Raw genomic sequence first — 47,394 nt, 5'->3', positions numbered from 1 at the left:
GATGCTCGACAACGTCATCGACTACAACTTCTACAACGTGCCGCAAGCCCGCAATTCCAACCTGCGCCACCGTCCGGTCGGGCTGGGCCTGATGGGCTTTCAGGATGCGCTCTACGAACTGCGCATCCCCTATGCCAGCCAAGACGCGGTGCGCTTCGCCGATCACAGCATGGAGGCGCTGAGCTACTACGCCATCGAGGCCAGCAGCGATCTCGCCGCTGAGCGCGGGCGCTATCAGAGCTTCGACGGCAGCCTCTGGAGCCAGGGCATCCTGCCCATCGACAGCATCCAGCGCCTGGCCGAGGGCCGCGGCGGCTACCTGGAGATGGACAGCAGCACCACGCTGGACTGGAACGGCCTGCGCGAGCGGGTGCAGACCATCGGCATGCGCAACAGCAACTGTCTGGCCATCGCGCCGACCGCGACCATCAGCAACATCGTCGGCGTCAGCCAATCGATCGAGCCGACCTATCAAAACCTGTTCGTCAAATCCAACCTCTCGGGCGAATTCACCGTCGTCAATCCCTACCTGGTGCGCGACCTGAAGGCGCTGGGACTCTGGGACAGCGTCATGGTCAGCGACCTCAAGTACTACGACGGCAGCCTACAGCAGATCGACCGCATTCCAGATGAGCTGAAGGAGCTTTATGCCACTGCGTTTGAGGTCGATCCACGCTGGCTGGTCGAGGCCGGTAGCCGCCGGCAGAAATGGCTGGACCAAGCGCAGAGTCTGAACCTCTATATGAGCGAACCAAGCGGCAAGAAGCTCGACAACCTCTACAAGCTGGCCTGGGTGCGGGGGCTGAAGACCACCTACTACCTGCGCTCGATGGGCGCGACGCATGTCGAAAAATCGACCATGGCGGATACCAATAGAGCGAACCGCCTCTCGGCCGTTGGTGGTGCCTATCAATCGCCCGGCAAGGCAAAATCGAATGGCGCCGGCAAGCCCGTCGATTCGGCACCGAAGGCCTGCTCGATCGATGATCCGGAGTGCGAGAGCTGTCAGTGATGTTGGATTTGGTGCTTATCGACAAAAAAAGCTGATATCGATGGCAATCCCTGATTTCCAATCGATCATGCGACCATTGCTCGAGGCCCATAGTGACGGGACAGAGCATCGCAACCGAGAGTTGGTCGCAATACTTGCTGACCATTTCGACCTAGACGATGAAGACCGGCGGGAAATGTTGCCGAGCGGCACTTCGCGTCTTTTCGACAATCGTATCGGATGGGCTAAGACGCACATCCGACAGGCAGGCCTGCTCGCATCACCTAGACGAGGTCTCTCGGTCATCACCGATCGTGGTCGGGAAGTGCTCCGCGATTTCCCTGACCGATTAGACTTGAAAATATTGAAGCAGTTTGATGAGTACCGCAAATTTCGCAGTCCTACATCAGCGACCGATGGGATCGAGGATAATGAAGATCAAAAAGATGCACAGACACCTGAAGAAACGCTGGAACAAGCCTATTTGACCGTTCGGCATCAAGTCGAATCCGATTTACTCGAGCAGTTGATGGAAAGCCAGCCAAGCTTTCTCGAACAAGTCGTGGTCGATCTCATCGTACAAATGGGCTATGGAGGCAGCAGAAAGGATGCCGGTGAAGCACTGGGCAAATCTGGAGACGAAGGAATCGATGGCATCATCAAAGAGGACCCTTTGGGCCTAGACGTCATTTACCTGCAGGCAAAGCGTTGGGAGACGACCGTCGGACGCCCTGAAATCCAGAAGTTCGCCGGCGCCCTTCAAGGACAGCGAGCCAGAAAGGGTATTTTTATCACAACGTCCTGCTTCTCTAGTGAGGCCATCGAATACGTGGCAAGAATTGACATGAAGATCATCTTGATTGATGGCCCCCGGTTGGCAAAATTGATGTTTGATCACGGCATTGGCGTGGCCAAGGCATCGACATATGAAGTTAAACGCATCGATTCAGATTACTTCTCCAACTGATGAACGATGTCGACAAATACCGCAAGTGGGTGGAGTGGAGTGATGAAGATCAAGTGTATATCGGGAAATGCCCTGATCTCATCACCGGGATACATGGTGATGACCCAGTCGCGCTCTATGGTGAGCTTTGCGAGGTCGTGCAGGATGTCGTGAATCATTTCAAGGCAGAGAATCGCGTACTTCCAGCGCCAAAGATCCGCCCGATGAGTGAAGTTGCGTAACCTAAACCGTTCGGTTGAATCCAATGGGGAAACCAGGAGCAAATCGATGACAGCAACTGTTTTTCAGCATACCGCGGCTGCGGCCCTACTCCTGGTCTCGGCCAGCGGCAATCTGACCATGGCCTCAGAGATCGGCCCGGTCGAGGTGACACACGAGGACGGCCTGGTGCGTCTGACCCAAGACGGCCCGAACATCGAGATCGCGGCACAATTCGTTCAACTGAGCGACACAGGCGGCGAGCCCGCTGACGGGATCAATGCGGCCAATCGCCTCATCGAACAACAGGTGCTCGATCAGATCGACGCGTTTCGCAACGAATACCAAGGCTTTCTTGACGGCAACGACGGCGAGCATCTCGGTCCGCCCTGGGGGCTCTCGATCACCGGCGAACTGCTCTACCAAGGCCCAACCTTTTGGACCCTTGATCTCGAGACCTACCATTTCACCGGCGGCGCCCACGGCGGCACCGAGAACCATGCCTTGTTGCTGAGCCGCCAGACCGGTGAGCCGATCCCGGTGTCCGCGCTCTTCAAGCCAGGCAGCGACTGGCTACAACGCCTTTCCGAGGCCAGCTACCAGGCGCTGATCCAGCGCGAGTCGTTCGAGCCCGATGATGAATGGCTGGTCAGTGGCACGGCCCCCGAGCCTGACAATTATCAGGTGCTCCTGCCAATGGCAGAAGGCCTTGAGGTGGTCTTTGGCCTGTATCAGATTGGCCCCTATGCGATCGGCATCACAAGGGTGCGACTGCCCTACTCTGCGCTCAACGCCGTGCTGAATCCGGATCTCTTCCCGAACCAGGAGCCGTAATCTGATGACCAACGCCAATCAGACCAGCAACCAGAACGCGACTGGTCACGACGAGCTACCCACCAACGAACGCGACCCGATCCTGCGCTGGCTGCATCGGATCATGCGCCTCGCCGCCTATGTGCTCGCCATTGCGATGGTGTTCGTGATCCTGGTTGGCGTGATCAGCGTGCTTCACACCATTTTTCTCAATCTGATCCAGCCACCCTATTTCCTGATTCCGGACATCATCAAGACCTTTGGTGCCTTCCTCGCGGTGCTGATCGCCTATGAGATCTTCTCGAACATCAGGCTCTATATCCGCTCTGATGTGTTCCCGATGAAGCTGGTGGTGGCGACCGCGATCATGGCCATCGCACGCAAGATCATCATCCTCGATATGGCCGAGTACAACGCGCTCGATCTGGTCGGCATGGGTGTCATTATCGTCAGCCTTGGCATCACCTACTGGCTGATCTCGCTGGCCGACCGCGATGCCGCCGCCAAAGAGCAACCGCCTGTCGCTGCGAGCACCCTCTTACCTGGCAGTAAGACCGAAGAGAATACCGACTGATGAACCTATAAACCGCAGATGACGCAGATGCGCACAGATTAAAATAATATAAAACAAGATCTCAGCAGGCTTAACAAGGCCATCTAACAGGTGAAGCAATCAACGTCTGCAATGTATTGGAATCTCTGCGTTAATCTGCGTCATCTGCGGTTGAAATGCTTTTTTAGGATGAACGCGGACCTGTCTAAAAGCGCGCTGCAGAGAGTAAGAAACTGTCGCTTCACTTCTTATCGACTTGAGTACCACTGTAGGGCAAGCATGGCCAAGTGCGACTCGTCCAGCCCTTTTAAGGTGACGAAATTCACCTGACTGCAAGCCCCTGATTCTTCGTCAAGGTGCTTGCGACGGATCGCGTGGTTCGGTGACCGGCAGATTCACATGGAATCGTAAGTCGCTGATTTTAAATGTTGCTTTTATGCACCTTAAAAGGGCTGGTGCGACTCGTCCTAGCTCTGATGGCGCGGCGCCACCCCGGACAATGAATCGCGTGAGATTGACCTCAAGAATCTGTGTCAGAGACCGCTCGCCATTTCAACCAGACCTGCTCTGATCCTTTTGCCCCACTGACCACCACCACGGAGTACCACAAGATGCTGAACTGGGATGACCCTCTTGCCAACGCCAGCCCAACACCTGCCGCACGTCAGCGCCGCCCTCTGCAGGATCATGAGGCCCTGCCGGAGGCGCAAGGCCTGTTCGGTTCGGATGATGAGGACCAAGATGCTGAGCGCGACGACGCCTATCGAAACCATGACTTCGCGCTGCCAAGCTCCGTCTCCGCGAGCCCCTCAGTGGCTAGCGATCCCGTGCGGCCTGGTCGGGGCATCGTCTCCAACGAGGCGCTGATGGCCACCGCGGGTCAGGCCCCCATGGTCAACCCGAACCCCAGGCCCATGCAGCCAGCATTGCTCGACGACGAAACCCTGTACTCGCAGTCAGCAGGCGCACCGGCGTTCGACCCCAACGCCGAAGGCGGCGCCACCGGCCTCGAGAGCCTAGAGATCGGCGCCGGGCGCATCCGCGTCGACGACAAACGCATCATCAACTGTCATGCCGATCTCAATCAGCTGGTGCCCTTCAAGTACGACTGGGCATGGCAGAAGTATCTCGACGCCTGCGCCAATCACTGGATGCCGCAAGAGATCAACATGAACGCGGACATCGCGCTCTGGAAGGACCCGAACGGCCTCACCGACGACGAACGCACCATCATCAAGCGCAACCTCGGCTTCTTCTCGACGGCTGACTCGCTGGTCGCCAACAACCTGGTGCTCGCGGTCTACCGCCACATCACCAACCCCGAGTGCCGCCAGTACCTGCTGCGCCAGGCCTTCGAGGAGGCGCTGCACACCCACGCCTATCAGTATGTGGTCGAATCGCTCGGGCTGGACGAGGGCGAGATCTTCAATATGTACCGCGAGGTGCCCTCGGTCGCGCGCAAGGCCGAGTGGGCGCTGCCCTACACCCAATACCTGGCCGACCCGCATTTCCATACCGGCACGCAAGAGAACGATCAAAAGCTGCTGCGCGAGCTGGTCGCCTTCTACATCATCTTCGAGGGGATCTTCTTCTACGTCGGCTTCGTGCAGGTGCTGAGCATGGGCCGGCGCAACAAGATGACCGGCACCGCCGAGCAGTTCCAGTACATCCTGCGCGATGAATCGATGCACATGAACTTCGGCATCGACGTGATCAATCAGATCAAGATCGAGAACCCGCAGCTGTGGACCGATAGCTTCAAGCAGGAGTTGATCAGCATGATCCGCGACGCGGTGCAGTTGGAGGCCGAGTATGCCCAGGAGACCATGCCGCGCGGGGTGCTAGGACTCAACGCGCCGATGTTCGAAGAATATCTGCAGTTCATCGCCAACCGCCGCTGCGCGCAGATCGGCCTGCCAGAGCAGTATCCAGGTGCCAGCAACCCCTTCCCCTGGATGTCCGAGGTGTTGGATCTGAAGAAGGAGAAGAACTTCTTCGAGACCCGGGTTACCGAGTACCAGACCGGTGGCGCACTGAGCTGGGACTGAGCTATAAACCCCCGATGACGCAGATTAACGCGCGCATGGCGCAGCGCCACCCCGGAAAATGAATCGCGTGAGATTCAGGTTAAAAATATAAACCGCCAGGCTTAACTGAAGCATAGGGTCAGCTATTCGGATCGACCCGCGCAGCATCGAGCCGGATACCAATCGGGCCTCGCGGCAGCCAGACCTCGACCATCTGGCCGTCGCGGCGGACTTGGACCGGCACCAGCTCGCCACGCGCGCCAGCACTGGTTGCCGAACGTAAATCGTTGAAGTCGAGCACAAGCTCATCGCCGTAACGCTCGATGACATCACCAGGCATTAGCCCACTCTGGTCGCCAGCGGAGCCGGCGATGACTGAATCGACACTGACCCGATTGGTCTCTCCGGTCTCGTAGAGATAACGGTCATAGGCCTCCACATCGAGTTCATCCCGCAGCGACACGCGCTCGGCATTCAGCGCTCGGATCTCTTCTCGATAGCGGTCGGTGCCGAGCCAGCCCTCGCGCAAGGCCTGATCGCGCAGCTCGAGCCGATCCAGCTCGGCCTGCGAGCGACGCCAGAGGATCTCGTCGGCGGTGCCAGCAGCGACACCGGCACGGACGAGGGCATCGCGCTGTTCCTGCGGTGTGCGCGGCCGCGCGGCGTCGGCCCGACCACCCACAGAGGCCTCATCCACAGCGGGCACCGGGCGGCGCTCCAGGCTCACGACGCGCTGCTGCAACGCGACTAGCTCGGCTTGCATCCGCCCCCAGCCCTGCGCGAGCTCCTCCAATCGCGCCAACAGGATTCGTTGCTCTTCCAGCTGAGCCTGGTCTCGGTCTGGCTCAGCAACCTGAGACTCCTCGTCAGCGGCAACGGCGGCTTTGTCGCTGGTCAGCGCCAGCGCGGAACCGACGGCGTCCGAGGGGTTCGGGTCAGGCACAGGGGCGATGATCTCAGCCCCAGTCGGCTCGATCTCGGTCTCCTGATCGGCCAGCTCGCCAGAAAAGACCCAGGCACCAGCGGCCAGGCCGATCGAGAAGGTGAGTGTAAGAATCAGGGTGGTCCGCAGCAGGTATCGCTTAGTCATCAGCAGCTCTCTCACAGGTCGAGATCAACAGCGCTTGTTCATTGGCGCTACGCCATGTGACCTTAGTCGCCGACAGGCAGGTCTCGTTCCACGAGCTAGGCGTTGCGAAGTCGAACGTTTGGGGCCTTGAGCGCTGGATTGGATTGGAGCACAGACAGCATCGTCTGGGGCGGAAAGGGCAACCGAATCGCCAGATCGCCTGCGCTTCCCAGATCGCTTGCGCTTCGCCGAGACGCCAGGCCTTGCGGCCGGCGCCGATCAGTCCGCAAGCCGATCGAGCAGTCTCTCCAGCACCCGTGCCGTCTCCTCATAGCGTACCGGCGATACCGCCAGCATTTGCTCCACAGTCTGCACAAAGGGGGCGACTAGCAGCTCATCGGCACAATAGCTGCAAAGCGTGCGCAGACTCGTCGGCGTCATCTCCAGATGGAACTGCAGGCCGAGGATGCGATCCTCGACGAGAAAGCCCTGCTGCACACAAGCCTCGCTTTCGGCCAGATGCAGCGCGCCTGGCGGCAGCTCGAAGGTCTCGCCATGCCAATGCAGCACCAGCAGCTCTGCGGGGAGATCCTTGCAGAGCGGGTGTGCTTGCGCGTCCCTGGTGAGCCGGATTGGAAACCAGCCGATCTCCTGATGCGAATTCCGACTCACCCCTGCTCCGAGTGCTTCGGCGATCAGCTGCGCGCCCAAGCAAACGCCAACCAGCGAGCGCCCAGCCTCGATCGATGCCCGAATGAACGCCTTCTCGGCGCTTAGCCAAGGATACTGGTCTTCGTCCCCCACGCCCATGGGTCCGCCCATCACGACGAGGCGATCGAAGGCGTCAAGCTCCGGCAACTCATCCCCAGCGAACAGATGGCTGAACGCAATGGGGTGACCGCGACTTTCGGCCCAATCGGCAATCTGGGCCGGCCCCTCGAAGGGCACATGCATCAGACAGTGAATCTTCATCACATCGAGCCTCTTCAGTCAGTTCGCTCCGGTGAGCAACCCACCAACCCGTCCGACGGAATCGCTGTGGGGCTGATGATGGCCACGCCAGAACTGCTGGCGGTTTGACGCTAGCCGCCAAGCGCTGGTCCTGCCTAGACAGCGGCTAAACCGCTAACGCTTGATCCAAATCGGCGATGATGTCATCGATGTGCTCGATGCCAATGGACAGCCGCACCAGATCCTCGCTGACACCGGCGCGGGCCAGTTCCTCTGGCGAGAGCTGGCGATGGGTGGTGGTCGCCGGATGGCAGGCCAGGGTCTTGGCATCGCCGATGTTGACCAAGCGCACCGCGAGCTTGAGCGCGTCGATGAAACGCCCCCCGGCCGCGCGGCCATCTCCCTTGCCACCGCCCGCGCCGGCACGGATGCCGAAGGAGAGGATCGAGCTGGCCTTGGCGCCGTCCATGTACTGTTGCACCAGCGGATAGTCGGGGCTCTCGGGCAGGCCGGCATAGCGCACCCACTCCACTTTCTCGTGGTTCTTCAGGAACTCGGCCACGGCCAGAGCGTTCTCGCAATGTCGATCCATGCGCACCGGCAGGGTCTCGATGCCCTGCAGGATCAGGAAGCTATTAAAGGGCGAGATGGCGCTGCCCATGTTGCGCAGCGGTACCACACGCGCGCGACCGATATAGGCCGCCGGCCCCAGCGCCTCGGTATAGACCACGCCATGGTAGGAGACATCCGGCTCATTGAGCATCGGGAAGCGCTCGGCATGCTCAGCCCAGGGGAAGGTGCCCGAGTCGACCAGCACACCGCCGATGGTGGTGCCGTGGCCGCCCATGTATTTGGTCAGCGCGTGCACCACGATGTCGGCGCCGTGCTCAAACGGCCGGCACAGATAAGGGCTCGGCACCGTGTTGTCGCAGATCACCGGCACGCCTTGCGCATGCGCCATGTCCGCGATCGCCTTGAGATCCGCGACATTGCCGGCAGGATTACCAATCGATTCGCAAAACACCGCCTTGGTCTTGGCATCAATCTTGGCCGCCATGGTCTCGATGTCATTCGGCTTGACCAGCCGCACCTCGATACCGAGCCGTGGTAGCGTGTGCGCGAACAGGTTATAGGTGCCGCCATAGAGGGTGGAACTGGCGATGATGTTGTCGCCGGCCTGCGCGAGGGTAAAGATCGAGTTGGTCACCGCCGCCATCCCCGAAGCCAACGCCAGCGCCCCAACTCCGCCTTCCATCGCTGCGACGCGCTTCTCGAGCACATCGCTGGTCGGGTTCATGATCCGCGTGTAGATGTTGCCCGGCACCTTGAGGTCGAACAGATCGGCGCCGTGCTGGGTATCGTCGAAAGCGTAGCTGGTGGTCTGGTAGATCGGTGTCGCCACTGCCTTGGTGGTGGGGTCCGGCTCAAAGCCGGCATGGATGGCGAGTGTCTCGAGCTTCATCGTCTCCTCCTCAGGTGCAGAGCGGCTGCATGTTTGTTTCTGGTGCAAAGGACGCGCGGGGTGGATAGCATAGCGGAATGCGCTGGGAATCCCACCAAAAGCAAAAGCCAGCGCTGACGCCAACCACTGGAGGACAGCATGGTCGAGATCAAGCACAGAGAAAGCGGTGAAGTATTGGCCAGGATCGATGGCGATTCACTGGTCGGGGCCGACCTGCGCGATATGCGTTTGAATGGTGCCGATCTTCAGGGGGTGGACCTGACCGATGCCAATCTCGAGTTCAGCGACCTGGTCGGGGCCAATCTGCAGGGCGCTAATTTGACCGGAGCCAATCTGCTCAGCGCCCACCTGAACAACGCCAACCTCAGCGCCGCGAATCTCGCTAGGGTCCGCGCCGGAACGGAACGGCCGGCGCAAGTCACCGTGCTCTCTGGCGCCGACCTGAGCGAAGCCAACTTAGAAGGCGCCGACCTGCGCAAGGCCGAGATCCGTTTTGCCAAGCTACAAAGAGCGCGTTTGACTGGCGCCGATATGCGTGGCACCGATTTTTGCCATAGCGATCTGAGTCAAGTGAATGCGATTCGCGCGCTGTTCATCCAGGCCAACCTGCGCGAAGCCAACCTGACCTTAGCCGATCTGCGGGATAGTCATCTCAACGATGCCAATCTCGTCAAGGCCAATCTCGAACAGGCTAACCTGAGCAGCAGCGAAGCCCATGGCTTCACGGTGCTCAGCCTCGCGAATCTGGAAGGCGCAAACCTGACTGGCGCTCGAATGCGCAATGTCTCGGCACAAGACGCCAATTTTCGCAACGCCAACCTCAGCGGAGTCGACCTGGTCAACGCCGTGCTCGGCGGCGCCATTCTCCGCGGCGCCATCGTCACTGACACCGATTTCAGCGGCGTACAGTTGGCAAGCGTGACCATGGAGTTCGCCAACTTCTCCAAGGCGCGGAATGCCAAGATCCCGAGCTACAAAAAGAATTTGCGCTAAGGTGACTAGATCACCGAGAGGCCGTCCCCACATGGACTGCAACTGAAAACCGACTTGTTACCAACCCGAGCTGCACGCGCCGCCCCGTTGCGGCCCCATCAGCCAAGATGGAATCTTCAGGATGCCGTACTTCGTCTACAAGATCACACCCAACATGCTCTTGACTCATCTCGAGACTCAGGAGCGCTATCAGGACGCCCGCGCCACAGTCCGCAACCTGCGCGCGGAGCGCACCGAAGGCGACGATGCCGACTATCGGATGATCTTCGCTAGGAATCAGCCGGAGGCCGAGAAACTGCTCTCTCGACCCAAGGACAATCGCGTCATTGGCGAGGACTAAGAAAAGAGCCACCCTATTCCCGACTCGAAGACCGCATTGGGCGATCATCGGGACTGGGGCGACCATCGGGAAGTCGACGCTGGGCAGCGGCGAAGCCAACACCTGACTGCCGCTGCTGTTGCCTCAGGATTGCCGATGCGCCTCTTCAGCCAACAGGAACTGCAGCACCTTGCGCACGTAGTTTTGCGTCTCCGGGAACGGTGGGATCTGATTTCCATAGCGTTTAACCGCGCCCTCACCGGCATTGTAGCCAGCCAGGGCAAGGCGGAGATCGTTATCGAACAGATCCAGCAGGAAGCGCAGATAGGTCGCGCCGCCTTCGATGTTCTGAGCAGGGTCCCAGATGTCGGAGACCCGAAAACGCTTTGCTGTTCCCGGCATCAATTGCATCAGCCCGCAAGCCCCCGCGTGCGAGAGTGCGTTGGACTTGTAAGCGGACTCCGTGCGGATCACCGCATGCAAGAGCTCCGGCACCAGCCCATGGCGCCGTGCTGCGCTTTCGATGAGCGGCTGATAGCGCGTCCGTCGCACCCACATCGATCCACTCACCGGCTTCGCTGGCCGCTGCTGATACAGCGCGGCAGCGGCAACCTCTGCCTTTGAGCGCGCCTCAAGTCGGGCTTTCACCTCCCGCTGCTGACGCTGGATCGATTCCGACTGCTCCCGGTTTTGGGCCGCAAGCCGCGTCGCGGTGCGCTTCCACTCGAGCTTGAGACCAGCACGCGTCAAGGGCTCATCGGAGAAGTAGACGTTGCCCTGCTGATCAACGTACTTGAAGACATCCGCACCGGCGGTCGCAGGCGCCAGTACCGTGACCAGACTGGCCGCGACCAGCCCCAGAGCCGAGCGCCACCGCTCAACACGACCCCTGCAGACTGTGCCAACTGGACTCGGCGCCCGCTCGGTGACCTTTGACCGCCCACCTACCCTCGTCGGCAACCTCTCCCAAAAGTGAAAAAAACCGTTCGAGTCAGCGAATTGGGTCATTCGAGCACGCATCGGATTTCCCCAGTTCAAACGGACGCTTAACCATTTTCGTTGATGTAGTTTAGAGCCTGCCCAGGAGCCGTCAACCAATCACCTATTGACTATTGCATTTATCCGGCCCATGCCTATACTCAAACCGCACAACAACATGATCGTTTTCTTTAGGGGGAAACCTGAGTGAACCGACGAATCTTCCTTGGCGCGGCGTTAGCCGTAGCCTCAGCGCCTGCTTTTGCCCGCCGTCCCCACGACAGACCTCGCGTCCTGTCCTTACATCATCTCCATACCGACGAACACCTGACACTGACCTATCGCAAGGGCGATCACTATCAGCGCAGCGCACTCGCCCGACTCAACCAGTTCCTGCGCGACTTCCGTACCGGTGACGTCGCCACGATCGACCCGCAGCTGTTCGACCTACTCTTCGATATCAAGCAGTCGCTGGGCCATGAGGACGCCGTCTTCGAGATCGTCAGCGGCTACCGTTCTCCAAAGACCAATGCGATGCTCAGTAGAACCTCAAGAGGGGTCGCAAAGCGCAGCTTACACATGAGCGGTAAGGCCATCGATATCCGCCTCAGTGATATGCCGACACGCAGCATCCGCGATGCTGCACTCAGACTGGCCAAAGGCGGCGTCGGTTTCTACTCCCGCTCCAACTTCGTGCATCTAGACACCGGCACCGTCAGGCAGTGGGGAGCCTGAGCAGCCGATGCAGGCATCGGTTCGGGCCATGCCTCTGACACCGACGCCTGCCATGTTCCGCAAACCCGCCCCTCGCTCTGCACCGAGCGCAGATAGAGGGGCGGCTTCGCAGTGGCCTCAAGCAATGCCTTTAACAGAGGTCACTCATCGCTGATCAACCGTTTGCGGCACGTGCATCAATAAACGCCAAGGCGCGGTCGATGCGACGCAAAGTGGCTGGCTTGCCCACCAGCTGCAGGGTGACATCAATGCCGGGCGAGGCGGCTCGACCGACGATAGCGACACGCAGCGGTTGGGCAACCTTACCCATATTCAGCTCAAGCGCTTCAGAAACCCGCTCGATCACAGGGTGCAAGGTCTCCGGCTCCCAATCCTCGAGCGATAGCATGTCCAACTCTGCGCGCAACCGTTCGAGCGCGGGCCGAGCTGCCGGCCGGAGGTGCTTCTTCGCGGCGGACTCGTCGTATTCGTCGAAATCCTGGTAACAAAAGGCGCTGATTCGCGCCAGCTCTGTCAGTGTCTTGGCGCGCGCCGCCTGAGCCTCAACCACCGTCACCAAGTCTGGCCCCTCAGCGGGATCGATCCCGATCTCGCCCATGTGCGGACTCAGGAGACGGGCGATACGCTTCGGGTCCGCGTGCTGAATGTAATGCTGGTTGAGCCAGTCGAGCTTATCGACGTTAAATGCGGAAGGGGCGGTGTTAACATCTGCGATATCAAACAGCGAGATCATCTCCTCCAGCGTGAAGACCTCCTGATCACCATGCGACCAGCCTAAACGAATCAGATAGTTCAGCAGTGCCTCGGGCAGGTAACCCTGATCCCGATAGGCTACTACGCTGACCGCGCCGTGGCGCTTCGACAACCGCTTGCCGTCCGATCCCAAGATCATCGGCACATGCGCATATTTGGGTGGCTCATGCCCAAGCGCCCTGAGGATATTAATCTGGCGAGGGGTGTTGTTCAGATGGTCATCGCCGCGGATGACGTGGCTGATCTCCATCTCGGCATCATCGACGACCACGGTCAGGTTATAGGTCGGTGAGCCATCGCTGCGGCGGATGATCAGATCGTCGAGCTCGCTGTTGGCAAAGGGCACCCGACCGCGGATCAGGTCATCGACAATGACCGCGCCGTCAACCGGATTTTTGAAGCGCACCACATGCGGCTGCTCTGGATCGATCTGGCGTCCACGGCAATGGCCGTCGTAGCGCGGCTTCACCTTTGCGGCCATCTGGGTGTCACGCAGACGCTCCAGACGCTCCTTTGGGCAGTCGCAGCGGTAGGCCAGCCCCTTGTCAAGCAGATCGTCGATGATACTTTGGTAGCGCTCGAAGCGTTCGGTCTGGAAGAATGGCCCTTCGTCGTAATCGAGACCAAGCCAGGTCATCCCCTCCATGATCGCGTTGACCGACTCCACCGTGGAGCGCTCAAGATCGGTATCCTCGATCCTGAGCACGAATTGCCCGCCATGCCGGCGTGCAAATAGATAGCTGAACAGCGCTGTGCGGGCGCCGCCCACATGCAGGTAGCCGGTCGGAGATGGGGCAAATCGGGTACGAACGGTCATCGCGCTGCTCTCGAGTCTGTTGCAACATACCAAGGGCGGCGATGATACCAGAGGCGCCGGTCCTGGTTTCCGACTTGCTTGGCGGCCAGCTCATCGTTACTTGCTCACACAGCAGGCCTGAGATCCCAGCCCAGCCATCAAACGGGGTATGAGGCGCAGGCATGTCAGTTCACACAACACGCTCAAATCCATTGCACACAAGGAGCCATCATGAAAGCCAGTCGCCCTGTCGCCATCGGCATCGCCGCGCTGGGACTCATCCTATTGATCGCTGGACCACTGATCCCGGGCGGTGAGCGGCTGGTCCGCAATACCCCCCCGAATAGCGGCCATATCACCGATCTTGGACGCGCCGATGACGGCTCCATCCTGGCAGGAACCCAGGAGGGCGAACTCTGGCGTTACGCCAAGGATCGCTGGGCACCTGTCAATGTCGACCTGGGTGGCCATCCAGTCACCGCACTCTCGGCGGACCTCTCCGGTGATGCATCCAAGGGGCCGATTGGCACCAGCGGCGGCCTCTACAATGCCCCAGACGGCATGCCAGAGTTGCCGGCGCCTGTGCGAGACGAGATCTTGGCCAGTGATCGGCTCCTGGTCGCAACCGGCAAGGGACTCTACGTGCAGGGCGACGGCCAATGGCTAGAGGCGCTTGAAGGCACCAGTCTCTATCGGCTCGAAACCCAGCAACTAGGCGATGAGCTCTGGCTCCACATCGGCACCGTCGGGGAGGGTGTCTACAGTGCCAGGGCCGCAGACCCGCTGAATTGGCAGCCCAACCGCGAGGGTCTGCCCGCTGGCCTCAACGTCTTTAGCTTCGTCATGACCGACGGTGGTCGGCTCATCGCCGGCAGTGACAAGGGTCTGTTCTGGCAGCAGGCGCCAATGCAGCCTTGGCAACGGCTCAAGGTTGGCCTCGAGAACAGCCGCATGCTTTCACTCTACTTGGAGCCCGCCAAGCCCAACCAGGCGGAGCGGCTTTGGATTGGCAGTGATGACGGCCTCTGGCGGCTAGAGATCAATGCAGCGGACTCAGCACCCGAGGCCAAGTCCTTCGCCGAACTGATCCAGGCACCGCCCGGCCATGTGCAATATGGGGTGAGCTGGATCCTGCCTTTCGGCGACGGCGTGATGCTGAGTGCCGGCTCGGTCTATCAGTTTGGCCCCATGGGGCTGAAGGGCTGGTACTGGATCTCCCTCGCCGGCTTGGTACTGCTGCTGGTCGGCGGCTGGCTGACCCCGAGTCGCAACGATGCTGATACCCCCAAGACCGCCTAGCGCAAAGGCGATCCTCAAAAAAAGCTCGACCCGTGACACCTTAGGCAGACACCTTAAAACGAACCTCTAACATGAAACTCTTTATCATCCTGCTCGGCATCGCGCTCGTCGCCGGCATCATCGCCATGCTGGTTTTCGTCTACGTGATCCAAAACGTCGAGCAGCCCGACTATCAGGTTGTCGTCCAAGATGGCGATTTCGAGCTGCGCGACTACCCGCCGCTCGTCGTCGCCGAGGTCAGCGGCAGTGGCAGCCGCCAGCAAAGTCTCAGCAGCGGCTTCGGCCCGCTCGCCCGCTACATCTTCGCCAAGGAGCGTGGCGGCGAGCGCATCGCGATGACCGCGCCGGTGCAGCAGCGCGCGCTCGGTACCGACGAGAAAATCGCGATGACGGCACCGGTGACCCAGACCCCAGCGGACGACGGCAACTGGAGCGTCCAGTTCATCATGCCGGCCGAGTATGGGTTGGAGGATCTGCCACCACCCGGCAACGAGCAGGTTCGATTAGACCAAATCCCCGCACGACAGCTCGCGGCCGTTCGCTTCAGCGGCAGAACCAATGATCAGGCTATCGCCGAGCAGCAAGCACGGCTCGAGGCATGGATGGCCGAACGCGGGCTCAAGCCGCGCGGTGAGCCGATCTATGCCTACTACAACGATCCCTTCACACCGGGTCCACTGCGCCGCAACGAGGTGATGCTCGAAGTCTCGTCCGAGTCATCGTGACCCCTCTTAGCGGGATGGCTGGAAACGCCCTAAGGTTCACATGGCACGTTGCTACCCCGGAGGATGAAGCGGCTGTTTCACGGTAACCGACGTCGGCATCACTTGAAAACTCATGGGCGACAACTAAGCCGACCTAGAAGAAATCACGAATTCGCACAAACCCTGAAAGGCGCAACACAGCAGGCGGACGAAAAGACCACCCATGGCTTCGCCGACGACTGACGATAGCGCAGCGTCGGAACCCCTGAGATCGATAAACTTCCAGATCCATCCCAGCATTGGAGCAGCATTGCCAATGAAAGCTTTAACCCACCTCGAGCGCCTCGAGGCGGAGAGCATCCACATCATGCGCGAGGTCGCCGCCGAGGCCGAGAAGCCGGTGATGCTCTACTCGGTCGGCAAGGATTCCGCAGCCATGCTGCACGTTGCGCGCAAGGCCTTCTATCCGTCGTCGCCGCCGTTTGCGCTATTGCACGTGGACACGACCTGGAAGTTTCAGTCCATGTACGCACTGCGCGAGCGCGCCGCGCGCGAGGCCGGCATGGAATTGCTGGTGCATCAGAACCCAGAGGCCAAGGCGCGCGGCATCAACCCGTTCGACCACGGCAGTCTGCATACGGACATGTGGAAGACTGAGGGACTCAAGCAGGCACTCGACCAACACGGCTTCGATGCGGCCTTCGGCGGCGCCCGCCGCGACGAGGAGAAAAGCCGCGCCAAGGAGCGCATCTTCTCGTTCCGTTCCGCCAACCACCGTTGGGACCCGAAGAACCAGCGCCCCGAGCTCTGGCAGCTCTACAACACGCGTAAAAACAAAGGCGAGAGCATCCGTGTGTTCCCGATGTCGAACTGGACCGAGCTCGATATCTGGCAATACATCCATGTCGAGGGCATCGAGATCGTCCCACTCTACTTCAGCGCGCCGCGCCCAACCGTCGAGCGCGAAGGGCTATTACTGATGATCGACGACGAGCGCTTCCGGTTTCGTGACGGCGAACAGGTCGAGGAGCGCTGGATTCGTTTCCGCACCCTCGGCTGCTATCCGCTCACCGGCGCCGTCGAGAGCCGCGCCCAGACCCTGCCCGAGGTCATCCAAGAGATGCTGCTCACCACCACCTCCGAGCGCCAGGGCCGCGCCATCGACCATGACCAGTCCGCCAGCATGGAAAAAAAGAAGCAAGAGGGGTACTTCTGATGAGCGCAGCAACCGACCCCGTCTACCGCACCGAGGCGCTGATCGCCGAAGACATCGACGCCTACCTGGAGCAGCATCAGCACAAGACGATGCTGCGCTTCATCACCTGCGGCAGCGTCGATGACGGCAAATCGACCCTGATCGGCCGTCTGCTCTACGACAGCAAGATGATCTTCGAGGATCAGCTCGCCTCGCTCGAAGCCGACTCCAAGCGCGTCGGCACCCAGGGCGAGGCGATCGATTTCGCGCTTCTGGTCGACGGCCTCGCCGCCGAGCGCGAGCAAGGCATCACCATCGATGTCGCCTATCGCTTCTTCGCCACCGAGGTGCGCAAATTCATCGTCGCCGATACCCCGGGCCATGAGCAGTACACGCGCAATATGGTCACCGGCGCCTCCACCGCCCAGCTGGCGGTGATCCTGATCGATGCCCGCAAAGGGATACTGACCCAGACCCGTCGCCATAGCTTTCTGGCCAAGCTGGTCGGCATCCGGCATGTCTTACTGGCGATCAACAAGATGGACTTGGTCGGCTATGAGCAGGCGGTGTTCGATCGTATCGTCGCCGACTATCGCGCCTTCGCCCAACAGATTGGCATCGAGGACTTCGTCGCGGTCCCAGTCTCGGGCCTGATGGGCGACAACATCATTGCCCTGAGCGAGGCGACGCCTTGGTATCAGGGGCCAACCCTTCTCCATCATCTGGAGACGGTCGAACTCGACGAGCAGGCCAGCGCGGCGCAGCCGTTCCGAATGCCGGTGCAATGGGTCAATCGGCCGAACCTGGATTTCCGCGGTTTCTCCGGCCAGATCGTCAGCGGCAGGGTGCGCCCCGGCGACGCCGTCAAAGTCCAGCCCGGCGCGCAGGGCTCGACCATCGCACGCATCGTTACCCTCGATGGCGATCTCGAGGCCGCGCACGCCGGACAATCGGTGACGCTGACGCTCAACGACGAGATCGACTGCTCGCGCGGCCAAGTCATCGTCGCCGAGCATCCGGTCGAGGTCGCCGATCAGTTCGAGGTTACCCTGGTCTGGATGGCCGAGGAGCCGATGCTGCCCGGCCGCGCCTACCTGATGAAGATCGGCACCAACCTGCTCACCGCGACCGTCACCAGCCAGAAGTACCAGATCAACATCAACAGCCTCGCCCACGAGCCGGGCAAGACCCTGGAGTTGAACGGCATCGGCGTCTGCAACATCGCCACCGATCGCGCGATCCCGTTCGAGGCCTACGAGCAGACCCCGGATCTGGGCGGTTTCATCCTCATCGACCGCTTCACCAATGCCACCATCGGCGCCGGGATGATCCACTTCGCGCTGCGCCGCAGCCACAACCTGCCCTGGCAACATATCGAGGTGGACCGCGCCGCCCACGCCGCGATGAAGCAGCAACAACCGAGATTGATCTGGCTCACCGGCCTACCGGCGGCGGGCAAATCGACCATCGCCAACCTGGTCGAAAAGAAGCTACACGCGCTCGGCCGCCATACCTTCCTGCTCGACGGTCGCAACGTCCGCCACGGCCTGAGTCAGGATCTTGGCTTCACCAAGGCGGATCGGGTCGAGAACATCCGCCGCGTCGGCGCCGTCGCCCGGCTGATGACCGACGCCGGCCTCATCGTCATCTGCGCCTTTATTTCGCCATTCCGCAGCGAGCGCGAGCAGGTGCGCCAACTGATGCCCGACGGCGAGTTCATCGAGGTCTTCATCGATACGCCGCTATCGGTGGCCGAGGCACGCGATCCGGAACGGCTCTATGAGCGTGCCCGCGCTGGTGAGTTGAAGAACCTGACCGGCGTTGATAGTCCCTATGAGCCGCCGGAGCATCCAGAGCTGCATATCGACACCATGGCGCTGTCGGCTGAAGAGGCCGCTGATCAAATTGTCGCGCGTTGTCTAAATTCACGCCGGATTTGACCCGATATTGGCTAATCTGCCACCTATGCTGACGCCACGGCGGCCAAGATCCGTCCAGCCAGGGCCTCACCACTGAGCCAGGCGCCTTCGATGCGGGCGCCGTTGCACCAGTCGCCACAGGCACCAATCCCAAGCGCTGGGTCCCAGAGGCAGCCTTCCTCCAGCGGCGTCTTGACCAGTGAGTAGAGCCAGCTGTGCGACTGGCGCCAGTTGATCCTCGGCAGTGATCCGCCGGCCAGCTCGACCAGGGCCTCAAAGGCCTCGAGCATGGCGGCCTGCACCTGCTCGGGCGGATCATTCAGATGCTTGCGCGTCCAGCCCGGCTCGGCATGCAGCACCCAACAATCCGGCTCGCCGCCGCCCTCATCCCCAGTCGCAACCCCAGACCGCCCCAATCGACCCGGCTTGCTGCTGTCGCGCGCAACCCAGCGCAACGGCCCCTGCGTCTGATTGACAAAGATGCCATCGAAGGCCAGCGGCACCAGTGCATCAAAGCCGAGCATCAGGGTCCAGCAGGGCGTGTAGTCGACACAGGCCGCCTGTGCCGCAAGCCGGGGTGCATCCATCAGTAGCTCAGCACTTTGCGGAGCCGGCGCGCTCACCACCACGCGATCGAAGCGACCCAGATCGGTCCCCGCCTCATCGCTGAGCTGCCAACGGCCTCGGCACCAGCGTGGCGGCATCACCCGCGTCTCCAGCCGGAGGCTCAGGCCCTTGGCCAGCTCCCGGCCGAGCGCACTCATCCCCGGGACACCGACCCAGCGTGTTGTCTCCTGCCCCGCGGGCGTAAACTGAGCGCCATCAAAGGCACCGATGCGACCGTCCCAGGGCGCAACTAATCCACGCTGGGCCCAGCTCTGCACGCGTCGCTGAAAGCCAGGATCGCGGGCCGTAAAATACTGGGCACCATGATCGAAGCTGAGTGGTTGTCCGCTCGACTGTCGGCTCGACTGTCGGCTCGGATGCGCAGCACGCCGCGTCGCTGCACGACCACCACAGCCACGCGACTTCTCGAACAGGCTAACCTGATGATGCTGATCGGCCAGCATGCGCGCCGCCGCCAGTCCCGAGAGACCGGCGCCGATAACAGCAATCCGCAGCACCCGCCCCACAGCCAGCACCTGCGTTGACCGACCATCGGTAGCAGAATCAGAAGACACAAGATCCATGGGCATCACGACGGATTTGGCAAAAGGCAGTCTGACCAATGCCGGCAGAGATCGTTCCGGCGAGCAGGAGTCCGGTAGACGGCCATTGGCCGACGCGCAGACCATGCAAAAGTCGGGAATGGCTGGGATTTCATAGCAGCGTCGACCTCCCCATTGGAGGCAGGCCGTTCAACTGCGTTTCTATCGGGCGACTCCCGGCACATCACGTTACCGAATCATTCGACAATGTCGCGACGTGGCATCAGCATTCAGCACTCGCTTCTCGGCTCCTAACGCCCTAACGTTCATGACTCGGCGCCACCCCGGACAATCAATCGGGTGAGATTCACGTTAACAGCCACGCACACCACAACGATGCCTACTGGATTTCAACACAGAATGCCCTTCGGCACCGAGATCACCGCCAACGGTGGTGTCAACTTTCGACTCTGGGCACCAACCGCTCAGCATGTCGAGCTACTCTGGACCGCCGCCACTGTCCCTGGGCAGGCAGCGCAGTCGCTCCGAATGCACCGCTCGGAAGCCGGTTGGCACCATCTCGAGCTGACCGAAGCCCGTGCCGGCGACCGCTACCATTATCGAATCGATGCCGGATTAGCCGTGCCCGACCCGGTCTCGCGCTTCCAGCCCGATGATGTCCATGGCCCAAGCCAGATCATCGACCCACTCGCCTTCGACTGGGGTGCAGCCGAGTCTGCCTGGCGCGGCCGGCCTTGGCATGAGGCGGTGATCTATGAGCTGCATGTCGGCACCTTCAGCGCCGGCGGCGACTATGCCAGCATCGAGTCCCGATTCGATCATCTGCTCGAGCTCGGCGTCACCGCCATCGAGCTGATGCCGCTAGCGGACTTCCCGGGCCAGCGCAACTGGGGCTATGACGGCGCCCTGCTCTACGCGCCCGATGCTTGCTATCGGCAACCCGAGGATCTGAAGCGGCTGATCCGCGCCGCCCATCAGCACGGCCTGATGGTGCTGCTCGATGTGGTCTATAACCATTTCGGCCCCGAAGGCAACTATCTGCACTGCTATGCCCCGGCCTTCTTCCATCCAGACCGCCACACGCCTTGGGGAGCGGCAATCGATCTCGATGGCCCGCAGGCGCATTGGGTGCGCGAATTCTTCATCCAGAACGCCCTCTACTGGCTCGAGGAATATCGCTTCGATGGCCTGCGGCTCGATGCCGTCGACCGGATCATCGATACCAGCGACCCCGACCTGCTCGATGAGCTTGCCCAGCGCGTACAGGCTGGCCCCGGTCGCGCGCGGCAGATCCATCTGGTCCTGGAAAACGATCACAACGACGCCCGGCGTTATGAACGCACCACAAAGGGGCAACCACGCCACTTCACCGCCCAATGGAACGATGACCTCCACCATGCGCTGCACCATCTGTTGACCGGCGAGACCGATGGTCCTTATCAGGACTTCGTCTCGGACGCAGGCTCGAGCCCCGGCTCTAGCTCCACCCTTCAGCCTAGCTGCAGCCATGGCTCAGCCTCCCGCTCTGGCTCTGGCTCCCGCTCTGGCTCAGCCTCCCGCTCTGGCTCTGGCTCTTGTTCGATTCGGCCCCCCTTTTCCGTTTCCCTGTTGAACTCCAGCTCGAGCGTAGATCCTAGCTCAGGCCCAGCACCAGGCCAAGCGACAGCTACAGCCCCATGCTCAGTCTTAGAGTCAAACGCTCGTTTCGAGGACAGGACCACTCAGCTTATCGCCCGCGCACTCACTCAAGGCTTCGCCTATCAGGGCGAGCCATCCGCGTTTCGCGATGGCCATCGCCGCGGTACACCGAGCCGGCATCTTCCGCCGGCGGCGATGGTCAATTTCTTGCAGAACCATGATCAGGCCGGCAACCGCGCCTTCGGCGAGCGCCTGCATCAGTTGATCCCGACCGAAGCCCTAGACGCCGCCTTCGCCCTCATGCTGCTCGCACCTTCCCCTCCATTGCTCTTCATGGGCGAGGAATTCGACGCCGAGAGTCCATTCCTGTTCTTCTGCGATTTCGGCCCCGACCTCGCCGAGGCGGTGCGCGAGGGTCGGCGCCGTGAGTTCGCCCGCAGCTATGGATTCACCGACCCCGCCAGCCGCGCATCGATCCCGGACCCCAACGATCCCGAGACCTTCACCCGCTCTCGGCTCGACTGGCGCTGGCGCGATCATCCCGGCCAAGCGGTCCACCCCGACACAGACTCCGCTGCCTTGTCGCAACAACGACGCTTCTCCCTCTGCCGCCGACTCCTCGCCCTGCGCCGAGCCCAGATCGCGCCGCTGATCCCGCTGATCGAACAGGGCGGCGATGCCCTTGTCTTTGGTCGCGGTCGCCTTTCAGTGCAATGGAGCACGAGCGATCACCACCAGCTTCGACTCATCGCCAATCTCAACGGCGAGCCAGTCGAGATGCCCCGCGAGATCAAGCCACCCTGCCGATCCAGCCTGATCCTCGACCATCGGCCAGGGACTGAGCCGACAACGGCCTCAGAAACCTCTGGGTCAACTGCTCGCGTACCGATTCAAAAGAGCCATCTCGCACCCTGGTCGGTCCAATGGTGGATCAGCGCCACGGCCAAAAACACCTGAAAAAACACCTGAATCAACCGCGCAACCTCTGCCGGCATCCTGGTGATGGGCATGGGCGATGAGGCGGTGCGGGTGATCAATCCCGAGGCACTCGCTAAGCCGCATTGACGTTCGCGAACATCTCCAGGCGTTGCCGCTCATCGACACTGACCGGCTGCATCGCGGTATCGGTATAGGCCAGCGGATCGGGTTCCGCCATGACACGTTCTAAGATGCGCCGATAGTGACGATGCATCCGATAGGCGCCACCGTACTTGATCACAAAGTCCCACGCGAACTTCGGATAGAACAGCAGCGGATGCTCGATCGGCAGACCGGGGCGGCGATCGCGCCGCACCTTGCGCCGAATCAGCCCACCCTCGAGCGGATGCATGCGCTCATGCACGATCGGCGCATGGAAGGCGAACAGCTTGGCCAGCATGTTCTTCGGGTCATAGCCCCAGACCCGGCAGCGGCGTAGCACCGTGGCGACATGCTCATCGCTGTAGTAGAGGTCCCAGACCTCGCGATAGATCGCCTCCCAGTCGGCGCGCGTCATGCGCGGATGCGCCATGGTGACGTGCTGAGTATCGTACTGGTTCATATCCGATTCCAGCTCGACGCCCTGCCGGACCAGCTGCTGATGATCCTTCGACCCCGGCAAGGGCGTCAGGATGAAGAACTCCATGATGTCGATCGGCAGCTCGCGCTGGATGATCTGGATATCGCGACGGATGCTCTCCGGCGTATCGTCCGGGAAGCCGAGGATGTACCCGGCATAGGTCAGCACCCCAACCGCATGCCAGGCCTGGAGCATGGCGCGGTAATCGCCGATCTTGTTCTGTCCCTTCTGCGCCCCTTTGAGCGACGCCGGGTTGATGCTCTCCAGGCCGATGAACACCCGGTTGACCCCAGCCGCGGCCGCCTTGTCGATGAAGCCCTTGATCCGATGGGTTTGGGTATCGGCCTGGATCACCAGATGGATCTGCACGCCTGACTCACGGAGCGCGATGATGCGATCGAAGATCGCCTCCCAGTTACGATTGCGCGCGAAATTATCGTCGGTGATGAAGAAATTGCGCGTGCCATCGGCGGCATTGGCGCGGATCAGCGCCTCGACATCATCGGCGCTGCGATGGCGCGACTTGCGCCCCTGGACATTGATGATGGTGCAGAAGCTGCACAGGAACGGGCAGCCGCGCCCGGCGTCGAAGCTCGCGCGCTTGCCCATGGTGCGCTTGATCCGCGCCGCCGGCAAATAGGGAGTCGGCGCGCCGGTTAGATCCGGCAGCTCGCTGAGATAATTGTAGATGGGCTCGAGCTGGCCAGCCGCGGCATCCAACAGCAGCCGATCCAAACGCCCTTCCAGCTCGCCGGCGAAGAGGCTGATGCCGTCATCCAGGGCATCTTGTAGCTCGCTCGGCCGCTGCTCGAGCATCGACAGACAACCGCTGACATGAAAACCGCCGATCACCACCGGCAGGCCAGCCGCCTTGAAACGTCGTGCCAGGTCGAGCGCACGCGGATACTGATTCGATTGCACCCCGACCAGCCCGACTAGGGCACCACCGCCTCTGCCTCCGCCACCGCCACTGCCACCGCGATCGCCTCTGCCATCACGATCGATGCCGCGCCGCATGTGTCGGATCAAGCCTGCCGTATCGATCCGGGTGTTGGTCTCGTCGAGCACCGTCACCTCGATCTCAACATCCTCGCCAAGCACCCGGCGCTCGGCCGCGTCCAGCGCATTGCCATAGACCGCCGCCAGGCTGTTCGACGGGATCGACGATCGCCACCACTGGATCACATAGCCATCGTCATCGTAATGCGAGGGTTTGATCAGCAGGAGGTGGAAGGGTCGGCGGACGGTCGGACGTCCGAAGAACTTGGGAATCGCCATAAACCTGACCGTTTAACTGAGGTGTAGGCGATCTATCATACAGTGGGCTGCGATCTCAGCCCGAACAGCCCTTGAACAGCCTCTAAACGGCGGAGACGAGCAATGCAGTCGACAGCGCCCAACGTGCACGCGCGCCGCCAGCTGCAGAAGCCAGATCCTAAGCCGCGACTAGACAATGGGTCAAACAAGCACCACTCTATTGGCACAGATCGAACCAGAGTCCACAGAAAATGGGTGTTGCCGTCAAGCTCTACGAGCAGCTCGCCGAGGCGGTTGATGATCAAACGCGCATCCGGCTGCTGGCTGAGGCCATTGGTCAGCTCGAAGAGCGCTGGCCGACTGCCGACGAGATTCCGCGGCGTCACGACCTGCGTGAGACGGAGCTACGTCTGCAGAAGGAAATCGAAACCGTTCGCAAGGAAATCGAGATCGTACGCGGCGAGAATAAGGATATGGAGCTGCGCTTGCAGAGGGAGATCGAGGGCGTTCGTAAGGAGATCGAGATTGTTCGCAAAGAGATCAAGGATCTTGATCTGCGCCTGCAGAAGGAGATCGAGGGCGTTCGTAAAGAGATCAAGGATCTTGAGCTGCGCCTGCAGAAGGAGATCGAGGGCGTTCGCAGGGAGATCAAGGAGCTGGAGCTGCGCCTGAGCAAAGAGATCAAGCAGGTTGAGCTGCAGGTGCAGGAGGCCCGTATCGAGATCAAGGCGACCGAGGCCAGCCTGCGCATGGCGATCCACCGTCAGACGCTCTGGGTGGTCGGTGCGGTTGGGACCGTAGTGGGGTTGATTCGGGTGTTAGAGTGGTTATTGCCTTAGCGGCATCCGGACGGCAACCTGCTGCTACGATGCCACCGGTCGCAATCTGAGCCCACGCGGCACCACCCAACGCTCACCCAGCTCGAACAGCCCCTGAAAGGCCAAGGCGAGCAACGCGGCCGGCACCGCACCCTGCATGATCAGCCCCGTGTCATCGAGACGGATACCGGTCAGGATCGGCTGCCCATAGCCACCAGCACCGATCAGCGCGGCCAGGGTCGCGGTACCAACATTCAGCACCGCCGAGGTCTTGATCCCAGCGAGGATCGAGCGCGCCGCCAGCGGCAGCTCGACCAGGCGCAGACGTGCATTTGGCGTCAGCCCGATCACATCGGCCGATTCGCGGATCGGACGCGGAATATCGATCAGCCCGGCGTGCGTATTGCGCACGATCGGTAGCAGGCTATAGATGAAGAGCGCGGCGACGCTCGGCAGCCAGCCGATGCCGAGCAGTGGGATCAGGAACACGAACAGCGCCAGCGAGGGGATCGTCTGCAGCACACCGGTCAGCCCGAGCAGTAGCTGACCCAGACGCGGGCGACGCGCGGCAACGATGCCGAGCGGTACCGCGACCAGGATCGCCGCCGTCAACGACACACTCACCAGGCCCAGGTGCTGCAGCGTGCGCTCGAGCAGCCGCTGCCACAGCCCCTTGCGCTCAACCGCGACCTCCACCCCGAACCGATCAGCCAGCAGCCGCGCCGCCGCTTCCTGCTCGCTCGCGCCATCGAGCTTGACCATCCCGTTCAGTCCAGCCATCACCGGCTCGCTGATCGCACCTTCAAACCGCTGCAACAACGCCACCGCATCCGGCAGGCGCTGCGCCAGATCGCTGCGATAGAGCAGCAGCGCCTGATAGTCATCGAAATAGCCGAGATCGTCGGCCAGCTGCACCAATCCATAGCGTTCGATCTCGGCATCGGTGGTGTAGACCACGGTGGCGTCGATGCGACCACTGGCGATACCGCGATAGGCGAGATCATGATCTAGCCCCTGCACCCGCGTCTGCGGCAAGCGGTAGCGGCGCTTCAAACCGGGCCAGCCATCGCCGCGGTCGAGGAACTCGTTGCTGAAGCCGAAGCGCAGCTCGGGATGCGCGCGGAGATCGGAGATGGCCTGCAGACCGAGCCGCTCAGCGGTCTGCGCCGTCACCGCCACCGCATAGGTATTCTCGAAACCAAGTGGCGCCGACATCTCGACCCCGCGTCCTGCCAGCTCGGTGCGCAACGCATCCAATCCATCTAGCCCCTGATCGGCCAGAATCTCCCGCAGCAGGGTGCCGCTGTACTCGGGATAGACATCGATCTCACCAGCGAGCAGCGAGCCCCAAAGGATACGGGTGCCACCCAAGGCAGCCTGGTGCTTAACCTCAAAGCCGGCATCGGCCAGCAGCAAAGTCAGCGCGTCCCCCAAGATCACTGATTCCGTGAACTTCTTCGAGCCAACTGTGAGGTTTAGGTTTGGTGCAGAATCAACCGACCTTGTAACCAAAGGACCGGACTCAGCTTCAAGCCCAACTTTGGGTTCAAGCCCAGCTTCGGAATCAGGTTGAGGCTCCGCCGAAGGCCCCGTCAGTACATGGACCGCCGAGTCAGCTGTCGACTCGACTGGGGATTCAGCCAGCAGCTGCATAGGCACCGCCAGACAGGCAACGAGCAGCAGGAGCTCGACGCTCAAACACCATAACGAGAAGCACGGCCGACTCGAAAACATTTGCCGCCTCAGACACACAAATAGACATCGGTAGACCGGGATCGCAAAAGCGAGCATCTGTTGATGATGCCCAACCGCGCAGCGCCGGGTCGGCGGTGGTGACGGTATGACAAGAGTCTCACTGCGCCAAGGGCTCTGGGCGCCGCAGTGGTCCAAAAGCGGCATCCATGCGCTCGAATGGCAGCGATACCCCAACGGGTAGGTGCAGCATCCCAGTCGCATGCCACTGCTCGCAGCCATCGTGCTTCAGCATCACCGCGATGGGCTGGGGCTGGCCCTCCTCTGCAGTCGGGACAAAGGGCCGTGTCACTAGCGCTGTAAAGGGTGTCGGCCAGGAATCCGTAATCACCATCCAGGGCCACTGCAGACTGTATGGCTCATTGTCACCAACATGAATGCAGGCAGCCTCGCTGCTAGCCACGATGTCCTGCAGACCACGCACCCCCGTCCACCAGGCGGATGACTTTGCCATCAGCAGCATCAACAATGCCACACCGAGTATGCGCAGAGCGGTGGATGGCAACTTGCTGCAGGCTAGGCTTAGCCCTGCTTCCGTCTGCATGCCTCGCTCCGCTTCCCACTGCAGACTTTGCCCAGCTTCCTGCTGCAGGCTGCACCCCGATTCGCTGTGCAGACTTGGCACCGCCTCCCACCGCAGGACGAGCCAGGTCACCGCCGCCATGCCCAGCAAGCCCACGCCTAGTGTCATGGCTGACTTGAGGACGATGCCTTCGCCGAGAAGAAATTCTGCGCTGACCCAAGCAGAGATCAGCAACACCAGCCACAGGAGCAGCATCAGCGCTCGAGAAGCCAAGGATGAGCGCTGGCAACGATGCAGCACCCAAAAGCAAAGCAGCGTCACGCAGACCAGCATCACGATCAGCAGATGCTGGGCAGTGGTTTCGCCAAACAGGTAGCCCAGCGCGCTCGAGGGGTTAAGCCGTCCGCGCTCATAGTCGTTGAGACCAAAGGTCGTCCAAGCGACCCGCACCAGACCGTTGGCAACCAGCCAAAGCCCGATTCGATACCAAACGACGCGCTGTTTAGACGCGATCGGCTCCGAAGGCACCCAGGACAACAGCCAAGCGACCAGTCCTAGACCAAAGCAGAAGATGAAGGTCAACGGATGGAGCAGGAGCAACAGCGGACCCCAAGCGATAGCCAAGGCCATGACCCAACGACGCTGCGGCAAGAGCAGCATCGCCAGCAGCACGGGGCAGGTCAGATAGAGTCCATTCAGCAGCTCCGAGACGCCAGAGAAATTAAGCTGCATGGCCAAGAATGACGGCAGCACCAGCAGCAGCAATGCCGGCGCCCGATTCCGGAGCAGCAGCCAGCAGCTCCCTAAAGTTCCTAGCGGAATCGCCATGTAGGCGGCTGAGAAGAGGAAGCGACCCAACGCCAGATCCGCACCAAGCGAGAACGCCATCACCGCAGGCAACTGGGGCAAGACAGCGGAGACACGGAGGTTCGGTACAACTGCCGCCTGCTCGGTCACAATCGTGAAGAAATAGAACGAGCCATCCTCAAACAGTGGCAAACCGACCGCGGCAACAATCAAGTAGCCACAGAAGGCAAGCGCGACGGCAAAGTCGCCCGCGCGACGAAACTCGCAACCATCGTCGATTCTGTCTCGCAATGGCGTTTGCAGATCCACGGATTAACAGACAGGCGCGCTCAGACCCTGGCCCGCCTCGGTCAGCATCCGCTGCGGCTCGCGTTGGGCATTGACGAACTCGGCCACGAAGGGCTCGGCTGGAGCTTGCAGCAAAGCTTGAGCAGGGCCCTGTTGCACGATGCGTCCGGCGCGCAGCAGAACCAGTTGATCGCCGAAGAACACCGCCTCAGCCAGATCATGGGTCACCATCAGCACGGTCTTGTGCAGGCGTTGGAAGATCGCCGCCAACTCGCGTTGCAATTCGACCCGGATCATGGGGTCCAGGGCGCCGAGCGGCTCGTCGAGGAGGATCAGGTCGGGGTCCAGCATCAGCGCCCGCATCAACGCCGCACGCTGGCGTTGACCGCCAGAAAGCTCAAGCGGAAAGCGGTCTAGGAGCGCCGCAGGCAGCTGCACCAGCTCGGCCAGCTCAGCGAGTCGATCGCGTCGCCGCGATGCCGACCAGCCAAGCTCACGCGCCATCAACTCGACATTCGCGCGAACGCCCAAGTGTGGAAATAGCCCGCCTTCTTGGATCATGTAACCCATGCGCAAACGCGCCGAGCGCAGGTTACCGGTGCTCAGCGGCGCACCCTCGAACTGGACCTCGCCCACATCTGGCTGGATCAAGCCGGCGGCGAGTCGCAACAAGGTGGACTTGCCGCAACCGCTTGGGCCGATGAGGACGGTTGTCGCCGCTTCGGGACAGTCCAGGGAGACACCATCGAGGGCTAGCTGGTTTGCATAGCGCTTGGAAATGCCACGATAGCTGAGCATAATCTCGGCGTCAGAAGCCGCCACCGGTCCGGAAGCCACCACCACCAAATCCGTCGCCGGTGCCGAAGCCACCGCCGCCAAATCCGCCGCGTCCCGAACTGCCGCGCCCCGAGCCGCCCCAAGAAGAACCGCGACGATAGCTGCCCGAGCCAAACGCTGGATTAGCGCGCGGGGGCCGATAGCGATATTGCTCCTCCAAGCCCCGTAATAGCGACCGCCGATCGAGCAACCCATTGACAAAGTTGGCGAGCATCATCGCCACCATGGCCTTGTCATCGAATTCGGAGCCTGGCCGATCCATGCGACGCTGGCGCAGCTCGCGCTGTAGCTGCGTTAATTCCTTTAAACGCTCCTGCTGCTTGGCCCGAGTGGTCTCGGTCTGCTCACGCAGGAAGCTGATCCGGCGTTGCTGGCGATCAATCTCGACCAGATTTGCCACCAGTTGATCATCTTCGGGCATCGGCGTGGCGCGCGCAGCGCGCTCAAGCGCTTTCAACGCGCTTGCGCCCAGCGCTTGGGCGAGCTGGTCGATGGCCGCACGGCTCTGGGCGTCTTGACCGGACGCAAACAGCGCGCGCTGCTCGCGCAGTGCCTGCAACTGCTGTTGCACGGCATCGATTCGCTGGTCGATCTCGTCGAGCGCCTCCTGCTCTTGATCGCAGGCATGGTCCAACGCCGGTATGCCGTCAGCTGCCCGGGCCGCCTCATCAAGCGCACGCAGCGCATCGATCTCGGCCTCCGCCCGCTGCTGCATCCGCTCGGCATGCGCGCGCAGACGCGGGCCGATCTCGAGCAGCCGCTGGTAGCTCAGCCGTGAATCGGCGTAGCCAATCAGCCGCGCGACCTTGCCATCGAGCCAGGCAAATAGCCCGCGTGCGGCATAGTCGGCAGTCCCATAGCCGCGTTGCCATAGATACATAAAGAGTGGATCGGCCTGGTAGCGACTGCCCTTCGTGACCTGCTCCTGCTCGCGCTCAGTCGCCTTCTCGTCAGCATGCAGAGCAGTACGCTCAGCCTCATGAGCACGCTCCAGCTGGGACTGATAAGCCGCATCCGATGCCAATCGCGCCTGCGCCGCGGCCTCAGCCGTATCCAGCCTATCTGCCGCTGCCTGCAAACGCTCGACCTGTGCGGCTCGTTCCCGCTCAAGCGCGTCCAGACCGGCCTGGGCGTCGGCAATTTGCTGCTCCACCAACGCCGCTGCCGCGTCGCGCTGCTTGAGCCATTGGGCTGCCTCGGCCTCGGCCCGGTCCAAAGACCCGCTCGCCCCGGTCTCCAGCAGCTCGATGCGCAGTTTCGCCAGCGACCTTAACTGCTCGGCACGCTGATGCAGGAGCGCCTGCTGCTGCGTGCGCAGCTCGCTCAGCTGGGCATCAAGCTCATCAAGCGCCCGTTGTTGACCCCGTGCGGCCTGAGCTACTTCGGCAATGGCTTGACGACCGGTGATCATCGATACGCCCATCGGTGGCTTCGGACACTCATATCCATAGGGCTACCAGTCGGTGATGGCCGCGCCGCTGCTCGGCACGGAGTAACGTGGCTCAAGCTCACCAGGCGCCTTGGCGCCCAGGAGATCGTCCTGGATGATGCCATCATCGCCCTTATCAGCCGCCACGCGCTCGAAGGTTGCGCGGTCGACCCGCAGACCCCAGCGTTCGACCCGCTTGGTCTCGCCGGTCTCTTCACTGCGCACCGGCACCGCAACCCGTCGCCCGCCAGCATCGATCGCCTCGACGACCAGATAATAGTTGCGCGCCTCTGGATTGGCCTCGGGAATGCGCCAAACACCGCTGCGTACCCCAGGCCGATTGACGACCCTGATCTGATAACCGACCGCAAGCTGATCACGCAGTTGCTCGAGCTGGGTCAGCAGATCGCGCGCAAGCCCGGTCTCGCCTTGATCCAGCGCCTGCCGCGCCGCGGCCAGCAGCTGATCGGCTTGCGCATTCACCCTCTCCGAGCCGGCCAGCTCGCGCACCTCAGCATGACGCGCCTTGAGCGTATTCGGTAAGACCTGGTTGGGCATCACGACCAGCAGTATCCAGGCGCCAACCAGTAGCAGCAGCGCCAACCATGCGCCCAGCAGCCACTTGCCCCAACGATTGCGACTGACATACAACCGCGCCAAGGTAACCGCAAACGAGGGCGCCGGCGGCTGATAGACAAAACGATCATCGCGCAGCGCGCGCACGCCCTCATCGAGCACCGCATCACTGACCTCGATGCCCTGGGCGGCATAGACCCGTTGCAACCGGATCTTCAACGCCGCCTCACGCGCACCGCTGTCGAGCTCCTGCTCCACCAAGCGCTGCTGGCGGCGCAGGCTATCGACCACGTCCATCGCCAGCATCAGGTCGTCGAGCGGAGCCTGACCCTCCGCCTGTTGCGGATCATCCTGGCTCTGGCTCATACCCCGGCCCTGCTGGGACATCGCCCTGGTATCCTGTTCCGCCTAGGCTGTCACCAACGCTTGGCCTTGCTCGGCTAGCCGGGCCATGCGTCGCTTGCCATCCTCGACCGCGTCACGAATCTCCTCGGCGTTGCGGGTCGACGCCAGGCGCATCTCCTCGATGATCTCGCGCGAGCGGGTTTGATAGTTGACCACGGAGTCGACCAGCTTCTTCACCGATTCGGCGCGAACGGTCGGCCCGTAACCTGCCTTGATCGCCGCTTCTTGGACCTTGCCACCCATTTCGGCCAGCACCTCGAGTGACTGACTGATGCCGTCTTTCATTGCATTGAGGGTCTCGGTGGTCTCGGCGAGCCCGAACATCCCGGTAAATGAGGCGCTGAGCGCAGTCAACACCGTCTCGTTGGTGCTGAAGAAGCTGATCGCCTGCTGATAGAGGCGCTCCTTGGCGTTGGTGGTCTGCAGCAGCCGCGCCATGACCACCTCAGAGGTATTGTAGGAAACAGTCAGGTTATCGGCCAAGTCCTTGGCAATCTGATAGCGCTTCTCGACATCTTGCAAGGCGCGCACCTGCTCATCACGGCCCATCTCGAGCCGGGCTCGGGCAGCGGCATCATCGCCGCTAAAGGCCTCGATCTCCCGCATCGCCAGATCGACCTCGGCGCGTGACGCCTCGAGCTGTGCCTCGGCCGTCTTCAGCACCTCCAGCGCCAGCACCTCCGATGACTTGAGCGCACCGCGAAAATCCTGATAGGCATCCAGAATGCGTTGCTCACGCTGGATCTGATCGTTGGTGCTGTCGGTGACTTCAAGATAGGCCGCCTTAATCTTCTCGAACCGGCTCGGAATATCGCCTCGCGTTGCCTTCATCCAGACGTTGGCAACACGTTCGAAGGTATCGATCTTCCCGTCATCGAGCTGATCGACCATCGTTTTGGCGTCATGTCGAATACTGTTGAAGGCGTCGGTGATCTCCTCGAAGCGGTTACCCACATCCATTGCCTGCACTTGCTCACGGACGACCGTATTGAAAACACTGGCCTGAGTCAGCGTGCGCGCAATGGCCGCGACCCGGTCTTCATCGAGGCCCGCGATCGCATTGAGTAACGGCATCATCGGATCATCAGCGCTGCGCTGCTCGGTGGGCGCCAGGCCGATCTCGTGCAGGGTTCCCAACGCCCTGTCCAAATACTGCATCGGGGCCGCGGTCATAGTCATGAGGTTTCCTCTTTATCGATGGGCGATCGATGGGCGCGGGGGTCGAATGCGCATGGGCGCAATGGGGGCATCAACAAGTAGCAGTTGGCGTCCGTCAAGCAGTTGCGCAAGTGCTCTTCAGCCGACACCCATAACCTGGCACACTTGCCGATGCTGCGAGCCTTGGCTACTGGTCCGCCAGCCCAAGCTCGGCACCCGCACCACTCCATACCCTCTCACCCCTGGGGAGACAGAAGAAACGATCATGAGCGACAGCGTCAAGTACCTGCTCGACGAAGAGCATCTGCCCAAGTTCTGGTACAACATCAATGCCGACCTACCCGAGCCGATGGCGCCGGTGCTCCACCCTGGAACCAAAACGCCGATCACCCCCGATGATTTGGCGCCGATCTTCCCGCGCGCGGTGATCGAGCAGGAGATGAGCACGGAGCGCGAGATCGAGATCCCGCAGCCGGTTCGCGATGTGTATCGGCAATGGCGCCCATCACCGCTCTTTCGCGCCCGTCGCTTGGAGAAGGCGCTCGATACCCCGGCGCGCATCTACTACAAATACGAGGGCGTCAGCCCGGCGGGCTCGCATAAGCCCAACACCGCCATCCCACAAGCCTTCTACAACAAGGCCGAGGGCGTCAAGCGCATCACCACCGAGACCGGCGCCGGCCAATGGGGCTCGTCGCTGGCGCTCGCTGGCACCTTCTTCGACCTCGAGATCGTGGTCTTCATGGTTCGGGTCAGCTTCAACCACAAGCCTTATCGGCGCGCCTACATGGAGACCCTAGGCGCCGAATGCATCGCTAGCCCAAGCGACCGCACCGAGTCTGGCCGCGCCATCCTCGCCGAGCATCCGGACAGCACCGGCAGCCTCGGCATCGCCATCAGCGAGGCCGTCGAGCTCGCGGTCCAGCGTGACGACACCCGTTATGCGCTCGGCAGCGTGCTCAACCATGTCCTGTTGCATCAGACCCTGACCGGGTTGGAATCGATCGAGCAGATGCAGATGGCGGATGACTATCCGGACCTGGTCATTGGCTGCACCGGTGGTGGCAGCAATTTCGCTGGCCTCGCCTTCCCGTTCCTGCATCAGACGCTTCGTGATGACCTGAAAACCGAGTTCATCGCCGTCGAGCCATCGGCCTGCCCAACCCTCACCAAGGGCGCCTTTGCTTACGACTTCGGCGATACCGCCCACCTGACCCCACTGGTCAAGATGTACACACTCGGCTCCACCTTCGTCCCACCGGGTTTCCATGCCGGTGGACTGCGTTATCACGGTATGGCGCCGCAGATCAGCCATTTGGCCAAGCTCGGCTTGATCAAACCGCGCTCTTACAACCAGCTTGAATGCTTCGACGCTGGCATCCGGTTCGCGAAGGCCGAGGGCATCTTGCCGGCACCCGAGGCGAACCATGCCGTGCGCGCCGCCATCCACGAGGCCGAAAAGTGCCGCGAATCGGGCGAGTCGAAGGCGATCCTATTCAACCTCTGCGGCCACGGCCACTTTGATATGCAGGCCTATATGGACTACAAAGAGGGCAAGCTCAGCGACCTCAGCTACGATGAGGGCGAGATGGCGATGGCCTTGGCTGGTCTGCCAAGCGGCTGTTAGCCGAACCCGCTTCGCCCGCTCAGCCGAATCCGTTGCGACACCCTGCTAAGGAGATTGCCATGTCGACCCCTTCCGCAAGCACCCTGTCAGGTCGGAATCTTCTCGGTCTGCAACCTCTGCAACGGGTCATCGGTCGCTGTGTCGGCGCCTTGAGCGCCTGCACGCTCTTGCTCTGTGCTTTAGCCGTCGTTGCCGATGAGGAGGCGCAGCCGTCCAGCGATCGCTCTACCGAGCAGGCGAGTCTGCTGCTGCAGCTCGAGATGCTCAATCGCAAGCAGGCTGCTCTCGAGGCGCAGGCGGCACAAGTACAGCCCCTGCAACGCCAGCTGGACGCAAGCCAGAGCGCCGCGGAGCGGGCTGAGGCCCGCGCCGAGGCCCTCCGTATCGAGCTCGAAAAGCTTAGGCAGCAGCGTCAGGGCGAGGCACAAAAACACAGCGCCCAGCTCACCGCTGCCGAGCTGAGGCTACGCGAGCACAAAGATCGGCTAGGCAATCTTGATGCTCACATTCAACGCCTTGAGCAGCAGCTCGCGCAACGCGAGGCACAGATCGCAGTCCTGCAAGCGGCAGAAGCTCGGCGCGCGGAGGCGAAACACCAGCTCGAACAGCGCATCCATGAACTGCGCGCACGCTTACCCGCACCGGAAGGTGGCACGGTCACTGCCACTGAAGCTCGTGCGCAGGCTCGTGCAGACGCGGAGACGCTCGAACGTCTCATCCGCGAAGGCCAAGGTATCAACAACCCTCAGCTCTGGCAGCACATCAGCGAGGCTGAGAACGCACTGCATCGAGCCCAATACCTGCTCGCTCGCGCTGAGGGCAGTCGCACCGTCTATCGGGTGCGTCCCGGCGACTCGCTGGCGCAGATTAGCGCGATGCAATACGGGACAGATCAGGCCTGGGAACGGATCTTCGAGGCCAATCGACATCTGCTCGATGACCCCGAACGCGTGCTGCCCGGCTTGACCCTAGTCATCCCCTAGCCGTCCCCTAAACAAGAAAGGATCTGAGCTGAACCTGCTCGAAAAGCCATCCGGTGCCAGCCGAACGCGCGACCACTTCGCCCATGACACTCACGCCCAGCACCTTCTTTGGCGCACTCTCCCACGACACGAGATTGCGAACCTTGATGCTGCTATCCCGGCATTCGGAGCTCTGTGTCTGCGAGCTCACCTACGCGATCGGTGTCAGCCAGCCTCACCTGTCCCGCCACCTTGCGCAACTGCGTGAGCAGGGCCTGGTCGTCGATCGACGCGCGAGCACCTGGATCTACTACCGGATCAATCCCAACCTGCCCGACTGGGCAAAAACCCTGCTTCGCAACGCGGAGGTCGGCCTAACTTCGACGGCACCCTTCATTGACGACAGCCTCGCATTGAGCGCAATGCCCAATCGCCCCGACGCGCCGCGCTGCGCCTAAGCCACCCTGCCTCAACGCGCCATCCTCAACACCCCTCTTCCTTCACCGCTGTTAGCCTAATGAGGGGTCAGCAGCGCTCTCCACGCTCCCACGGCGCTCGCTGAGCTGTCATCATTCCGTAAACATTTGGTCATCCATATATGTGGTTAAAGCGATAGACTACAGGGAGTCACTGCACTCGCTGAACGGAATCATCAACAACCCTCTTTTTGACCTTCGGAGACTACTCTTGAGCACAGGCATCGGCATCAACGGCTTTGGCCGCATGGGACGGCTCGCACTGCGCGCCGCCTTGGATCGCAGCTTAGAGACTGATCTCATCTTCACCCGCATCAACGAAATCGCCTGCGACGCAGCCGGCTCAGCGCACCTGCTCCAGTTCGACTCGGTGCACGGGCGCTGGAGCCACGACTGCCGCGGCAGCCAAACCGACCACGGCGAGCAGCTCAGCATTGACGGACAGACCCTCGCCTACAGCCAGCACAAGACCATCGCCGAAGGCGACTGGTCCGACTGCGATATCGTCTTCGAGGCGACCGGCAAGCACCACAAACAGCCCGAATTGCTGCAAGGCTATTTCGATCAGGGTGTCAAGACCGTCATCGTCGCCGCGCCCACCAAGGGCGCGCTCGACATCGTCTACGGTGTCAACCACGATCGCTATGACCCGGCCGAGCACCGCCTCCTTACCGCCGCCTCCTGCACCACCAACTGCCTGGCGCCGGTGGTGAAGGTCATGCACGAACAAGTCGGCATCGTCCACGGTTGCATGACCACCATCCACAACATCACCAACACCCAGCGCATCGTCGACCTCGGTCACAAAGACCTGCGCCGCGCCCGCGCCTGCGGCGAATCGCTGATCCCGACCACCACCGGCAGCGCCAAGGCCATCACCAAGATCTTCCCTGAGCTCACCGGCAAGCTCAACGGTCACGCCGTGCGTGTGCCGCTGCTCAACGCCTCACTGACCGATTTCGTTTTCGAGGCCGCGCGCTCGGTCACTGCCGAGGAGATCAACAGCCTGCTCAAGACCGCCGCCGAAGGCGACCTTGCTGGCATCCTCGGCTACGAAGAGCGCCCCCTCGTCTCGGTGGACTACCTCAACGACCCCCGCTCCTCCATCGTCGACGCCCTCTCCACCATGGTCATCGACGACACCCAGGTGAAGCTCTATGCCTGGTACGACAACGAATGGGGCTACGTGAACCGCATGGTCGATATCGCCGAGATGGTCGCCAACGCGCGTTGAGCGAAACGACGCGCATGGATAAGAACACCCGCAACTATCTGACGGTCACCGCCGGCTACTGGGCCTTCACCATCACCGACGGTGCCATCCGCATGCTGGTGGTGCTCTACTTCCACCAGCTCGGCTACTCGCCCTTCGAGGTCGCGATGCTGTTCCTCTTCTACGAGGTCTTCGGCATCATCACCAATCTGGTCGGCGGCTGGCTCGGCGCCCGCATCGGGCTGAACCTCACCATGCACATCGGCATGGGACTCCAGGTGATCGCACTGGCCATGCTCACCGTACCTGATGCCTGGCTTGGCGTGGTCTATGTGATGGCCGCGCAGGCGCTGTCCGGCATCGCCAAAGATCTGAACAAGATGTCGGCCAAGGCCACGGTGAAGACCCTAACCGGCGAGGGTCCGGCCGGCGAGTCCAAGCTGTTCAAGTACGTCGCTGTCCTCACCGGCTCCAAGAACGCGCTCAAGGGCGCTGGCTTCTTCGTTGGCGCCGCGCTGCTGCAGGCGTTCGGCTTCCGCAATGCACTCTTCAGCCTCGCGGGTGGACTATTCCTGGTGATGGTCATCACCATCGCGCTGCTGCCCTCCGGCGTCGGCAAGCTCAAGGAAAAGGCCAAGTTCACCCAGGTGTTCTCCAACACGCCAGCCATCAACTGGCTCTCAGCCGCGCGCTTCTTCCTGTTCGGCGCCCGCGATGTCTGGTTCGTGGTCGCGCTGCCGGTCTATCTCTCCGCCGTGCTCGGCTGGGAGTACACCGCCGTTGGCGCCTTCCTCGCGCTCTGGGTGATCGGCTACGGCATCGTTCAAGCCGGCGCCCCGGCGCTGATCCACTCGAACCAACAAGGACAGGGCCCGGGTGGTCGCACGGCCTTGCTTGGCGCGTTACTGTTGGCACTGATCCCCGCCGGCATCGCGCTGGCCTTGATGGAAGGCCCCGCATTGGCCTGGGAGCCGGCGCCGATTCTGATCATTGGGCTGATCCTCTTTGGCATCGTCTTCGCCATCAACTCCGCGGTCCATTCCTACCTGATCCTGGCCTATGCCGATGCGGACAAGGTGGCGCTCAACGTGGGCTTCTATTACATGGCCAATGCCGGTGGCCGGCTAGCTGGCACGGTACTGTCGGGCCTGATCTACCAACTCCAGGGTCTGGAAGGCTGTCTCTGGTGGTCGACTGGCTTCCTGCTTGCCGCGGCCCTGCTCTCGCTCTGGCTGCCGCGCGCTCCCCAAGCCGCAGCCCTTCCCGCCGCACCGCCGCAACCAAAGCTTATCGATGCCGAGGGCCTCGTCGAGCCAACCCGGTTGGCCGAGCTCTTTGCGCCGATCTCAGGTCGGATTCAGGGCTGTTCGGTGCGCGAGGGTGATGCCGTCAGCGCCGGACAAGTTTTGCTGCGCATCCTGCCAACCCAAGCCGAGGCCACCGAGCAGCACATTCAGGCGCCTTGGGATGGCGAGGTCGCGCGCGCGCACGTGCGCGTCGAAGGGCGCGAGGTCGAGGCACAGGCGCTGTTGTTCGAGCTCTTCGATCCAAACAGCCTGGTCCTGCGCTTCTCGGTGGATCGATCGCAGGCGCTCGGCCTGGCCCCTGGCCAACCCGTGCAAGCTCATTTCGAAGGCGCACCGGGCAGCCCCATTGATCTGACGTTGACGCGCGCCTGGCCAGCCCTTGAGCCGGAGACCGCTCGGCGCATGTTCGAGGCACACCTGCCAGCACAAGCCGGCTTTGCCATTGGCATGGTGGCCAAGGTGCGCATTGAGCCCGCCATCACGTTGCAACTTCCTACTTCGAGGACGCTGATGGAAGCCATGCCCGTCTCGTCCTGAGGCAATGAGGATATGCCCAATCGGATCTCACCGCCTACTCGTTAGTGAAGAGGTCAACACCGTATCTGTCCAGCATCTCGAGCGCCTTGCCACCGCCACGCGCAACACAAGTCAGCGGGTCTTCAGCAACGATCACCGGCAAGCTCGTCTCCTCGGCAATCAGACGGTCGATATCGCGCAAAAGCGCGCCGCCGCCGGTCAGCACAATGCCGCGCTCAGCGACATCCGCACCCAGTTCCGGCGGTGTCTGCTCGAGTGTCTGTTTCACAACCATGACGATGCCCATCAGCAACTCTTGGAGTGCGTCCAACACCTGATGGCTATTGAGCTTGAAGCTTCGCGGCATGCCCTCGGAGAGATTGCGGCCTTTGATCTCGATCTCCATCAGGTCGCTGCTCGGAAACGCCGATCCGATGCTGTGCTTGATGCGCTCAGTGGCCGCCTGACCGATGAAGCTGCCGAAATGCTGGCGCACATAGCTCATGATGCTGTCATTAAAATTGTCACCGCCGACCCTCACCGACTGGGATAAGACAATACCGTTCAGCGAGATCAAGGCCACTTCCGAGGTGCCTCCGCCAATGTCCAGCACCATCGAGCCGCGCGGCTCCTGGACCGGCAACCCAGCTCCGAGCGCGGCCGCCATCAGCTCCTCGATGAGATAGACCTCGCGCGCGCCGGCCCCGATCGCCAGCTCCTTGATCGCGCGTCGCTCGACCTGGGTCGAGCCGCAGGGCACACAGATCAGCACGCGCGGGCTAGGACGAACGATGGCCGATGCGTGCACCTGGTGCAGAAAATGCCGCAACATCTTTTCAGTGATGGTGAAGTCAGCGACCACGCCGTCCTTCATCGGGCGAATGGCGGTGATGTTCTGCGGCGTTCGCCCGAGCATCCGCTTCGCCTCCAGGCCGACCGCGACCACCGCCCTGCGCCCGGTCTCATTGTCCTGACGAATCGCGACCACCGAGGGCTCGTTCAGCACAATCCCCTTGCCGCGGGCATAAATCACCGTGTTTGCCGTTCCTAGATCAATCGACAAATCATCAGCGAAGAGCCCCCGAAAGCGTCTCAACAACATCAAGCTTTATCCTCAAAAGGGGAAGACAACTTCATCTAGCGCTCCTTGGCATCGCTAGCGCAGTGAATATACCGAACTGATCGAGGATTTTCTCGGCCCCAAGCGACGCCTTAACGCACAGATGCGCCATGAATCTTGCCGGCGTCACCCTGTTCCACTTCATCGCGGGTGGCTACGCATCTGCGCCTTCAGTCGCTCAAGCTCGGCAAGGGCGGCTTCCTTCGCCGCGCGCTCTTGTTCCTTCGCCGCGCGTTCCTGTTCCTTCGCCGCGCGTTCCTGTTCCTTCGCCGCGCGTTCCTGTTCCTTCGCCGCGCGCTCTTGTTCCTTCGCCGCGCGCTCTTGTTCCTTCGCCGCGCGTTCCTGTTCCTTCGCCGCGCGCTCTTGCTCTCTCGACAAGCGCTCCTGTTCTACCTCCGCCTGCACCCGTTCTACCTCTGCCTGCGCCTGCTCTAAGCGCGCCCGGGCCTGCTCGATCTCGGCACGGCGGTCTTCGAGCTCTTCTTGGATACTCGCTTGCTGGCGGAGGTAGTTCTGTCGCGCTTGATAGGCGTGGTAGGCGCGGTCTTTCTCGGAGAAGGTTTTCAGGGTGCTCATGGCTTGCCTCATCTCGGGGGTCTGCATCCAAGGCGGCAGCGCCTCGCTGTCGAGGGTGGCGCCTTCCTTGAAGAATTTGAGCCAGCGTTCTTGCTCGGTGTTGACTCGCTCAGCGTGGAATTTGTTCAGCTCTAGCAGCCAGATGCCACCGTGTTCGACCAGGCTGCAGCCTTGGGCATCGCGCAACCGAAAGTCGTGCAGGTAGCGGTCGGGATCGGGGAGCAGGTCTTGGGCCAGCAGCCAGATGGCGTAGGTGGGCTTGAGCTTGGTGTAGGACTCGCCGCTGCTGAGCTGTGAGCTGTAGAGATCGGCCCAGCCATAGCTGATGCGGGCGGGGAGATCACGATAGGCGAGAAGCTGGATCTCGATCTGATACAGGCCGCCCTGGCCATCACGAGCCTTGACATCGACGATGCTGAGCTTGTCGTCGAGGAATTCGCGCTCGTTGTAGGGGTTGAGGATCTCGACCTGGCGGATCGGCGCGGGGAGATCGGAGCCGAGCATGGCGTTGAGGAAGTGGATCAGCAGGGCGCGGTTGGCCTCGGCGCCGAGCAGGGCCTTGAAGACGCAATCGATCTTGGGGTCGATGGGGTGGCGCATGGTGGGAGTCTAGCAGAGGCGCAACGGAGCAGGCTGCGCATCGGTACCGCTTATTACTTTGATCCTGGCATAGTCGTTGTGGACTGGCGCAAGACGATGACCGCCCAGCTGAATAACGGCTCTGATCAGGCTGTTCGAAGCCACCTGCCTAGCTTGTCGCCGAGCGCTTGAGATTCAGCTCCAGCAGCCGACTCAGGATTTCTTCATCGGCCATGTCAGCCCTGTAGTCGTCCCAACCGTAGGCGGCAGCCACTGCGGCGTCGAGCGTCTTATGGGCATTGTCGAGCCAGGCCGGGCGCGCGTTGTAGAGGTTCGTCAGGGTGCGCTTTTTCAGTTCCTTCTCGTGCTCGGCCTTGGGGATGATGCGATCGGGGTAACCGGGCACGACCTCGGGCACGATATCGACCCATTCCAGCGGATTGAGCCAGTGACGGCGCAACGCGTCGAGCTGATGAGCCGCTTCAGCGATGCGTTCCGCATGGGTGCGAACGGCTGACGCCACGCTTGGAATGATGGCACCGCTGGAGAGCGTCTCGGTCTCCCCTGCGGTATCGGCTGGCGTCAGGCCCTCGGGGAAGGGGAAGGTCTCGAAGGTGGTGGTTGGGGTGTAGCGAGGATCGTTGCCCTTTCCGAGCCAAGTGCACATGCGCAGCGACCAAAGCTCATGAAACCGCGAGTGCAAGATTCCAAAAGTGGTGTCGTCTGAACGGGCGATGACGATGATCTGTTGATCAGGGAAAACACTGCTATTTAGCCAGGCAAACAACCTGTACTTAGCGACCATCGGTGTAGCGATGTAACGCCTCAACGGCGCCAGAGCTTTGCGAATCTCGGCTCCAGAACGACCCAGCCGCCACCAGTAAAACTTGCGTTTTTCGTCACGCTGGCGCTCGCGTTCCGCCTTAACATGGTTAAGTACATGCTCGAAGGGGGCCTCATAGAACGCAGCGTCGATTTCAGATAGTTCGTTGCCATAGTCGATTAGCCACGTGTCGGAAGAACGGCGAGTGACATCCATACCGTTAGCCCATGGCGTGAGAACACCCTGATTCGAGCATCCGTTTGGATTAGGTTGTTTCAACCACTTTCTGGCTAAATCACCAGGAATATCGAAACGCCCGACCTTGGCTAGACCTCGTATACAAGCCCCATCGTTTTCTTCCAGAAGTCTTGATCTCGTCAGATCAGCCGCTTCTGCTTCGGTGCATCGTATTGCACCGGTCAGATCGCTATGTATTTCGGTTGCTTGCTGCCCATCGAGCCAAGCAGTAGGCCAGTCTTCCGCACGCCCAAAAGCGACCAACGAGACACGCACTGCAGCGCCCTCGTTGATCCAGGGCTCATCTGACCACGCCTCGAAGATTGAACCGATCTCCGTGATCCGCTGCAGCACCTTACGATTGGCGCCGCCACGGATGCTGTTGGTTGCGACCAGTCCGGCGGCGCGGACCTTGCCCGCCTCGATCTGCGCCCGTGCCTTCTCAAACCAGTAGGTCACTAGGTCAGCGCCGGCAGGAACGCGTCCGTCATAGAGCCTCGCTAGCCCGTCGAAATAGGCATCTCCGAGTGCGCGGCGCTTCTTGCTACCACCCAAGAACGGCGGATTCCCAACGATCGCATCAGCCTCCGGCCACTCTGGCTCGGTGCCATCCTCGTTCAGCACCGCATCGCGGTTCTCGATGGTGTCGAGCGGCTTCAGGATCGGGTTGCGGTTGAGGTTGAAGCCGTGGGCGAGCATCCACTGGATCTCGCCGATCCAGACCACGACACGCGCGAGTTCGGCGGCAAAGGGGCTCAACTCGATGCCAAGCACGTTCTCGGGTCCGACCATCGGGAAGGCTCGTGGAAGGCCCATTTCCATCGCTTCGATGATGATCTGGTGCTCGAGGTCTTTGAGCCCGAGCAGCGCGAGCAGCAGGAAGTTGCCGGAGCCACAGGCGGGATCGAGCACGCGGTAGCGCCTGAGACGGTCTAGGAATCCCTGTAGCAGGGCGAGCCCAGCATTGGTCGCCTTGGTGCTTGCGGATGCGTTCTTGGCCTTCTGAGCCTTGTCCATCTGCGCCTGAATATCCGCCTTGACCCTGCTCCACTCCTCCCGCAGCGGTTGCAGCACAACCGGGTCGACCAGGCGCATGATGGAGTTGGGATCAGTGTAGTGAGCACCGAGCTGGGTGCGCTTGTCGGGGTCAAGCCCGCGCTCGAACAGGGTGCCGAAGATGATCGGATTGATGGCGGACCAGTCGAGCCTGGCGACCTCGATCAGCAGATCGACATCCTTGTGCTCCAGCGGCAGGGTGACATCCGAGTTGAACAGGCCGCCGTTGAACCAGTCGATGACGTCAACCCCCATCAGACCGCCCTGGGCCATGGCGCCGAACAGGCTGCTGAGCATCCCTGCAAGCTGGGCTGGAGACTGTTTGCCGGCTTTCAGGAGCCGTGAGAAGAGTTGATCCGGTAACAAGTCGATGTCTTCAGCGAAGAGGCAGAACAGCAGTTGCTGACTGAAGTGCGCAACGGCATCGGCAGGGTGGCCGCGCGAGCGCAGTGCAAGGGCGAGCTCGGCAAAGCGTCCAGCGGCTTCTTCCGTGAGACTTGCTGTGGTTTGGGTCGGCTTGAGCTTGTCGGGGTCGGTGAACGCCCACTTGAGCAGTCGGCGTTTGGCCTGGTCGCGCAAGTCCTCGAGCCGCAGGACGTGCGTGACCGGCACCAGGCGATTGAAGGCGGTATGAATCTCGATCGTCTGCGCGTCGGAAACGATGAGCAGCGGTGGATAGTCGAGCGCTGGGGTGTACTGCTGCAGCTGCGCGAAAGCCGCCTTCAAATCCTTGCCCGGACCTTTGTACTCCCAGGCGAAGCGGTCCTTGCGCCAGACATCGGCCCAGCCGTCGGCGCCCGTGGTCTTTTCTGCGCCCTTCTCGAAGCAGAACCATTCCCCTCTCGGATCGGCTTCAACCGGCGTGGGCTCATCCAGCAGCCGGCAGAGATCGATAAAGTGTTCCTGTGCGGAGGAGCGCTCCTTGAGCGTGACGCCCGTCCACTTCCTGACAAACTGGTCTGCGTCCATCGATGTATGCATTGTATCGTACCTCTCGGAGCTTCCAGCTGAACGCATCCTCTACCGCCTCGGAGAGCTGCGGCGAAGCGCCCATCGAGAAGCGCCCACCGAATAGCGTCTGTAGACTTGCGGCTGCGCCGGGCGGCGTGAGCTCACCGCGCCGCATGTCCAGCAGCACAACCCCTGCCGCAGAACAGTGGCCATACAGAGTACTCGAGCATGACCGATCAAGCTCTCAACAGCACCCAAAACATGCTGCCCATCGAGGACTTCGCGAAGGCCAAGCAGATCGAGACCGCGAAATGCATCCAGATGGTTCGCGACGGCTTCTACGATGGCCGCTTGATCAATGGGGCTTGGTATGTGAGCAAGCTGGAGTTGGACGCGCGGCAGGATCAGGGCCGGGGCCGGCAGTCCCGATCGAGATCCAGGCCGAAGCCCAGTCGTCACGCCAAGGCCCAGCCCCGGCGCATGGGCGGTTTACCCGACATGTCGATCTTTTTCATCCTCATGGCCCTGTTCAGCCTCATCCTCAGCCTGATCCTGGTGCTGACCTATTGGCCGGGGAGCACGGCTTATCCCGATCATATTGACCTCGACGCCTACCGAGAGCCGATCCTCTGGGGCTTGGGCGGCGTCTTGGCGGCCAGCCTGTTTGCCGCACTTGCGCGGGTCATCCACGACCTCAGTCTGCTGGTCGGCGCGACCGTGAAGCGTCGCGACTAAGGAGGCGAGGACAGCATGCCCTTCGACCCGCAACGCTTCTATGGCCTGGCGCAGCAGTCACGGCAAGCTGTGGATTATCACCTGGCATCAGCGCGCGAAGCCGGATGCCAAAAGCCTGTCGGCTTCTGGCATCCGGCATCGCGCGCGACTTCAATGCGAATATCGGCTTGTCGCAAACCATCCACAGGAATCGTTATCCCTATGACAGGATCACCCCCTGCAGCCAGGGGCAGCGCTGATTGCGCCGCGTCGCGGCTTGCACGGCAAGATTTCGCCGGTTGGCCTATGCCTTGCTTCGTTCCTCCTGCAATGAATACTCTCGAACAACGTCTACTGAGCGCACGTCCGGTGTTGGACGCGCTGTGCCAAGCGATGCGGCGCGAGGCGGCAACCCTGTTCGCGCGCGAACCGGTGATGATCAGCGCGCCCACGGCGGCCCTGTATCGCCTCCAGCACGACCCTGCCGATGGCACCGAGAGTCTCGTCGGTGAATGGCGCAACGCCCAGGGTCATCGCCTGGGGATGCTGGTCTGTCACGCCAGCGGACACTGCTTTGCCGAGCACGACATCCTGCGCGCACATCCACATGATCCGCGCTGGTTCGTGGAGGCCGTCGAAGCCTGGGGCCTGTATGAGATCGGCAGCTCCGAAGACCCGCCCCTGAACCAGACGGCAAACCGCGCCGAGATCCAGGCCGAGCTACGCTTGCTCCAGCAGCCCTGATCACACCTTGACGCGATCGACGTCACCGCACCGCTCCAAGCGCCATCGACGCACCATGCTCATCCTCTATCACAAGCATCCCACCAGCGCCCGCACGCGGTTCCTGCGCTTCGCCCATGGGGGCATCTGCGACTGCGGCCCGCTGCCTCCGGAGGCCGACCTGACACCGCCACCGGCACTCTGCACGCATCCGCTGCTGGTCTTGCGCGCGGCCGCAATGAACCTGGGTCTACCGGATGATGGACTGATGCCGAATGCGAGCTTTCGCTGCGGCCTGCGGATCGGCTCGCACGAAGAGCAGGTGCATCTGGGTCAGTTCGCCGGCATCGATCCGCCCATCGATCAGGTCACTGCCTGCGGCGCCCGGTTCGTTGATCTGGTGCAGGCCCGCGGTCAGCCGCCGATCGAACTGAAGCTGCTGCGCATGGCCTATGAGCATGTGCTTGGCTGAGCCACCCGGCTCAGCACGCTGACGCGCAGCTGGGGCGGGCTGAGGCGGCTGGTCCGGTCGGAGCAGCCGCTCGCTTGTTATTGATTTGGGTAGCTGTGGCTGTCGTTCGGCACGACCTTGTAGGGTAGCAATGGCGACAGGGACAACTCACAGGCCGCCTACATCCAGTGGGCCACCGGCAATCCCACCGGCTTAGAGCGCAAAATCGCCAGACAAAGGCTCTGGCCCTTCCACCACCGGCAACGTTAGGGTATTGCCCCAATGCGACCAGCCACCGTTGTAGAGGCGCACGTCTTCGTAGCCCAGATGCTTGAGCTGCAGATAGGTCAGGCCCATCCGAAAACCATCATGGCAGTAGACGTAGATCGGCTTGTCCTTGGGTAGCCCGGCGTAGAGGGCGCTCAGCGTGGCATCGTCGCGCCACTTGCCGGTCGAGCCATCGGTGCCGTGGAGGCTGATGATGTTGATCGCGCCCGGGATATGCCCGCCCATGATCGAGTGGCGGATCACCTCGCCGGTGTACATGTCGTTCGGACGCGCATCGAGCAGGATCACGTCCGGGTTACCACGTGCGACCACGTCGTCGTAGACCGCGTCCCACTCGACAAAGAGATCAGGGTTAGCCTCTTTCAACGTCACCCTGCCCGGCTCGGACGGCTCCTCAGCCTCTTTGCTCAACTCGTTGAAGACGGTCCATTCCAGGGTGCCGCCGTTGAGGATCTTGACCTGATCCATGTTGAATCCGTAGAGGTCGAGCAGATGATAGAGCCGGGACACCAGCGCGGTGCTGGAATCGTCGTAGAGCACCAGCGTCGAGTCGTCGTTGACGCCCCAGCCACGCAGCGTCTCCTGAAACGCCTCGCGTGAGGGGAAGCGCATCAAGGGATTGGCCTGGTTATCGCCCAGGTCCTTGAAACGTTGTACCTGGCGGGCTCCAGGAATGTGGCCGACGCTGAAGTAGCGGTGCGGGTGATAGCGCACCTCGAGCACGATGACATCCTCGTCATCGATGCGCTCGGCGAGCCAGTCGGCATCGACCAGGAAATCCGGCGCGGCCAGCGCCGGCAAGGGCAGCCAGAGCAATGTCAAAAGGGTGAACAGAACA

The 47,394-nt window shown here is 61.7% G+C and carries 39 protein-coding genes and 2 pseudogenes; 24 read left to right on the top strand and 17 right to left on the bottom strand.

The window, feature by feature from the left end; genetic code table 11:
- From VBE63_RS10890 to VBE63_RS10865, 6 genes and pseudogenes are all read left to right on the top strand, one after another.
- Positions 1 to 1,012: pseudogene (locus tag VBE63_RS10890) on the top strand (ribonucleoside-diphosphate reductase subunit alpha); the annotation flags it as partial.
- A gap of 40 nt (positions 1,013 to 1,052) precedes the next feature.
- Positions 1,053 to 1,958 (top strand): restriction endonuclease, encoded by a 906-nt coding sequence (locus VBE63_RS10885; RefSeq protein WP_323683049.1) that lies wholly within the window; start codon positions 1,053 to 1,055, stop codon positions 1,956 to 1,958.
- Positions 1,958 to 2,179 carry a pilus assembly protein HicB gene (locus VBE63_RS10880; RefSeq protein ID WP_323683048.1) on the top strand — a complete coding sequence of 74 codons (222 nt, stop codon included), beginning with the start codon at positions 1,958 to 1,960 and terminating at the stop codon, positions 2,177 to 2,179. Before VBE63_RS10885 ends, VBE63_RS10880 begins: the two co-directional genes overlap by 1 nt.
- Positions 2,180 to 2,225: 46 nt before the next feature.
- The gene (locus VBE63_RS10875; protein WP_323683047.1) at positions 2,226 to 2,990 is read left to right on the top strand and encodes a DUF3298 and DUF4163 domain-containing protein; all 765 of its coding nucleotides are present in this window, start codon (positions 2,226 to 2,228) and stop codon (positions 2,988 to 2,990) included.
- Between the two features lie 4 nt (positions 2,991 to 2,994).
- Entirely contained in the window at positions 2,995 to 3,543 is a 549-nt protein-coding gene (locus tag VBE63_RS10870; protein WP_323683046.1) for a phosphate-starvation-inducible PsiE family protein, read from the top strand.
- A gap of 590 nt (positions 3,544 to 4,133) precedes the next feature.
- The gene (locus VBE63_RS10865; RefSeq protein WP_323683045.1) at positions 4,134 to 5,570 is read left to right on the top strand and encodes a ribonucleotide-diphosphate reductase subunit beta; all 1,437 of its coding nucleotides are present in this window, start codon (positions 4,134 to 4,136) and stop codon (positions 5,568 to 5,570) included.
- 118 nt (positions 5,571 to 5,688) lie between these two features.
- On the opposite strand, the gene VBE63_RS10860 is transcribed toward VBE63_RS10865, so the two are convergent.
- From VBE63_RS10860 to VBE63_RS10850, 3 genes are all read right to left on the bottom strand, one after another.
- A complete protein-coding gene (locus tag VBE63_RS10860; RefSeq protein WP_323683044.1) occupies positions 5,689 to 6,639 on the bottom strand; it encodes a PDZ domain-containing protein in 951 nt (316 codons plus the stop codon).
- A 258-nt stretch (positions 6,640 to 6,897) separates the two neighbouring features.
- A complete protein-coding gene (locus VBE63_RS10855; RefSeq protein WP_323683043.1) occupies positions 6,898 to 7,590 on the bottom strand; it encodes a type 1 glutamine amidotransferase in 693 nt (230 codons plus the stop codon).
- Between the two features lie 145 nt (positions 7,591 to 7,735).
- On the bottom strand, positions 7,736 to 9,031 hold the full coding sequence (locus VBE63_RS10850) for an O-acetylhomoserine aminocarboxypropyltransferase/cysteine synthase family protein (protein WP_323683042.1): 1,296 nt from the start codon (positions 9,029 to 9,031) through the stop codon (positions 7,736 to 7,738).
- Positions 9,032 to 9,169: 138 nt separating this feature from the next.
- On the opposite strand from VBE63_RS10850, the gene VBE63_RS10845 reads away from it, so the two are divergent.
- Positions 9,170 to 10,024 carry a pentapeptide repeat-containing protein gene (locus VBE63_RS10845; protein ID WP_323683041.1) on the top strand — a complete coding sequence of 285 codons (855 nt, stop codon included), beginning with the start codon at positions 9,170 to 9,172 and terminating at the stop codon, positions 10,022 to 10,024.
- Positions 10,025 to 10,145: 121 nt separating this feature from the next.
- Positions 10,146 to 10,364: a hypothetical protein gene (locus VBE63_RS10840; protein ID WP_323683040.1), complete on the top strand. Its 219-nt coding sequence runs from the start codon at positions 10,146 to 10,148 to the stop codon at positions 10,362 to 10,364.
- Between the two features lie 123 nt (positions 10,365 to 10,487).
- On the opposite strand, the gene VBE63_RS10835 is transcribed toward VBE63_RS10840, so the two are convergent.
- Positions 10,488 to 11,303 carry a lytic transglycosylase domain-containing protein gene (locus VBE63_RS10835; RefSeq protein WP_323683039.1) on the bottom strand — a complete coding sequence of 272 codons (816 nt, stop codon included), beginning with the start codon at positions 11,301 to 11,303 and terminating at the stop codon, positions 10,488 to 10,490.
- 225 nt (positions 11,304 to 11,528) lie between these two features.
- Between VBE63_RS10835 and VBE63_RS10830 the strand changes: the two genes are divergently transcribed.
- Positions 11,529 to 12,056, top strand: a complete 528-nt coding sequence (locus VBE63_RS10830) for a DUF882 domain-containing protein (RefSeq protein WP_323683038.1) — start codon at positions 11,529 to 11,531, stop codon at positions 12,054 to 12,056.
- Between the two features lie 154 nt (positions 12,057 to 12,210).
- Here the strand turns inward: VBE63_RS10830 and gltX are convergent, their stop codons facing one another.
- A complete protein-coding gene (gene gltX, locus VBE63_RS10825) occupies positions 12,211 to 13,626 on the bottom strand; it encodes a glutamate--tRNA ligase (protein ID WP_323683037.1) in 1,416 nt (471 codons plus the stop codon).
- 210 nt (positions 13,627 to 13,836) lie between these two features.
- Between gltX and VBE63_RS10820 the strand changes: the two genes are divergently transcribed.
- The 4 genes from VBE63_RS10820 (at position 13,837) to cysN (ending at position 18,743) form a co-directional block, all read left to right on the top strand.
- Positions 13,837 to 14,904: an ABC transporter substrate-binding protein gene (locus VBE63_RS10820; RefSeq protein ID WP_323683036.1), complete on the top strand. Its 1,068-nt coding sequence runs from the start codon at positions 13,837 to 13,839 to the stop codon at positions 14,902 to 14,904.
- A 71-nt stretch (positions 14,905 to 14,975) separates the two neighbouring features.
- Positions 14,976 to 15,629 (top strand): heme-binding protein, encoded by a 654-nt coding sequence (locus tag VBE63_RS10815; protein ID WP_323683035.1) that lies wholly within the window; start codon positions 14,976 to 14,978, stop codon positions 15,627 to 15,629.
- Between the two features lie 295 nt (positions 15,630 to 15,924).
- On the top strand, positions 15,925 to 16,824 hold the full coding sequence (cysD, locus tag VBE63_RS10810) for a sulfate adenylyltransferase subunit CysD (protein ID WP_323683034.1): 900 nt from the start codon (positions 15,925 to 15,927) through the stop codon (positions 16,822 to 16,824).
- Complete coding sequence (cysN, locus tag VBE63_RS10805) at positions 16,824 to 18,743, top strand: sulfate adenylyltransferase subunit CysN (RefSeq protein WP_323683033.1); 1,920 nt, start codon at positions 16,824 to 16,826, stop codon at positions 18,741 to 18,743. The genes cysD and cysN overlap by 1 nt, the downstream gene beginning before the upstream one ends.
- A 23-nt stretch (positions 18,744 to 18,766) precedes the next feature.
- On the opposite strand, the gene VBE63_RS10800 is transcribed toward cysN, so the two are convergent.
- Positions 18,767 to 19,903 carry an NAD(P)/FAD-dependent oxidoreductase gene (locus tag VBE63_RS10800; protein WP_323683032.1) on the bottom strand — a complete coding sequence of 379 codons (1,137 nt, stop codon included), beginning with the start codon at positions 19,901 to 19,903 and terminating at the stop codon, positions 18,767 to 18,769.
- A 387-nt stretch (positions 19,904 to 20,290) separates the two neighbouring features.
- Between VBE63_RS10800 and VBE63_RS10795 the strand changes: the two genes are divergently transcribed.
- On the top strand, positions 20,291 to 22,486 hold the full coding sequence (locus VBE63_RS10795; RefSeq protein WP_323683031.1) for an alpha-amylase family glycosyl hydrolase: 2,196 nt from the start codon (positions 20,291 to 20,293) through the stop codon (positions 22,484 to 22,486).
- A gap of 94 nt (positions 22,487 to 22,580) precedes the next feature.
- Here the strand turns inward: VBE63_RS10795 and VBE63_RS10790 are convergent, their stop codons facing one another.
- The gene (locus tag VBE63_RS10790) at positions 22,581 to 24,365 is read right to left on the bottom strand and encodes a radical SAM protein (protein ID WP_323683030.1); all 1,785 of its coding nucleotides are present in this window, start codon (positions 24,363 to 24,365) and stop codon (positions 22,581 to 22,583) included.
- 230 nt (positions 24,366 to 24,595) lie between these two features.
- Between VBE63_RS10790 and VBE63_RS10785 the strand changes: the two genes are divergently transcribed.
- On the top strand, positions 24,596 to 25,183 hold the full coding sequence (locus tag VBE63_RS10785) for a hypothetical protein (protein WP_323683029.1): 588 nt from the start codon (positions 24,596 to 24,598) through the stop codon (positions 25,181 to 25,183).
- A 24-nt stretch (positions 25,184 to 25,207) separates the two neighbouring features.
- Here the strand turns inward: VBE63_RS10785 and VBE63_RS10780 are convergent, their stop codons facing one another.
- The 6 genes from VBE63_RS10780 to VBE63_RS10755 form a co-directional block, all read right to left on the bottom strand.
- Entirely contained in the window at positions 25,208 to 26,815 is a 1,608-nt protein-coding gene (locus VBE63_RS10780) for a glycine betaine ABC transporter substrate-binding protein (RefSeq protein ID WP_323683052.1), read from the bottom strand.
- Between the two features lie 199 nt (positions 26,816 to 27,014).
- On the bottom strand, positions 27,015 to 28,535 hold the full coding sequence (locus VBE63_RS10775; protein ID WP_323683028.1) for a hypothetical protein: 1,521 nt from the start codon (positions 28,533 to 28,535) through the stop codon (positions 27,015 to 27,017).
- Positions 28,536 to 28,556: 21 nt separating this feature from the next.
- Positions 28,557 to 29,354 carry an ATP-binding cassette domain-containing protein gene (locus VBE63_RS10770; RefSeq protein WP_323683027.1) on the bottom strand — a complete coding sequence of 266 codons (798 nt, stop codon included), beginning with the start codon at positions 29,352 to 29,354 and terminating at the stop codon, positions 28,557 to 28,559.
- Positions 29,341 to 30,792 (bottom strand): hypothetical protein, encoded by a 1,452-nt coding sequence (locus tag VBE63_RS10765; protein WP_323683026.1) that lies wholly within the window; start codon positions 30,790 to 30,792, stop codon positions 29,341 to 29,343. The genes VBE63_RS10770 and VBE63_RS10765 overlap by 14 nt, the downstream gene beginning before the upstream one ends.
- Before the next feature lie 30 nt (positions 30,793 to 30,822).
- Entirely contained in the window at positions 30,823 to 31,761 is a 939-nt protein-coding gene (locus VBE63_RS10760) for a DUF6384 family protein (protein ID WP_323683025.1), read from the bottom strand.
- A 21-nt stretch (positions 31,762 to 31,782) separates the two neighbouring features.
- The gene (locus VBE63_RS10755) at positions 31,783 to 32,958 is read right to left on the bottom strand and encodes a cell surface protein (protein WP_323683024.1); all 1,176 of its coding nucleotides are present in this window, start codon (positions 32,956 to 32,958) and stop codon (positions 31,783 to 31,785) included.
- A 244-nt stretch (positions 32,959 to 33,202) separates the two neighbouring features.
- Here VBE63_RS10755 and VBE63_RS10750 point away from each other — a divergent pair, with 244 nt between their 5' ends.
- The 6 genes and pseudogenes from VBE63_RS10750 (at position 33,203) to VBE63_RS10725 (ending at position 39,059) form a co-directional block, all read left to right on the top strand.
- Positions 33,203 to 34,564 (top strand): TrpB-like pyridoxal phosphate-dependent enzyme, encoded by a 1,362-nt coding sequence (locus VBE63_RS10750; protein ID WP_323683023.1) that lies wholly within the window; start codon positions 33,203 to 33,205, stop codon positions 34,562 to 34,564.
- A gap of 59 nt (positions 34,565 to 34,623) precedes the next feature.
- Positions 34,624 to 35,547, top strand: coding sequence for a LysM peptidoglycan-binding domain-containing protein (locus VBE63_RS10745; RefSeq protein ID WP_323683022.1), 924 nt, complete (start codon positions 34,624 to 34,626; stop codon positions 35,545 to 35,547).
- 146 nt (positions 35,548 to 35,693) lie between these two features.
- On the top strand, positions 35,694 to 35,984 hold the full coding sequence (locus tag VBE63_RS10740; protein WP_416274537.1) for a metalloregulator ArsR/SmtB family transcription factor: 291 nt from the start codon (positions 35,694 to 35,696) through the stop codon (positions 35,982 to 35,984).
- Between the two features lie 229 nt (positions 35,985 to 36,213).
- Positions 36,214 to 37,236, top strand: coding sequence for an ArsJ-associated glyceraldehyde-3-phosphate dehydrogenase (locus VBE63_RS10735; RefSeq protein ID WP_323683020.1), 1,023 nt, complete (start codon positions 36,214 to 36,216; stop codon positions 37,234 to 37,236).
- 14 nt (positions 37,237 to 37,250) lie between these two features.
- Positions 37,251 to 38,471 (top strand): annotated as a pseudogene (arsJ, locus tag VBE63_RS10730) (organoarsenical effux MFS transporter ArsJ); the annotation flags it as partial.
- Between the two features lie 114 nt (positions 38,472 to 38,585).
- Complete coding sequence (locus VBE63_RS10725; protein WP_416274536.1) at positions 38,586 to 39,059, top strand: HlyD family efflux transporter periplasmic adaptor subunit; 474 nt, start codon at positions 38,586 to 38,588, stop codon at positions 39,057 to 39,059.
- Positions 39,060 to 39,093: 34 nt separating this feature from the next.
- Here the strand turns inward: VBE63_RS10725 and VBE63_RS10720 are convergent, their stop codons facing one another.
- The 3 genes from VBE63_RS10720 to VBE63_RS10710 form a co-directional block, all read right to left on the bottom strand.
- On the bottom strand, positions 39,094 to 40,140 hold the full coding sequence (locus VBE63_RS10720; RefSeq protein ID WP_323683019.1) for a rod shape-determining protein: 1,047 nt from the start codon (positions 40,138 to 40,140) through the stop codon (positions 39,094 to 39,096).
- A gap of 159 nt (positions 40,141 to 40,299) precedes the next feature.
- Positions 40,300 to 41,334: an Rpn family recombination-promoting nuclease/putative transposase gene (locus VBE63_RS10715; RefSeq protein WP_323683018.1), complete on the bottom strand. Its 1,035-nt coding sequence runs from the start codon at positions 41,332 to 41,334 to the stop codon at positions 40,300 to 40,302.
- A 148-nt stretch (positions 41,335 to 41,482) separates the two neighbouring features.
- The gene (locus tag VBE63_RS10710) at positions 41,483 to 44,398 is read right to left on the bottom strand and encodes a class I SAM-dependent DNA methyltransferase (RefSeq protein WP_323683017.1); all 2,916 of its coding nucleotides are present in this window, start codon (positions 44,396 to 44,398) and stop codon (positions 41,483 to 41,485) included.
- Between the two features lie 210 nt (positions 44,399 to 44,608).
- Here VBE63_RS10710 and VBE63_RS10705 point away from each other — a divergent pair, with 210 nt between their 5' ends.
- From VBE63_RS10705 to VBE63_RS10695, 3 genes are all read left to right on the top strand, one after another.
- Positions 44,609 to 45,115 (top strand): hypothetical protein, encoded by a 507-nt coding sequence (locus VBE63_RS10705; RefSeq protein ID WP_323683016.1) that lies wholly within the window; start codon positions 44,609 to 44,611, stop codon positions 45,113 to 45,115.
- 309 nt (positions 45,116 to 45,424) lie between these two features.
- The gene (locus tag VBE63_RS10700) at positions 45,425 to 45,838 is read left to right on the top strand and encodes a hypothetical protein (protein ID WP_323683015.1); all 414 of its coding nucleotides are present in this window, start codon (positions 45,425 to 45,427) and stop codon (positions 45,836 to 45,838) included.
- 7 nt (positions 45,839 to 45,845) lie between these two features.
- Positions 45,846 to 46,289, top strand: coding sequence for a hypothetical protein (locus tag VBE63_RS10695; RefSeq protein WP_323683014.1), 444 nt, complete (start codon positions 45,846 to 45,848; stop codon positions 46,287 to 46,289).
- Between the two features lie 192 nt (positions 46,290 to 46,481).
- Here VBE63_RS10695 and VBE63_RS10690 read toward each other — a convergent pair whose 3' ends face one another.
- Positions 46,482 to 47,390: a sulfurtransferase gene (locus VBE63_RS10690; RefSeq protein ID WP_323683050.1), complete on the bottom strand. Its 909-nt coding sequence runs from the start codon at positions 47,388 to 47,390 to the stop codon at positions 46,482 to 46,484.
- Positions 47,391 to 47,394: the final 4 nt, after the last annotated feature.

The organism is Lamprobacter sp. (assembly GCF_034860625.1).
Classification (GTDB): Bacteria; Pseudomonadota; Gammaproteobacteria; order Chromatiales; family Chromatiaceae; genus Lamprobacter.
The sequence above is the reverse complement of the archived record's forward strand: the minus strand, read 5'-3'. Positions and strand labels throughout refer to the sequence as shown.

What these genes read in the sequence shown, in the direction of transcription:
- VBE63_RS10720 (WP_323683019.1), bottom strand. Translation starts at nt 40,140, where the DNA reads ATGTTGTTGAGACGCTTTCGGGGGCTCTTCGCTGATGATTTGTCGATT.
- VBE63_RS10870 (WP_323683046.1), top strand. Translation starts at nt 2,995, where the DNA reads ATGACCAACGCCAATCAGACCAGCAACCAGAACGCGACTGGTCACGAC.
- VBE63_RS10880 (WP_323683048.1), top strand. Translation starts at nt 1,958, where the DNA reads ATGAACGATGTCGACAAATACCGCAAGTGGGTGGAGTGGAGTGATGAA.
- VBE63_RS10705 (WP_323683016.1), top strand. Translation starts at nt 44,609, where the DNA reads ATGACCGATCAAGCTCTCAACAGCACCCAAAACATGCTGCCCATCGAG.
- VBE63_RS10875 (WP_323683047.1), top strand. Translation starts at nt 2,226, where the DNA reads ATGACAGCAACTGTTTTTCAGCATACCGCGGCTGCGGCCCTACTCCTG.
- cysN (WP_323683033.1), top strand. Translation starts at nt 16,824, where the DNA reads ATGAGCGCAGCAACCGACCCCGTCTACCGCACCGAGGCGCTGATCGCC.
- VBE63_RS10760 (WP_323683025.1), bottom strand. Translation starts at nt 31,761, where the DNA reads ATGTCCCAGCAGGGCCGGGGTATGAGCCAGAGCCAGGATGATCCGCAA.
- VBE63_RS10860 (WP_323683044.1), bottom strand. Translation starts at nt 6,639, where the DNA reads ATGACTAAGCGATACCTGCTGCGGACCACCCTGATTCTTACACTCACC.
- VBE63_RS10700 (WP_323683015.1), top strand. Translation starts at nt 45,425, where the DNA reads ATGAATACTCTCGAACAACGTCTACTGAGCGCACGTCCGGTGTTGGAC.
- gltX (WP_323683037.1), bottom strand. Translation starts at nt 13,626, where the DNA reads ATGACCGTTCGTACCCGATTTGCCCCATCTCCGACCGGCTACCTGCAT.
- VBE63_RS10745 (WP_323683022.1), top strand. Translation starts at nt 34,624, where the DNA reads ATGTCGACCCCTTCCGCAAGCACCCTGTCAGGTCGGAATCTTCTCGGT.
- VBE63_RS10765 (WP_323683026.1), bottom strand. Translation starts at nt 30,792, where the DNA reads ATGGGCGTATCGATGATCACCGGTCGTCAAGCCATTGCCGAAGTAGCT.
- VBE63_RS10865 (WP_323683045.1), top strand. Translation starts at nt 4,134, where the DNA reads ATGCTGAACTGGGATGACCCTCTTGCCAACGCCAGCCCAACACCTGCC.
- VBE63_RS10715 (WP_323683018.1), bottom strand. Translation starts at nt 41,334, where the DNA reads ATGCGCCACCCCATCGACCCCAAGATCGATTGCGTCTTCAAGGCCCTG.
- VBE63_RS10780 (WP_323683052.1), bottom strand. Translation starts at nt 26,815, where the DNA reads ATGCAGCTGCTGGCTGAATCCCCAGTCGAGTCGACAGCTGACTCGGCG.
- VBE63_RS10820 (WP_323683036.1), top strand. Translation starts at nt 13,837, where the DNA reads ATGAAAGCCAGTCGCCCTGTCGCCATCGGCATCGCCGCGCTGGGACTC.
- VBE63_RS10795 (WP_323683031.1), top strand. Translation starts at nt 20,291, where the DNA reads ATGCCCTTCGGCACCGAGATCACCGCCAACGGTGGTGTCAACTTTCGA.
- VBE63_RS10785 (WP_323683029.1), top strand. Translation starts at nt 24,596, where the DNA reads ATGGGTGTTGCCGTCAAGCTCTACGAGCAGCTCGCCGAGGCGGTTGAT.
- VBE63_RS10710 (WP_323683017.1), bottom strand. Translation starts at nt 44,398, where the DNA reads ATGGACGCAGACCAGTTTGTCAGGAAGTGGACGGGCGTCACGCTCAAG.
- cysD (WP_323683034.1), top strand. Translation starts at nt 15,925, where the DNA reads ATGAAAGCTTTAACCCACCTCGAGCGCCTCGAGGCGGAGAGCATCCAC.
- VBE63_RS10855 (WP_323683043.1), bottom strand. Translation starts at nt 7,590, where the DNA reads ATGAAGATTCACTGTCTGATGCATGTGCCCTTCGAGGGGCCGGCCCAG.
- VBE63_RS10750 (WP_323683023.1), top strand. Translation starts at nt 33,203, where the DNA reads ATGAGCGACAGCGTCAAGTACCTGCTCGACGAAGAGCATCTGCCCAAG.
- VBE63_RS10850 (WP_323683042.1), bottom strand. Translation starts at nt 9,031, where the DNA reads ATGAAGCTCGAGACACTCGCCATCCATGCCGGCTTTGAGCCGGACCCC.
- VBE63_RS10845 (WP_323683041.1), top strand. Translation starts at nt 9,170, where the DNA reads ATGGTCGAGATCAAGCACAGAGAAAGCGGTGAAGTATTGGCCAGGATC.
- VBE63_RS10815 (WP_323683035.1), top strand. Translation starts at nt 14,976, where the DNA reads ATGAAACTCTTTATCATCCTGCTCGGCATCGCGCTCGTCGCCGGCATC.
- VBE63_RS10755 (WP_323683024.1), bottom strand. Translation starts at nt 32,958, where the DNA reads ATGACTATGACCGCGGCCCCGATGCAGTATTTGGACAGGGCGTTGGGA.
- VBE63_RS10840 (WP_323683040.1), top strand. Translation starts at nt 10,146, where the DNA reads ATGCCGTACTTCGTCTACAAGATCACACCCAACATGCTCTTGACTCAT.
- VBE63_RS10885 (WP_323683049.1), top strand. Translation starts at nt 1,053, where the DNA reads ATGGCAATCCCTGATTTCCAATCGATCATGCGACCATTGCTCGAGGCC.
- VBE63_RS10790 (WP_323683030.1), bottom strand. Translation starts at nt 24,365, where the DNA reads ATGGCGATTCCCAAGTTCTTCGGACGTCCGACCGTCCGCCGACCCTTC.
- VBE63_RS10740 (WP_416274537.1), top strand. Translation starts at nt 35,694, where the DNA reads ATGCTGCTATCCCGGCATTCGGAGCTCTGTGTCTGCGAGCTCACCTAC.